Annotated in this window: 51 protein-coding genes and 1 tRNA gene (2 of these 52 cut by a window edge); 14 read left to right on the forward strand and 38 right to left on the reverse strand. The window is 71.1% G+C overall.

The features are described from left to right. Both QM517_RS07080 and QM517_RS07085 read right to left on the reverse strand, forming a co-directional pair. Nucleotides 1–1022: the 5' portion of a M23 family metallopeptidase gene (locus QM517_RS07080; protein ID WP_283286191.1), read on the reverse strand. Its footprint begins 475 nt before the window's first position; the window shows 1022 of its 1497 coding nt (coding positions 1–1022); its start codon is at nt 1020–1022; its stop codon lies beyond the left edge, outside the window. A 228-nt stretch (nt 1023–1250) separates the two neighbouring features. Beyond that, the gene (locus QM517_RS07085; RefSeq protein WP_283286192.1) at nt 1251–2048 is read right to left on the reverse strand and encodes an inositol monophosphatase family protein; all 798 of its coding nucleotides are present in this window, start codon (nt 2046–2048) and stop codon (nt 1251–1253) included. Between the two features lie 65 nt (nt 2049–2113). On the opposite strand from QM517_RS07085, the gene QM517_RS07090 reads away from it, so the two are divergent. Next, on the forward strand, nt 2114–3805 hold the full coding sequence (locus tag QM517_RS07090) for a phytoene desaturase family protein (RefSeq protein WP_283286194.1): 1692 nt from the start codon (nt 2114–2116) through the stop codon (nt 3803–3805). A gap of 168 nt (nt 3806–3973) precedes the next feature. Beyond that, nucleotides 3974–5419, forward strand: coding sequence for an HNH endonuclease (locus QM517_RS07095; RefSeq protein ID WP_283286196.1), 1446 nt, complete (start codon nt 3974–3976; stop codon nt 5417–5419). Between the two features lie 478 nt (nt 5420–5897). Here QM517_RS07095 and pdxR read toward each other — a convergent pair whose 3' ends face one another. Next, a complete protein-coding gene (gene pdxR / locus QM517_RS07100; protein ID WP_283286198.1) occupies nt 5898–7442 on the reverse strand; it encodes a MocR-like pyridoxine biosynthesis transcription factor PdxR in 1545 nt (514 codons plus the stop codon). A 57-nt stretch (nt 7443–7499) separates the two neighbouring features. On the opposite strand from pdxR, the gene QM517_RS07105 reads away from it, so the two are divergent. Further along, a complete protein-coding gene (locus tag QM517_RS07105; RefSeq protein ID WP_283286199.1) occupies nt 7500–8171 on the forward strand; it encodes a pyridoxamine 5'-phosphate oxidase family protein in 672 nt (223 codons plus the stop codon). Here QM517_RS07105 and QM517_RS07110 read toward each other — a convergent pair. After that, on the reverse strand, nt 8141–11575 hold the full coding sequence (locus QM517_RS07110) for a bifunctional proline dehydrogenase/L-glutamate gamma-semialdehyde dehydrogenase (protein WP_283286201.1): 3435 nt from the start codon (nt 11573–11575) through the stop codon (nt 8141–8143). The genes QM517_RS07105 and QM517_RS07110 overlap by 31 nt on opposite strands. A gap of 99 nt (nt 11576–11674) precedes the next feature. Here QM517_RS07110 and QM517_RS07115 point away from each other — a divergent pair, with 99 nt between their 5' ends. After that, complete coding sequence (locus QM517_RS07115; RefSeq protein WP_283286204.1) at nt 11675–12589, forward strand: LysR family transcriptional regulator; 915 nt, start codon at nt 11675–11677, stop codon at nt 12587–12589. Here QM517_RS07115 and QM517_RS07120 read toward each other — a convergent pair. Then, nucleotides 12561–12989 carry a MarR family transcriptional regulator gene (locus tag QM517_RS07120; RefSeq protein WP_283286206.1) on the reverse strand — a complete coding sequence of 143 codons (429 nt, stop codon included), beginning with the start codon at nt 12987–12989 and terminating at the stop codon, nt 12561–12563. The genes QM517_RS07115 and QM517_RS07120 overlap by 29 nt on opposite strands. Nucleotides 12990–13074: 85 nt before the next feature. Between QM517_RS07120 and QM517_RS07125 the strand changes: the two genes are divergently transcribed. Further along, nucleotides 13075–13452 (forward strand): DUF7882 family protein, encoded by a 378-nt coding sequence (locus QM517_RS07125; protein WP_278102511.1) that lies wholly within the window; start codon nt 13075–13077, stop codon nt 13450–13452. 81 nt (nt 13453–13533) lie between these two features. Beyond that, entirely contained in the window at nt 13534–13881 is a 348-nt protein-coding gene (locus QM517_RS07130; RefSeq protein WP_077052355.1) for a hypothetical protein, read from the forward strand. 18 nt (nt 13882–13899) lie between these two features. Here the strand turns inward: QM517_RS07130 and QM517_RS07135 are convergent, their stop codons facing one another. After that, on the reverse strand, nt 13900–14784 hold the full coding sequence (locus QM517_RS07135; protein ID WP_283286208.1) for a helix-turn-helix domain-containing protein: 885 nt from the start codon (nt 14782–14784) through the stop codon (nt 13900–13902). On the opposite strand from QM517_RS07135, the gene QM517_RS07140 reads away from it, so the two are divergent. After that, nucleotides 14783–15730, forward strand: coding sequence for a phytanoyl-CoA dioxygenase family protein (locus QM517_RS07140; RefSeq protein ID WP_077052357.1), 948 nt, complete (start codon nt 14783–14785; stop codon nt 15728–15730). The two genes, QM517_RS07135 and QM517_RS07140, sit on opposite strands and share 2 nt — an antisense overlap. A gap of 54 nt (nt 15731–15784) precedes the next feature. Here QM517_RS07140 and QM517_RS07145 read toward each other — a convergent pair whose 3' ends face one another. Genes QM517_RS07145 through QM517_RS07165 form a run of 5 tightly spaced genes read right to left on the reverse strand, consistent with a single transcriptional unit; the run spans nt 15785 to nt 23069 of the window. Then, nucleotides 15785–17848 carry an alpha-galactosidase gene (locus QM517_RS07145; protein WP_283286211.1) on the reverse strand — a complete coding sequence of 688 codons (2064 nt, stop codon included), beginning with the start codon at nt 17846–17848 and terminating at the stop codon, nt 15785–15787. Between the two features lie 10 nt (nt 17849–17858). Continuing rightward, nucleotides 17859–19184, reverse strand: coding sequence for an ABC transporter substrate-binding protein (locus tag QM517_RS07150; RefSeq protein WP_077052359.1), 1326 nt, complete (start codon nt 19182–19184; stop codon nt 17859–17861). A 47-nt stretch (nt 19185–19231) separates the two neighbouring features. Continuing rightward, a complete protein-coding gene (locus QM517_RS07155) occupies nt 19232–20158 on the reverse strand; it encodes a carbohydrate ABC transporter permease (protein ID WP_083735184.1) in 927 nt (308 codons plus the stop codon). Further along, complete coding sequence (locus QM517_RS07160) at nt 20155–21063, reverse strand: carbohydrate ABC transporter permease (protein ID WP_077052360.1); 909 nt, start codon at nt 21061–21063, stop codon at nt 20155–20157. The genes QM517_RS07155 and QM517_RS07160 overlap by 4 nt, the downstream gene beginning before the upstream one ends. Next, nucleotides 21060–23069 carry a beta-galactosidase gene (locus QM517_RS07165; protein WP_283286212.1) on the reverse strand — a complete coding sequence of 670 codons (2010 nt, stop codon included), beginning with the start codon at nt 23067–23069 and terminating at the stop codon, nt 21060–21062. The genes QM517_RS07160 and QM517_RS07165 overlap by 4 nt, the downstream gene beginning before the upstream one ends. Before the next feature lie 162 nt (nt 23070–23231). Between QM517_RS07165 and QM517_RS07170 the strand changes: the two genes are divergently transcribed. Continuing rightward, nucleotides 23232–24245: a LacI family DNA-binding transcriptional regulator gene (locus QM517_RS07170; RefSeq protein ID WP_283286213.1), complete on the forward strand. Its 1014-nt coding sequence runs from the start codon at nt 23232–23234 to the stop codon at nt 24243–24245. A 45-nt stretch (nt 24246–24290) separates the two neighbouring features. Here the strand turns inward: QM517_RS07170 and aztD are convergent, their stop codons facing one another. The 4 genes from aztD to aztB are packed head-to-tail and all read right to left on the reverse strand — an operon-like array spanning nt 24291 to nt 28527. Next, entirely contained in the window at nt 24291–25487 is a 1197-nt protein-coding gene (gene aztD / locus QM517_RS07175; protein WP_283286214.1) for a zinc metallochaperone AztD, read from the reverse strand. 34 nt (nt 25488–25521) lie between these two features. Further along, nucleotides 25522–26430: a zinc ABC transporter substrate-binding protein AztC gene (gene aztC, locus QM517_RS07180; protein ID WP_283286215.1), complete on the reverse strand. Its 909-nt coding sequence runs from the start codon at nt 26428–26430 to the stop codon at nt 25522–25524. 1 nt (nt 26431) lies between these two features. Continuing rightward, nucleotides 26432–27658 carry an ABC transporter gene (locus tag QM517_RS07185; RefSeq protein ID WP_283286217.1) on the reverse strand — a complete coding sequence of 409 codons (1227 nt, stop codon included), beginning with the start codon at nt 27656–27658 and terminating at the stop codon, nt 26432–26434. A gap of 14 nt (nt 27659–27672) precedes the next feature. Next, the gene (gene aztB, locus QM517_RS07190) at nt 27673–28527 is read right to left on the reverse strand and encodes a zinc ABC transporter permease AztB (RefSeq protein WP_283286220.1); all 855 of its coding nucleotides are present in this window, start codon (nt 28525–28527) and stop codon (nt 27673–27675) included. A gap of 55 nt (nt 28528–28582) precedes the next feature. On the opposite strand from aztB, the gene aztA reads away from it, so the two are divergent. Next, a complete protein-coding gene (gene aztA, locus QM517_RS07195) occupies nt 28583–29299 on the forward strand; it encodes a zinc ABC transporter ATP-binding protein AztA (RefSeq protein ID WP_283286222.1) in 717 nt (238 codons plus the stop codon). On the opposite strand, the gene QM517_RS07200 is transcribed toward aztA, so the two are convergent. The 6 genes from QM517_RS07200 to QM517_RS07225 form a co-directional block, all read right to left on the reverse strand. Further along, nucleotides 29290–29371: transfer RNA gene (locus tag QM517_RS07200), tRNA-Tyr, on the reverse strand. The two genes, aztA and QM517_RS07200, sit on opposite strands and share 10 nt — an antisense overlap. A gap of 156 nt (nt 29372–29527) precedes the next feature. Continuing rightward, nucleotides 29528–30403 carry a PfkB family carbohydrate kinase gene (locus QM517_RS07205; RefSeq protein ID WP_283286224.1) on the reverse strand — a complete coding sequence of 292 codons (876 nt, stop codon included), beginning with the start codon at nt 30401–30403 and terminating at the stop codon, nt 29528–29530. After that, nucleotides 30400–30900 (reverse strand): FBP domain-containing protein, encoded by a 501-nt coding sequence (locus QM517_RS07210; RefSeq protein ID WP_077052367.1) that lies wholly within the window; start codon nt 30898–30900, stop codon nt 30400–30402. Before QM517_RS07210 ends, QM517_RS07205 begins: the two co-directional genes overlap by 4 nt. 44 nt (nt 30901–30944) lie before the next feature. Continuing rightward, complete coding sequence (locus QM517_RS07215) at nt 30945–31874, reverse strand: sugar ABC transporter permease (protein ID WP_083735186.1); 930 nt, start codon at nt 31872–31874, stop codon at nt 30945–30947. 1 nt (nt 31875) lies between these two features. After that, the gene (locus QM517_RS07220) at nt 31876–33510 is read right to left on the reverse strand and encodes an ABC transporter permease subunit (RefSeq protein ID WP_283286227.1); all 1635 of its coding nucleotides are present in this window, start codon (nt 33508–33510) and stop codon (nt 31876–31878) included. Between the two features lie 99 nt (nt 33511–33609). Further along, nucleotides 33610–34848 (reverse strand): sugar ABC transporter substrate-binding protein, encoded by a 1239-nt coding sequence (locus QM517_RS07225; protein WP_283286229.1) that lies wholly within the window; start codon nt 34846–34848, stop codon nt 33610–33612. Between the two features lie 225 nt (nt 34849–35073). On the opposite strand from QM517_RS07225, the gene QM517_RS07230 reads away from it, so the two are divergent. Further along, entirely contained in the window at nt 35074–35562 is a 489-nt protein-coding gene (locus QM517_RS07230; RefSeq protein ID WP_076495316.1) for a YajQ family cyclic di-GMP-binding protein, read from the forward strand. 55 nt (nt 35563–35617) lie between these two features. On the opposite strand, the gene QM517_RS07235 is transcribed toward QM517_RS07230, so the two are convergent. Beyond that, nucleotides 35618–36931: a hypothetical protein gene (locus QM517_RS07235; protein ID WP_283286233.1), complete on the reverse strand. Its 1314-nt coding sequence runs from the start codon at nt 36929–36931 to the stop codon at nt 35618–35620. Nucleotides 36932–37183: 252 nt separating this feature from the next. Here QM517_RS07235 and QM517_RS07240 point away from each other — a divergent pair, with 252 nt between their 5' ends. Both QM517_RS07240 and QM517_RS07245 read left to right on the forward strand, forming a co-directional pair. Further along, a complete protein-coding gene (locus QM517_RS07240; protein WP_283286235.1) occupies nt 37184–37825 on the forward strand; it encodes a dihydrofolate reductase family protein in 642 nt (213 codons plus the stop codon). Further along, nucleotides 37822–37959: a hypothetical protein gene (locus tag QM517_RS07245; RefSeq protein WP_175627638.1), complete on the forward strand. Its 138-nt coding sequence runs from the start codon at nt 37822–37824 to the stop codon at nt 37957–37959. Before QM517_RS07240 ends, QM517_RS07245 begins: the two co-directional genes overlap by 4 nt. 4 nt (nt 37960–37963) lie before the next feature. Here the strand turns inward: QM517_RS07245 and arr are convergent, their stop codons facing one another. The 11 genes from arr to QM517_RS07300 form a co-directional block, all read right to left on the reverse strand. Then, nucleotides 37964–38398, reverse strand: coding sequence for an NAD(+)--rifampin ADP-ribosyltransferase (arr, locus tag QM517_RS07250; RefSeq protein ID WP_374114667.1), 435 nt, complete (start codon nt 38396–38398; stop codon nt 37964–37966). Then, the gene (locus tag QM517_RS07255) at nt 38371–40062 is read right to left on the reverse strand and encodes an AMP-binding protein (RefSeq protein WP_283286239.1); all 1692 of its coding nucleotides are present in this window, start codon (nt 40060–40062) and stop codon (nt 38371–38373) included. Before QM517_RS07255 ends, arr begins: the two co-directional genes overlap by 28 nt. Nucleotides 40063–40081: 19 nt before the next feature. After that, nucleotides 40082–41044: an alpha/beta hydrolase gene (locus tag QM517_RS07260; RefSeq protein ID WP_283286240.1), complete on the reverse strand. Its 963-nt coding sequence runs from the start codon at nt 41042–41044 to the stop codon at nt 40082–40084. A gap of 23 nt (nt 41045–41067) precedes the next feature. Then, entirely contained in the window at nt 41068–42330 is a 1263-nt protein-coding gene (locus QM517_RS07265; RefSeq protein ID WP_283286241.1) for an ABC transporter ATP-binding protein, read from the reverse strand. 11 nt (nt 42331–42341) lie between these two features. After that, nucleotides 42342–43190: a carbohydrate ABC transporter permease gene (locus QM517_RS07270; protein ID WP_283286242.1), complete on the reverse strand. Its 849-nt coding sequence runs from the start codon at nt 43188–43190 to the stop codon at nt 42342–42344. Further along, nucleotides 43190–44170, reverse strand: coding sequence for a carbohydrate ABC transporter permease (locus QM517_RS07275; RefSeq protein ID WP_283286243.1), 981 nt, complete (start codon nt 44168–44170; stop codon nt 43190–43192). The genes QM517_RS07270 and QM517_RS07275 overlap by 1 nt, the downstream gene beginning before the upstream one ends. Further along, the gene (locus QM517_RS07280) at nt 44167–45432 is read right to left on the reverse strand and encodes an extracellular solute-binding protein (protein ID WP_283286244.1); all 1266 of its coding nucleotides are present in this window, start codon (nt 45430–45432) and stop codon (nt 44167–44169) included. Before QM517_RS07280 ends, QM517_RS07275 begins: the two co-directional genes overlap by 4 nt. A gap of 149 nt (nt 45433–45581) precedes the next feature. Then, nucleotides 45582–46955, reverse strand: a complete 1374-nt coding sequence (locus QM517_RS07285; protein WP_278102539.1) for an FAD-dependent oxidoreductase — start codon at nt 46953–46955, stop codon at nt 45582–45584. 38 nt (nt 46956–46993) lie between these two features. Continuing rightward, nucleotides 46994–48055, reverse strand: a complete 1062-nt coding sequence (locus tag QM517_RS07290; protein ID WP_278102540.1) for a polyprenyl synthetase family protein — start codon at nt 48053–48055, stop codon at nt 46994–46996. Nucleotides 48056–48130: 75 nt separating this feature from the next. Further along, nucleotides 48131–48850, reverse strand: a complete 720-nt coding sequence (locus tag QM517_RS07295) for a demethylmenaquinone methyltransferase (RefSeq protein WP_077052380.1) — start codon at nt 48848–48850, stop codon at nt 48131–48133. A 9-nt stretch (nt 48851–48859) separates the two neighbouring features. Next, nucleotides 48860–49423 carry a DUF402 domain-containing protein gene (locus QM517_RS07300; protein WP_077052381.1) on the reverse strand — a complete coding sequence of 188 codons (564 nt, stop codon included), beginning with the start codon at nt 49421–49423 and terminating at the stop codon, nt 48860–48862. Between the two features lie 161 nt (nt 49424–49584). Here QM517_RS07300 and QM517_RS07305 point away from each other — a divergent pair, with 161 nt between their 5' ends. Further along, nucleotides 49585–50799: an isochorismate synthase gene (locus tag QM517_RS07305; RefSeq protein ID WP_077052728.1), complete on the forward strand. Its 1215-nt coding sequence runs from the start codon at nt 49585–49587 to the stop codon at nt 50797–50799. Between the two features lie 14 nt (nt 50800–50813). Here QM517_RS07305 and QM517_RS07310 read toward each other — a convergent pair whose 3' ends face one another. The 4 genes from QM517_RS07310 to QM517_RS07325 all read right to left on the reverse strand — a co-directional run bounded on the left by QM517_RS07310 (nt 50814) and on the right by QM517_RS07325 (nt 55825). Beyond that, complete coding sequence (locus QM517_RS07310) at nt 50814–52622, reverse strand: hypothetical protein (protein WP_283286246.1); 1809 nt, start codon at nt 52620–52622, stop codon at nt 50814–50816. A gap of 86 nt (nt 52623–52708) precedes the next feature. Continuing rightward, a complete protein-coding gene (locus tag QM517_RS07315) occupies nt 52709–53566 on the reverse strand; it encodes a polyphosphate kinase 2 family protein (RefSeq protein WP_283286247.1) in 858 nt (285 codons plus the stop codon). Nucleotides 53567–53621: 55 nt separating this feature from the next. Further along, complete coding sequence (menD, locus tag QM517_RS07320; RefSeq protein WP_283286248.1) at nt 53622–55397, reverse strand: 2-succinyl-5-enolpyruvyl-6-hydroxy-3-cyclohexene-1-carboxylic-acid synthase; 1776 nt, start codon at nt 55395–55397, stop codon at nt 53622–53624. A 2-nt stretch (nt 55398–55399) separates the two neighbouring features. Then, complete coding sequence (locus QM517_RS07325) at nt 55400–55825, reverse strand: PLD nuclease N-terminal domain-containing protein (protein WP_283286249.1); 426 nt, start codon at nt 55823–55825, stop codon at nt 55400–55402. 74 nt (nt 55826–55899) lie between these two features. Between QM517_RS07325 and QM517_RS07330 the strand changes: the two genes are divergently transcribed. After that, the gene (locus QM517_RS07330) at nt 55900–56211 is read left to right on the forward strand and encodes a DUF4229 domain-containing protein (RefSeq protein WP_077052385.1); all 312 of its coding nucleotides are present in this window, start codon (nt 55900–55902) and stop codon (nt 56209–56211) included. A 3-nt stretch (nt 56212–56214) separates the two neighbouring features. On the opposite strand, the gene QM517_RS07335 is transcribed toward QM517_RS07330, so the two are convergent. After that, nucleotides 56215–56788: the 3' portion of a 1,4-dihydroxy-2-naphthoate polyprenyltransferase gene (locus tag QM517_RS07335; RefSeq protein ID WP_283286251.1), read on the reverse strand. The gene runs 398 nt beyond the window's last position; 574 of the gene's 972 nt are visible here — the last part of the coding sequence; the start codon falls outside the window, past its right edge — the gene reads right to left on this strand; the stop codon is at nt 56215–56217.

Below are 56788 nucleotides of genomic sequence, written 5' to 3' on the forward strand. Positions count from 1 at the left end.
ACCTGCGCGTTGGTGGCCGCGGAGTACCCGTCGGCGCGGTCGACGATCGCGGACTGCGACTGCGCGGGCGCGACGTAGGCCTGGATCGATCCGCCGCCGACGTCTCCTCCTGCGACCGCGAGGTTCTGGGTCGCGACGTCCGCGGGAGCTGCGACGTTGGTCGTCCCGTTGGCGGAGGCGAGGGCACTGACGGGCATCGTCATCCCCACCGTGAGGAGACCGACGAGACCCATGACACCGACCGAGAAGGAAGCGGCGGCCACCCGACGGCCGTTGCGGCGGCGGGGCGCGGCACCCACGGGCAGTCCCTGGGTGACGGGGCGCGTGGCCTCGGCGACCGGTTCGGGCGCGGGACGCTGGACGGCGTTCTCGCCCGTGAACGAGAACAGCCGCGCCGCGGCCTCGAACTCGTCGGCGATCTCGTCCGCCGGGGCGGACGCGCGGGGCTCAGCGGCCGGTGCAGGCTCGGCGGCGGCGGCAGGCTCTTCCGCGGCGGGCGCCGGATCCGCGGCGGCCGGCTGCTCGACGGGCTCCGGCACGGCGACCGGCTCGGGAGCCTCGACGGCGGCGGGACGACGACGGCTGCGACGCGTCACCGGAAGGGTGATCGGCGACGTCGGGAGGGAGACCGGCGTGGTCGCCTCGGCCGCGTCGGCGCTCTGCAGGATGACCGCGACCCCGTCGTCGGAGCGGCGCTCGTCGACGACGGTCACCTCGAGGGCATCGGATGCCGAGGACTCGGATGCCACGACCTCGGTCGTCGCGATCGCTTCGGCCTCCGTCGCCTCGGGGGCGACGGAGCTCGCAGCGGCACGCGACGACCGCCGGCGCGGAGCGGGGAGGGTCGGCTGGATCGTGGCGGCGATCACCGTCTCGACGACGGCCGCGGCGACCTGCTCGACGATCTCGGGCTGCGACGCGTGGTCGGCGTCGACGGGCGCCGGGTCGAGCGCGACCGACTCGGGGGCGGAGTCTTCGACGATCGTCTCCGCCGTGCGGCGGCGGCGCTCGGCACGCGTCAACTCGGGGGCGACGGGCGTGGCGGAGGGGCGACTGGATCGCCGCGTTCGGGCGGGCTCAGTCTCGGGGGCTTCTGACGGCAACGCGCGGGGGCTCTCGGTTCATGTCGCAGGCGCGACGGCTTCGGGCTTTCGGGCTTCTGCCATTTCCGCAGGTTCGGGTCGCGAAAATAACGAACAGATAACTACCCTACCCCGGCCTCACTGGGAATGCCATGAAGGCGTCGGCTTTCACAGCTCCGGTTCGAGGATCCGCTCGAGCCGCTCGTAGAACCCGGGCCCCGCGGCGATGACCATGCCCTTCCCCGGGCGCCCGCCCGGCGCCCCTCCGACCATGCCGCCGGCCTCCTCGACGAGCAGCACGCCCGCGGCGTGATCCCACGGGTTGGTGCCCTTCTCGTAGTAGGCATCCATTCGTCCGGCGGCGACGGATGCCAGGTCGAGCGACGCGGCGCCGATGCGGCGGATGTCGCGCGCGATCGGCATGACGCGACCCAGGAGCTCGAGAGTCGGGGCGTGCGTGGCGGGGTCGTATCCGAACCCCGTGGCGACGAGGCCGCCGGCGGCTCCGACCTCGGCCGTGACCGAGAGACGGGTCTCGCCGAGCCACGCTCCCCCGCCGCGCGACGCCCGGAACATCTCGCCCGAGACGGGGTTGTAGACGACACCGGCGACCGCGCTCCACGTCGCCGTGTCGGCGGACCCCTCGACGGCGGCGATGCTGACGGCCCACGCCGGAATCCCGTAGGCGTAGTTCACGGTGCCGTCGATCGGGTCGACGACCCAGGTGATGCCGCTGCGGCTCTCCTGCGCGGCGGATTCCTCGCCGTAGAAGCCGTCCTCGGGGCGCTCGCGCGCCAGCTCGGCCCGCACGAACGCCTCGACCTCCTTGTCGGCGGCGGTGACGATGTCAGCCGCGACCGACTTCGTCGCGATCTCGAGGCCCTCGCGCCGCCGCTGCGCGGCCAGATCGCCGGCCTCCCGGGCGATGCGAGTGGCGATCTCGAGCAGGTCTGCGGCGCGGGTCATGGCATCCACGCTACTGGGATGCCACCCCTCTGGGCGATGTCGGCGCCCGTCGCTACCGTGGGCACATGAACCCCCCGGAGACCACTCGATACGACGTCGTCATCGTCGGCGGCGGGCACAACGCCCTCGTCGCCGCGGCCTACCTCGCCCGCGCGGGCCGCTCGGTGGTGGTCCTCGAGCGACAGGATGCCGTCGGCGGCGCCGCCGTGTCGGAACGCCCGTGGCCCGGCGTCGACGCACGCCTCTCCCGCTACTCGTATCTCGTCAGCCTGCTGCCGCGGAAGATCATCGATGATCTGGGCCTGCGCATCGAGCTGAAGCGCCGCCGGTACTCCTCCTACACGCCGGATCCCGCCGACCCGAGTCGTGGCATCCTGATCGACACCCAGGATGCCGAGGCGACCGCGGCGTCTTTCGCCCGGACGCTCGGCGATCCCGGCGAGGCGGAGCGCTTCGCGGCGTTCGGCGACCGGCTCGCTCCACTCGGGCGCGCGGTCTTCCCGACGATGACCGAACCGTTGCCCACGGCCGACGAGATGCGAGCGCGCCTCGGCGACGACGAGCTGTGGGAGGCGCTCACGCGACGCCCCCTCGGCGACCTGCTGCGGGCATCGTTCGAGAGCGACCTGGCGCGCGGGATCGCCCTGACCGACGGACTCATCGGGACGTTCGCGTCGTCCGACGACACGTCGCTCGCACAGAACCGGTGCTTCCTGTACCACGTCATCGGTGGAGAGACCGGGCACTGGGACGTCCCCGTGGGCGGCATGGGCGCGGTGACGGCCGAGCTCGAACGCGCGGCCCGCGAGGCGGGTGCCGAGATCCGCACGGGCGTGGAGGTGATCGCTGTGTCGCCGTCGGGTGAGGTGCACGCGGTCACCGACCGGTCCGAGGCGTTCGTCGGCGAGGTCGTGCTGAGCGGCGTGGGCCGTGCGGTGCTCGCGCGCCTCCTCACGGCGGGCGGCGCACCGACGACGACACCTCAGCCCGAGGGTGCGCAGATCAAGGTCAACATGCTCCTGTCGCGGCTGCCCCGGCTCAAGGACACGTCCGTCTCGCCCGAGGCCGCGTTCGCCGGAACGTTCCACGTCAACGAGACGATGACCCAGCTGGATGCCGCCTACGTCGCCGCCTCCGCCGGACTCGTGCCCGCGCCGCTCCCGGCCGAGATCTACTGCCACTCACTCACCGACCCGACGATCCTCGGCGACGACCTGCGGGCGAGCGGGGCGCAGACCCTGACGCTCTTCGGGCTCCAGGTTCCGCACCGACTCATCGAGGAGGAAGACCCCGTCGCCGCCGGCGCGCGACTGCTCGCCGCCGCGCAGCAGTCGCTGGACTCGGTGCTCGCCGAACCGCTGCGGGACTGCATCATGAAAGCCCCCGACGGGCGCCTGTGCATCGAGGCGCGCACGACGACCGATCTCGAGCGCTCGCTCGGGATGATCGGCGGCGACATCTTCCACGGCGGGTTGTCCTGGCCGTGGCTCGACGGCGACGGGGGTAGTGCCGGTACTGCGGGTGGCGGCGGGAGTGCGGGTGGTAGCGGGGCTGCGGGTGGTAGCGGGGCTGCGGGTGGTAGCGGGGCTGCGGAAGGCGGCGGGGATCAGCTGGGCGCTGCGGAACGGTGGGGCGTCGACACCGAGCACCGTCGCATCTTGATCTGCGGTTCATCGGCGCGACGCGGTGGTGCCGTGAGCGGCATCGGAGGGCAGAACGCGGCCATGGCGGCGCTGGAGATCCTGGGTCGGGGATAGGGGGCCGGAGCTTCTCGCGCCGCGGGGGCGTTGGGCCAGAACATCTCGCGCCGCGGGGCGGAGAGGGCGCGGCTTGTCGCGCCGAGGGCCTCGCACGAGCGGGTGATCTCGCGTTCTGCAGGGGTGAGATCCCGTGCTTTATTCGAACATTTGTTCTATCTTTGACTCATGCCCCCGATCCCCCTCCGCGAGACCTCGTCAGCCGACGATGACCGGTTGCGCATGCTCGTCGCGGCGATCCGCGAAGAGTCAATCCGGGCGGCCGGTGTCCATGCATCGCTCGTCAGGCTCCGGGCGGAAGCCCTCCAGATCGCGCTCGACGAGATCGCGCGGTCCCGCTCGCGAACCACGCGGGAAAGAGAGATGCCGGTCCGCTCGCTCGCGCTCGAGATCGCCGTCGCAACGCGGAGCCACGACCTCACGGTGCAGAGAGAGCTGTCCGACGCCCACACCCTCACCGAGAAGTTCGCCGCCACGGTGGATGCCCTCGAGGAAGGGCGCATCGGCGTGCGGCACGCGCAGGCCATCCTCGAGACGGGCATCGTGCTCGACGACGATGCGACGCGCGCCGGGTGGGAGCAGGTCGTTCTCGCAAGGGCGGAGCGCGACTCCCCCGGCCGCGTGCGGGCGTTCGGACGCGAGCTCGCCGAGAGCGTTCACCCGGTCGGCATGACCGTGAGACACGCGCGCGCCGCCGTGACGCGCGGCGTGAGCGTCCGCGATCTCGCCGACGGCATGGCCGAACTGAGCGTGATCCTCCCCGCGACGGTGGCGTACGGCATCCGCGATCGGCTGAGACGGCAGGCTGCGGCGATCCGCGCGGCGGCGGTCGAGGCGGAAGGAGACGGGACCGCGGCGGTCGAGGCTCCGACACCTCGGGTTCATGCACCCGACGCACCGGCACCTCGGATCCAGGCGCCGGAGGCGGCGGAAGGCCGGATCCGGACGCACGAGACGTCGGCAGGGGCGATCGGCCCGACCCCGAACGCCGGGCCGTCCGACACCCGCACCCTGGCGCAGATCGGCGCGGACGTCTGCGCCGATCTGCTGCTCACCGCGACCCCCGCGGTCGACCCGACCGACGACAGCGTCTGCCCGGGCGGGCTGGGCGCGATCCGCGGACACGTCCAGGTGACGGTGCCGGTGCTGACCCTCCTCGGGTGCACCGACGCCGGCGCGAGCATCGACGGACTCACGCCGATCGACCCCGACACCGCACGGCGGTTGGCCGCGCAGGCTCCGGGGTGGGATCGCGTCCTGTGCGACCCGGTCACGGGGTCGGTGCTCGAAGTCGACCGGTATGCGCCGACGACGTCGCAACGACGATTCCTCGCTGCCCGCGATCGGCACTGCCGAGCACCCGGATGCCGCGCGCCCATCGTCCGCTGCCAAATCGACCACAATCACGAGGCCCACGAGGGCGGTCCCACGCGCCTCGACAACCTGTGCCACCTCTGCGTGCGACATCACACGCTGAAGACCGAGACCGGATGGACCGTGACGCAGGAAAGCGATGGCACGCTGAGGTTCCGCAGCCCGCTCGGCCAGGAGCATCACGAGAGGGTCCCGTCCCGGGTGGTCTTCGTGCCGGATGCTGATCCCCCGCCGTTCTGACCCGTGCGGGGCACAGCTCCGGCCTCGCTCCGGCCCAGCCCCGCCGTTCTGACCCCAGTCGCTCACGGCTTCGGTCTGGCTCCGACCCAGCCCCACCGTTCTGACCCCCTGTCGCTCACGTTCCGGCCTGGCTCCGACTCAGCGCCGCCGTTCTGGCTCTGCCCCAGTCGCTCACGGCTTCGGCGTAGCCCCGGCCCGGCCCCACCGTTCTGACTCTGTCCGTGTCCCCTTCCCGTGATTCCGTTTCCCCGGTTCCGTTCCCGTGGTCATGTCCCGAGAAGGTCTGGACCGCGCGGTGGACCAGGCCGAGCCGGCCTGCCGCTCCCGACGTTCCCCTCCCGGGCTCAGCTCTCCGCTCTTCCGTTCCTGGCTGCCCCGTTCCCCGCAGCCCGTTCCCGCGGTTCCGATCTCCGCGTCGCTCCGCGTGGCCCTCTTTCCGCCCCACCCCGGTCGCCCCACCCCGCGAGCAGACCGAAGCTCAGGTACGGCCGGTGTGTCGCAACACGTCGGCCACGACGGCGAGACCACGCGCCAGTTGCGGGGTCGCCGGTTCGGCGTATCCGAGCACGATGCCCGAGGGAAGATCTGCGGAGGCGCCCGGGACGCCGTACTCCGACAGCCCCGAGACGAGCACACCCCGACCGGCGGCCGCGGCGACGACCTTCTCCTCGCGTTCCCGCTCCCGCGCCGGCTCCGACGCCCGCGCCGACCACGGCGCCGACTCCCGCGCCGGCTCCGACTCCGGCATGCGCGCGGCCGCCCGCGTCGAGGTAGCTGAACCGCCCGAATCATGCGCGCCGGACCCGCCGAACAGCACGACGGCGTGGAGCCCCCCGTTCATCGCCGCCAGCTCCACGCCCTCGACCGACTGCAACGCCTCCAGCACGAGGCGACGTCGGTGGCGGTAGTCCCGGCGTCGACGTGCGGTGTGCCGCGCGAGGGATCCCTCCGCGAGATACAGCGCCAGCGCGTGCTGGAGGACGCTGGAGACGGGCAGATCCAGGTCGGCGCGGGCCGCGCTCAGGCGGTCGCGGACGTCCCCCGCGGCGACGATCCACCCGCACCGCAGCGCCGGGCTGAGCAGTTTCGACACGGTGCCCACCAGGGCCACCCCGTGGGAATCGAGGAGCCGCAGCGGCGGCAGCGGCGCCCGACCGTGCGGGAACTCGCTGTCGTAGTCATCCTCGATCACCACCGTCCCGGTCCGACGCGCCCAGGCGATCAGACGGGCTCGCGCCGTGGCATCCATCCGGCTGCCGAGCGGGTAGTGGTGGTGGGGCGTCACGACGACGGCCTCCAGATCGCCATACTGTTCCACGACATCCAGGTCGAGACCGCCCTCGACGGTCACCGGAAGCGGAACCGCCTCGACGCCGACGCGGGCGAGGATCGTCCGCACCCGCGGATACCCGGGGTTCTCGACCCCGAACCGCCCCGGCCGCCGCCGCGGAAGCGCCAACGCCGCCAGCAGCAGGGCGTCGCTGGTGCCGGCTGTGACGATCACGTCGACCGGGTCGACCGCCAACCCCCGCGTGCGGCCGAGGTGTCGGGCGATCTCCGCGCGTAGCGCGGGCAATCCGTTCTCGTCGTCGACGTCCGCTTCCGGGTCGCGCGCGCTCGCACGCCGCCAGGCGGATCGCCACGCCGCATCGGCGAGGCCGCGCGTACCGGGCCGCCCGGGACGCAGATCAATCGCGACCGCGCCCGGCGAGCGGGGCGCGACCGGCGCACTCGCGGGCACCGCGGGACCGAGCGGCAGCGCCGCGACCGTCGTCCGCCCGCCCGGCTGAGCCACGAGATACCCCTCCCCGGCGAGGGTCTCGTACGCCGCGACGACGGTGCCGCGGGCGACGCCCAGGTCGTCGGCGAGGGCCCGCGTCGACGGCAGCGCCTCCCCCGGCACCCACCGGCCGTCGACGATCGCCCCCCGCAGTCCGTGCGTGAGCTGGACGTGCAACGGGACGGACGACGAACGATCCAGGATGCCGGACGAGATCATCGCCCCAGCCTGGCACTGGTCCATGCGAAAACGCGAGAACCGGCCTAGGCGATGGACCGCTTGAGCGACTGAGATCGACGCATGACCGATCTCCCCCTCACTCCGCTCACGCGGGTGCGCCGCCTGCCGCAGTATCAGACGACCGACCGGGCGGCGCTGTACGAGATCCTCGACGGATCCCTCGCGGCCACCCTCGCGATCGTGCGCGACAACCGTCCGGTCGCCCTCCCCGTCGGCATCGGGCGCGACGGCGACGACGTGCTGATCCACGGGTCCACGGGGAGCGACTTCTTCCGCCGGATCGCCGCGGGGGCGCCCGTGTGCCTCACCGTGACCCACCTTCTGGGACTGAAGTACGCCCGCTCGCTGTTCGACAGCTCGATGCGGTACCGGTGCGCGGTCGTGCACGGGGTGGCATCCGTCGTCCCCGCCGAGGAGAAGGAGGACGCGCTGCTGGCACTGTCGGAGCACCTCATGCCGGGGCGCGCCGCCGAGGTCCGGCCCATGACCGCGCGCGAGCTCGCGGCGACGCTCGTGCTGCGCCTGCCCCTGGCCGAGGCCAGTGTGAAGGACAACGCCGACTCGGCGGTCGAAGAGGACGACGACGGCGAGGACCGCGCGGTCTGGGCGGGCGAACTCCCGCTGCGCACGGTCGCCGGCGACCCGGTCACGTCACCGCAGACGGAGGCGGGGACACCGGTCCCCGCCTCCATCCGGCGGAGTCAGCTGGTCGCGAGCGGCGGCACGGTGTAACGACGGGGCGTCCCGAAGCGGTGCGCGGTGATCGACACGGCCTGCTCCCGAAGGAACGGCAGCAGCTCCACTTCTCCGGCTCGCGTCGGTTCTCCCGCGTACAGCGCCACGGCGGGCGACCCGGCCGTGTCCTCGGCGAAACGCTCCGCCGAGCCGCCGAGCAGCCGCACCCGACCCCCGGCGCGCGCGAGCCGTGCCGCGCGCCGCCCCCACGCCGTGGCGTCCTCGATCTCGTACGCGACGCCCGCCCCCTCGAGCCACGCCCGCACCGCGGCGGTCAGCTCACGACCGGCGCTGACCGTGACCGCGGAGCCGGCCCGCACGCCGGCTGCGACGACGCGCACCAGGGCGACGTCCGCGGCATCCTCGAGCCGCACCATGACGGGCACCGTGCCGTAGCGCAGGACGTTCTGCTCGGACTCCAGGCCCGTGACGTCCCGAGCAACGGAGAACTCCGACGCCCACGCGGCCGCATCGGAGGCCAGGGCGGATGCCAGCCACTCACGGTCCTCCGCGGGCACCGCCGCCGAGGCAGCACCCGCGAGGGCGTCCGCACCTCGCGGCGCGCGGGACTCGGCATCCGTCCACGACCCGAACCCGAACAGGTAGTGCGGACCGCCGGCCTTGGTCCCGGCGCCCACCGCGGACTTCTTCCACCCGCCGAACGGCTGGCGCTGCACGATGGCGCCCGTGGTGCCGCGGTTGACGTAGACGTTGCCGGCCTCGATACGCGAGAGCCACCGCTCGATCTCGGCCTCGTCGAGAGCGTGGAGTCCCGAGGTCAGGCCGTACTCGATGGCGTTGACGATCTCGATGGCCTCGTCGAGGGTCTCGGCCGTCATGATGCCCAGCACCGGACCGAAGTACTCGGTGCGATGGAACTCGCTCCCCGGCCGCACTCCCTCCCGGATGCCGGGGCGCCACAGTCGCCCGTCCTCGTCGAGGCGGCGCGGTTCGACGAGCCAACGCTGTCCGGGCTCGAGGGTGGTGAGGGCCCGGAGCAACTTGCCCTGCGCGGGCTCGATGAGCGGTCCGACGCGCGCGGCGTCGTCCCACGGCATCCCGACCTCGAGGGAGGTGACGGCGTCGACGAGCTGGTCGCGGAAGCGACGCGACGTCGCAACCGACCCGACGAGCACGACGAGGGATGCCGCGGAGCACTTCTGACCGGCGTGACCGAACGCCGACAGGGCCACGTCCTTCGCGGCGAGGTCGAGGTCGGCGCTCGGTGTCACGATGACCGCGTTCTTGCCGCTCGTCTCGGCCAGCAGCGGCAGGTCGGGACGGAAGGAGCGGAACAGCTCGGCGGTCTCGTACGCCCCCGTGAGCACGACGCGCTCCACGGCCGGGTGCGTGAGCAGCTGTCGGCCGAGGTCGTTCTCGGACACCTGCACGAGCGTCAGGACGTCGCGCGGCACACCGGCCTCCCACAGCGCCTCCACCATCACCGCGCCGGAGCGCTCAGCGAGCGCCGCGGGCTTGATGACCACGGACGACCCGGCGGCGAGCGCGGCGAGGGTCGACCCGGCGGGAATCGCGACGGGGAAGTTCCACGGGGGCGTGACTACGGTGAGCGCCACGGGCGTGAACCGGGCACCGTCGACGTGCTCGAGGTGCCGCGCCTGCTCGGCGTAGTAGTGGGCGAAGTCGATGGCCTCCGACACCTCGGGGTCGCTCTGCTCGACGACCTTGCCGCACTCGGCGCCCATCACCTCGATGAGGTCGGCGCGGCGCGCTTCGAGCATGTCGCCCGCACGGTGCAGGATCTCGGCACGCGCGTCGGCCCCGAGGCCGCGCCACGCGACGGCGGCGGCCGCCGCCGCGCGGATCCGATCGTCGAGCACGGACTCCTCGGTCACCGTGTGCGCGGCGATGGTGTCGATGCCGAGCCGGGACGACGGCATGCGCGACACGATCCCCTCGGCCCACGCGCGGTTCGCGGCGATCGCGGGGTCCGAGTCGGGGGTGTTGCGGAACCCGTCCCGCGGCGCCGGCGCGGGCACCCCCGTGCGGTCCTGCACCCTGTGCGACGCGGGAACACCCACGGGCATGTCAGCCAGCGACGCGAGGAAGCGGTCGCGTTCGCGGGCGAACAGCGCCTCGTGCGTGCCGAGGTCGAACACGGCCGACATGAAGTTCTCGCTCGACGCCCCCTCCTCGAGCCGCCGGATCAGGTACGCGATCGCGACGTCGAACTCCTGCGGGTGCACCACCGGCGTGTAGAGGAGGATCGAGCCGACGGTGCGACGCACCACCGCCTGCTGCGCGGTCGCCATACCGAGCAGCATCTCCACGTCGATGCCGCCGGTGACCCCGCGGCGCTCGGCCAGCAGCCACGCCAGCGCCACGTCGAAAAGGTTGTGCCCGGCGACGCCGATCCGCACGTGCGCGGTGTGCTCGGGGCGCAGGGCGTAATCGAGCACCGCCTTGTAGGAGGCATCCGTCGCCTGCTTGGACGGCCAGGTCGCGAGCGGCCAGTCGTGCACGTCGGCGTCGACGCGCTCCATCGGCAGGTTCGCGCCCTTGACGACGCGGACCTTGATCGGCGCACCCCCGGATGCCACCCGCGCGGCGGCCCATTCCTGCAGGCGGATCATCGCGGCCAGGGCGTCCGGCAGGTACGCCTGCAGAACTATCCCCGCCTCGACGCCGTGGAACTCGGGCTCGCCGAGCAGCGTCTCGAAGACGGCGAGGGTCAGGTCGAGGTCCTTGAACTCCTCCATGTCGAGGTTGAGGAAGGTGCCGGTCGCCTTCGCCACGCGGTAGAGCGGGCGCAGCGCCGTCACCGCGTCGGCAACGGCGGCGTCGAACGCCCACGGCGTGTGCGGGGCGACGGTCGAGGAGACCTTGATCGAGACGTAGTCGACGTCGTCGCGCGCGAGCAGGCGGCGGGTGCCCTCCAGCCGCCGCGCGGCCTCCTTCTTGCCGAGGATCGCCTCGCCCAGCAGGTTCACGTTGAGCCGGATACCTTCGCCGCGGCCTCGGATCGCGGCGATGGCGTCGCCGAGTCGGCGGTCGCTCGCGTCCACGATGAGGTGGCGCACCATCGACCGCAGCGCCGTCCGCGCGGCGGGGACCACGACCCGCGGCAGCATCGGTGCGGTCAGCGCACCGAGGCGGATCGCGGCCTTGAGGTGCAGCGGAAGGAACGACGGCACCAGCGGCGCGAGCCCCGCGAGGTTGGCCGCCGCGACACGGAGGTCCTCGGGCCGCACGACCCCGTCGACGAAGCCCACGGTGAAGGCGAGACCGTTCGGGTCGCGCAGCACGCCGGCCAACCGCGTGGCCGCCGCGTCGACCGGTTCGGAGCGACTCTCGGCCAGCCAGCGGCGGACGAGGGCGACGGCGTCGTCGGCCAGGTCGGCCGGGGCGATCTCCGCCGGGGTGACATCGGTGAGCGACATGGGGATCCTTCCTCGGATGCCCTCAGTGTGCGACCGTTCACGATTCGGGAAAAGCGATGATTTACGAACGATATTCTTCGATCAGAGCGAAAGGATGCCATGTTCGATCTGCGCCGCCTCCGGCTGCTGCACGAGCTCTCGATGCGGGGCACGCTCTCCGCCGTCGCCGATGCCCTGTCGTTCAGCCCCTCCACGATCTCGCAGCAGCTCGCCCAGCTCGAACGCGAGGCGGGTGTCCCTCTCCTCGAACCCGATGGTCGGCGCGTCCGCCTCACCGCGCAGGGCGAGGCCCTCGCCGCGCACGCGGCCCGCATGCTCGCCGCCGACGAGGCCGCGCGCGCCGAACTCGAGCTGCTCCAGCCCTCGCTCGCCCCCGTCCGCCTGGCCGTGATGCAGTCCGCCGCGCACGGACTGGTCCCTCGAGCCCTGGACGTCCTGTCCAAGACCGAACCCCGTCTGCGTGTCGAGATCGCCGAACTCGCCCCCGAGGAGGGGCTGTTCGAAGTCGCCGCCCGCGGGTTCGACCTGGCCGTGGCGGAGCAGTACCCCGGCCACACGCGGGAGCAGCGCGCCCTTCTGGAACGCCGGACGCTGGGGCGGGATGCCATCCGCCTCGCCGTCGCGCACGACGATCCGGCCACCTCGCTCGCCGACCTGCGCGACCGGGTGTGGGTGATGGAACCCGAGGGGACCGCCGCCCGTCAGTGGGCGACGCAGCAGTGCCGGGCCGCCGGGTTCGAGCCCGACGTCCGGTTCGCGCTCGCCGACCTCACCGCGCATGTGCGGCTCGTGGCATCCGGGCACGCGGTGGGCATGATCCCCGCGCTCGTCTTCGGCGGGGACGAGCCCGCCACGCGGTCGATCGACCTTCCCGAGCGGCCGCGGCGCGAGATCTTCACCGCCGTGCGCCGTGGAACGGCGGATCGCCCCGGCATCCGCGCGGTGCGCGCAGCCCTGGAGGATGCGTTCGCCCGCGTCCCCGGGATCAGCGCGGGGCGAGGACCGACCGGGTGATCCGACCGAGCATCTCCGCGAAGGCCGTCGACTGGGCGACCGGTTCCCCGTCGACGGCGGCGTCGAGATCACGGGCGAAGCGGTCGAGCTGCGACCAGGGCAGGGCGTCGAGGTCGACCTCGAGGTGAATGTGATTGACGCGCCGGTCCTCGGTGTCGAGCTCGCGGCGCAGGAGTCCGCGCTCGACGAGGCGGTCGACGAGTGTCGTGACCCCGGCCGAGGTGACCCCGAGGTGGTCGCGCAGTTCGGAGGGGCGGATGCCGGGCCGCTCGCGGATCCGCAGCAGGGCACGCACCTCGGTGTCACTGAGCCGCAGTTCGGCGCGCGTGGCCGCCTCGGCGGAGCGCCGCGCCTCGACGTAGGCGTCGAGGGCCGTGGACAGTGCGGGGCGCAGGGACATGGCATCCACCCTAGCCAGACCTGGTTAAACCTGTGAGTATTTCATATAGTTATTTAACTCGGTTAAATAGTGCTACGGTCGCGACATGGCCCGCCTCTACTACGGCACCGACCTCTCGCCGGTGACCTTCCCCGACCGTCTCATGGCCTACGTCAAGGTGATCACCTCCACCAAGCTCCGTCGCAACGAGTCCTTCACCCTCACCTGGACCGGCGACCCCGAGAATCCCGGACGCTCCGCCATCTGGCTGCATCCGTCCATCCCGATGCGCTTCGTGTTCGACTCCGCCGATGCCGAGCAGCTCGTCGGCGACTACCTCCGCGCACTGGCCGACCAGGCGAACGCCTCCGCCGGGCTCGTCATCGACCTGCGGACGTGGCAGGACGACGAGAGTTCCCTCCCGCGGACTCCCGCTCAACACGTCGCCCCCCGCCGCCCGGCGAGGCCGGTGCGCGCGGCCTGAACCGGTAGCACACGACCCATCTCGCCGCACGACCCGCCATAATGGCTCGAGCGCATTCCCGCGCCCGAGACGGAGTGTGCTGTGCCCGTACGTGATCTGCTCGACATCCAGCTGCTCGGGCAGTGGCTCGAAGAGTTCCGCGGCCTGGGGTATCTGACCGGCAGCGACATGCGGGTCCTCGAGCAGGAGGACGACACCGAGGTGACCCGGGGACTCATCGTCGTCGACCTCACCGAAGCCGCCACCATCACCTACCTCCAGCCCATCGCCGGGAGCGACGGCCGGTGGAAGGCGACGATGGAGGCGCGCGACACGACGATCGAGCTCACCGCCGTGGGGATCGTGAACCTCGGGAACGAGCTCAACGTGCTCGGCGCGCTGGTCTCGTTCCTCGAGACGAAGTCGCGGGCGCTGCTCGCCGCCTGCTGAGCGTCCGTCGACGACCCGTCACCCGGCGTGGCGGCGACGGTAGGCGGCCGGCGCCTCGCCCGTGTGATCGCGGAATCGCGCGTAGAACTGGCTGAGCGAGCCGAACCCCGCGGATGCCGCGATGTCAGGGATCGCGTCATCCGTCGTCAAGAGCAGCTCGCGCGCCCGCGCGATCCGGCACTGCGCGAGATACTCGCCGATCGTGACGCCCAGCGCGTGACGGAACACCGTCATCGCGTGGTTCGGGTGCAGGTGCACGTGCGCGGCGACCGCGGCGACGGTGACGTCCTCGGCGGCATGCCGGGCGATCCAGGCCGCCATGTCGGCCACGTCGGCCCGGAGGCCTCCCCCGACCTTCTCGACCGGCCCCTCCGCGGCTGTCGCGAACGCCGCGCGCAGCACGAAGGCCTGCACCTCCGTCACCGCCGCGCGGTGCAGCGGGTGCGTCGGGTCGAGTTCGGCGCTCCAGGACCCGGCCCGCTCGGCCAGGGCCAACGGGCCCACGGCCTCCGGCGCGACCGCGACGTCGCCGGCGAACATGCGCGTCAAGAACTCCCCCGGGAGACGCCACCCCCGCGCCTGCGCGAGCGGCACCGTCAGCCACGCCAGTTCGCTCCCCCCGGAATCGCGCACGAGCTGGTGCGGCCGCGCCGCCCAGAACACCGCGAGCGCCCCGGCCGGGATAACCACCTGCCGCCCGTCGACGAGGTACTCCAGCTCCACCGGGGCGCAGTTGAACTCCAGATCGTCGTGCGTGTGGGCCACCGACATCCGGGGGACGGCCCCGCGCCAGCACGCGAGGTCGAACGACGAGATCGTGGCATCCATGCTCCGAGTATCCCGGAAGAACGTCCGGGCGAGCGCGAGGAAATCGCCTTTCGTCCGGCCGTACCGTGAGGTCATGAGCACCCTCACTTCGACGCCGACGTCGGTGTCCACCGCCCCGTACCACCTGACCCCCGAGCAGATCGCGCACTTCGACGCGCACGGCTACGTCGTCCTGCCCGGCCGCATCCCCGCCGATCTGCTGGCCCGCCTGCAGGACGCCGCCGACGAGTGGATCGCCACCGGACGCGCACTCGGTCCCGACAGCCCGGACGGCCCCGACTACCAGTGGGCCACCCGCGGCGGCGCCCGGCGCATGTTCCGCGTCGACTACCTCCACGGCAAGGGCTCGGCCGCCTCGCTCGAACTCCTCGGATCGCCCGCGGTCCTCGGAATCGCCGAGAGCCTCGCCGGCCCCGACCTCGTCCCCACCTACGAGTCCCTCGTCTTCAAGGACACCGGCGACGGCGCCGCGATCGACTGGCACCAGGATGCCGTGCACCCCCGCACGCACCGCATCTTCAACGTCGACGTCTACCTCGACGCCTCCAAGGCCGGCGAGGGCGCCCTTCGCGTCGCCCCCGGCTCGCACCTCGCGCCCGTGGACGTGTGCCAGCTGCAGGACGAGTACGGCTGGGACGCGCCCGGTGTGGTGCAGGTCGAGCTCGAGCCCGGCGACGTGCTCGTCCACGACGTGATGGTGGTGCACGGATCCGAAGCCGTGACCGGAAACCGGCTCCGCCGCACGATCTACTACGAATTCCGCGCGGCCGAGCAGATCCAGGCCGAGGGACCGTGGGATGCCGAGTGGGTCGACCGCCGCATGCGCCTGCTGCCGCTCGGGCTCGAGGCGCACGCCCGTCGCTTCCCCGCGCAGGAGCAGTTCCGGTGGAACGCCTCCCCGCAGCTGCGGCCCGAGATGTCCGGCGACGCGGACGCGGAGCTGCGGATCGCGCATCTCGTCCACTCCCCCGGCTCGTACTGCAGCGCCGGGAGCGTGCCCTTCACACCCGACGAGGACTGAACCAGAGACGGGAAAGCCCCGCCCCTTTCGGGGGCGGGGCTTCTCCCTGTCCGCTCAGTCGGCCGTGACGTGGATCAGCAGTGCCTCCCCGGGCGCCAGCAGCGGCGCGGCGAGCACGCCCTCGGCGAGCACCGAACCCGGCAACACGGTGCCACCGGCCACGAGCCAGGCGGGGTCGGCATCCTGGATCGTGCGTACCGGCGCACCGACGTCGAGCACCCGCACGCGATACCGACGCTGCGGATCGAGGCCCGGCAGCACGATCGGCGAGGGCAACGCCGCGTCGAACCGGTCGAGCGCGACGTAGGCGAACAGCCCCTCGCCGCGATCGGGAGCGACGACACCGTGCTGGAGCAGCGCCGGGTCGGCGTCGTCGACCCGCACCGTCGTTCCGCCGTGCAGCAGCGCCCGATGGGTGCGGTACAGCGCCGTCCAGCCTGCGAGCGCCGCGAGCTGCGCGTCGTCGAGGCGCGAGATGTCGGACTCGATCCCCGCGTGGAGGAACAGCGCCGTCGTCATGCGGAAGGCGAGCGACGCCGTCCGCCCCGTCGTGTGCGCGCGCTCGTCGCCCACGTGCGAGCCGAGGAACTCCGGCGGGATCAGGATGCCGGTCCACCGCTGGATGCGCTGACGGGCGAGCGGATCGTTGGTGTCGCTCGTCCAGAACCGGTCGACGCGACGCAGGATGCCGAGGTCGATCCGGGCGCCGCCGGACGCGCACGACTCGATCTCCACGCCCGGGTGCGCCGCGCGCAGGGCGTCCAGGAGCCGGTAGAGCGCCCGCACCTGACCCCCGGTGTGCGGGACGAGCAGGTCGCGGTTGTGGTCCCACTTCAGCGCCGCGATCGGGTACTCGGTGAGCAGCGCGTCGAGGCGGTCGAAGATGTGCTGCCAGGCGTCGGGGTGCTCGAGGTCGAGCACGTGCTGGAACCGCCACGACACGGCATCCGCCGGTGTCAGCATCCACTCCGGGTGTGCACGGGCGAGGTCGGAGTCGGCGCTGACCATCTCGGGTTCGACCCACAGCCCGAATTCGAGACCGTCGCCGTTCACGCGAGAGATGAGCGGACCGAGACCGTCGGGCCACACCCGCTCGTCGACGGTCCAGTCGCCGAGCGCACGGCGGTCGTCGGTGCGGCCGTGGAACCATCCGTCGTCGAGGACCAGTCGCTCCGCGCCGACCCGCGCGGCCGCGTCGACGAGGGGCGTGAGACGTTCGAGGGACTGGTCGAAGTAGACCGCCTCCCACGTGTTGAGGGTCACGGGGCGCGGACCCCGCGGGGTCGCCCACGACCGCACCCACGGGTGCAGGCGGGAGGAGAGACCGTCGAGGCCGGCATCGGACCACGTCGCGACCACGGTCGGAGCCTCATGGGTCTCGCCGGGGGCCAGGACGAGCCCGTCGAGACGTTCGCCGGCTCCGACGACCGACAGACCCATGTCGCCGCGCTCGAACCAGACGGAGCGGTCACCGCTCCACGCGACGTGGGTGGCCCACACCTCGCCGTGGCGGAACCCGAACCCGGGCGTGCCGACGGTGAACAGGAACGGGTCGTCGTGACCGCCGCGACCGTGTCGGGTGTCGCGGGCCCAGACGCCGTGGCCGGGCCGCGAGCGCTGCGGCTCGCGTTCCCCCGCCCACCGGCCGGTGAAATCGAGGATCTCGCGTGCGCGGGTGGGAACGGGCAGGAGGGCGGCGAGCTCGCGCACCTCGATGGCATCCGTCCCCGTGTTGGTGAGCTGCCGGTCGACGAGGAGCACGCCCTGGGGGGTGAGCGTATGCCGCAGTTCGATGCGCGCGTCGCCGAGCGCGATGGTCGTGACCAGCGCATCACCGTCGCGCACGGTGTCGACGTGGTCGAGCACCGGGCTGGACGGGGAGATCTCGACGGCGGGACGCCCGGTCCATCCGTCGGTGAGCAGGGGGACGACGCCGACCCGGAACGGGCGGTCGATCGAACTCGGGGCGACCGCGGGGGCGGTCGCGTCGGCCAGGGCGGTGAGGGCGGCGGCGTCGAGGTGACCGAGGGCGCGCCCCCAGTGAACCACGACCGGTGCCGCCGTGCCGCGGGCGTCGAGGATGAAGTCGACGCCCGCGGCGCGGAGGTGATGGATCATGCGATGGAGGTTACTTCGCGACCGGGATGGACTGCGCCTCGAGGGTCGCGATCGTCTTGTCCTGAGCGGATGCCAGAGCCTCGGTGAGCGTGCCCGAGCCGGCGACGGCCGACTTGAAGCCGTCCGACACGTCGGCGTAGACCTGCGTCATCGTCGGACCCCACACGAAGTTCGGGTCGACCTCGCCGGACGCCTTGGCGAAGACGTCGTAGATCTTCTGGTCGCCGTAGAAGGGCACGCCGTCCTGCAGGGAGGGGAGCGTCAGCCCGTCCTTGGTCGCGGGGTAGATCGCCGCCGTCTTGTTCAGCGACGTCAGCGCCTCCTCCGACGTGTTCAGCCACAGCGCGAACTTCGCCGCCTCGTAGAGGTGCTTCGTCGACTTGAAGACCGCGATCGAGGAGCCGCCCCAGTTGCCGGCGGCCGACTGGCCCGACGCCCACTGGGGGCTCTCGGCGACCGCCCACTTGCCCGACGTGTCGGGAGCACCGCTGGAGATGGAGTTGGCGCCCCAGACCGCGGAGTTCCACGACCACACCTGGCCGGTGTTGTAGGCGTTGTTCCACTCGTCGGTCCACGCGGGGTACGACGAGACGAGGTCGTCGTCGATCAGGCCCTGCCAGTAGTCGGCGACCTTCGTCGAGGCGTCGCTGGTGAGGTCGACCTTCCAGGCGTCGCCGTCGTTGGAGAACCACTGACCGCCCGCCTGCCACACGAAACCGGCGAACTGGTTGATATCGCTCTGCGAGAAGTTGGTGATGTAGCCGCCGAGCGCACGGATCTTCACGGCCGCCTCGCGGTACTCGTCCCACGTCGTGGGGATCGCGATGCCGTTCTGCTCGAACAGGTCCTTGCGGTAGAACAGCGCCATGGGGCCGGCATCCTGCGGCACGCCGTAGACCTCGTTCTCGGTGCCGAGCGTGACCTGCTTCCAGGTCCAGTCGACGAACTGGTCCTTGGCCGCGACGACGTCCTCGCACGCGCCGAGGTTCGCGAGGCCGTCCTGCACGCGGAAGTTCGGCAGCGCGTCGTACTCGATCTGCCCGAGGTCGGGGGCGTTCCCCGCCTGGAGCTGGTTGAAGAAGTTCTGGTACGTGCCGGCGTTGCCCGAGGGGCCCGTCTGCACCTCGACCTTGATGTCGGGGTTCTGCTCGTTCCAGATCGCGACGGCATCCTCGATGCCGGGGATCCACGACGTGAACGTGAGCGTCACGTTCTCGCCGGCGGGGGCGCACGACGCCGCGTCGGTGCTGCCGGTGCTCGACGACGAGCATCCCGCCATGACCAGGGCGCCCGCGGCGAGCAGGGCGACGCTGACCGCTCTCTTCTTGTGCTGCATGATTCCTTCTCTCGGTTGGCCCGCCGGTCGTGCCGGTGGGAGGTGTGTCACTTCAGGGCTCCCGTACCGAGCCCGGTGCGCCAGTACCTCTGGAGCAACAGGAACGTCACGATGAGCGGGAGGATGGAGATGAGGGACCCGACCAGCACGTACGTGCGCAGCTCGGGGAACTGGTTGATGGTGGAGTTCCACGCGTAGAGGCCGTACGTGACGGGGAAGAGCTCTTCGCTGCGCAGCATGATCAGCGGCAGGAAGAAGTTGTTCCAGATCGAGACGAACTGGAAGAGGAACACCGTCACCAGCGCCGGGAACATCAGCCGGATCGACACCGTGAAGAACGTCCGCACCTCGCCCGCCCCGTCGAGGCGGCTGGCCTCGAGGAGTTCGTCGGGGACGGATGCCTCGGCGAACACGCGGGACAGGTAGACGCCGAACGGGCTCACGATGCTCGGCAGCAGCACGGCCCAGTACGTGTCGGTGAGCTGGACCTGGCTGAACAGCAGGAACAGCGGCAGTGCGAGGGCCGTCGCGGGCACGAGGACCCCGCCGAGCACGGTGTTGAAGATGGCCTCGCGGCCGGGGAAGCGGTACTTCGCCAGCGCGTAGCCGCACATCGCGGCGATCACCGTGGCGATCACGCCGCCGACACCGGCGTACAGGACGCTGTTGCCGAGCCACTTCAGGTACACCCCGTCGCGGTACGCGAAGAGCTGGCCGACGTTGTCGAAGAACCGGAAGTCGGCGAACCACAGCGCGTTGGTGCTGAACAGCTGTCCACGGTCCTTCGTGGAGGCCACGACCAGCCACCAGAGCGGGATGAGGAAGTACAGCGTGAAGATGCCCATCACGACCATCGCGGTCGTGCGCGACACGATGCTCTCGCGCGGGCCCGAGCCGGCGGGACGCCGCGCGGGGGCGCGACGGCCGGTCGTGAGCGTGCGGGTGTCGGTGGGGCGGGGGGCGATCGCGCTCATGACTGGGCTCCACGACGGCTGAGACGGAGGAAGGTGAACGACAGCACGAACGTCGCCAGGGCGAGCACGACCGAGAACGCCGCCGCGAGCGAGACGTTGGGGATCGAGCTGGTCGCGTAGATCGTCATGTTGGGGGTGAAGGTGCTCGTCACCGCCGAGCTGAACGAGCGGAACGTCTGGGGCTCGGCGAGGAGCTGGAGCGTTCCGATGATCGAGAGGACACCGGTGAGCACGAGGGCCGGCCGGATGAGCGGGATCTTGATCGACCACGCGATGCGGGCCTGACCGGCGCCGTCGATGCGGGCCGCCTCGTAGATCTCCTGCGGGATCGCCAGGAGCGTCGAGTAGATGATGAGCATGTTGTAGCCGACGAACACCCAGGTCACGACGTTCGCGATGGACCACAGCACCAGGTCGGCCGACAGCAGATCGACGTTCGAGGTGACGGCGGGGAACGGCGACAGGTTGGGCGAGTACAGGAAGCCCCACATGATCGCGGCGATCACGCCCGGCACGGCGTACGGCACGAAGAACGCCAGGCGGAAGAAGCGCTTGCCGCGCAGCAGCGGCGAGTCCAGCAGCAGGGCGAACAGCAGCGCGAGGCCGAGCATCACCGGCACCTGCACGACACCGAACAGCAGCACGCGGCCGACCGAGGTCCAGAACGCGGTGTTCTGGAACACCAGCGCGTACTGCGCGAGTCCGCCGAACACCTCCCGGGCCTGACCGAACGTGCCCTCGCGCTCGACGACGAGCATCGACTTCCACACCGCGTAGCCGATGGGCACGAGGTAGAAGAGGACGAACAGCACCACGAAGGGGGCGATGAAGGCCACGATGGCCCTCTTGTGGGGGATGCGTCGACGCACCCGGGGCGTCGCTGCCCCTGCGGCGGGAGCGGTCATGGATGGTTCTCCTCTCGGACGACGCGCACGGCGCCGGATGGGACGCGCAGTCGGTCCTCGACCGCGAGGCCCGTGATGAGCTCGGTGCCGCGCACGTCGGCGACGAGTTCGGTGTCGCCGTGGTTGACGACGAAGACGTAGGACGCGTCCTCCCCGCGTCGACGGACGATCTCGAACGCGCCCGCGGCCTCGACCTCGGCCGGCGGTCGGACGCCCGCGGCGCGGGCGATCGCGCCGAGCCGGTCGGCGAGGGTCGAGGGCTCGAGCTGCGTGGCGAGGTACCACGCGCTCCCCCGCCCGTGGGCGTTGCGGGTGATCGCGGGCGACCCCGTCGCGGGACCGTCCGCGAACGTCGCGAGGGTCTCGGCCGTCGTCGCGCGCAGGCGTTCGCTCCACAGGTGCGAGCTCGTGCCGTCGTCGAGCGCGATCGCGACGCCGGGCGCGACGGGCGCGAACTCTTCGACGTGGATGCCGAGGGCGTCCCGCAGCGGACCCGTGTAGCCGCCCGCCCAGATGCGGTCGCTCTCGTCGACGATGCCCGAGTTGTAGGTGACGACCGCGGTCCCGCCCGCGGCGATCCAGCCGGTGAGCACCGCGGCCTCGTCGGCGCGCAGGAGGTGCAGGCCCGGGACCACCACGAAGCGGTACGCGGTGAGGTCGGCCCCCGGGCGCACGATGTCCACGGTGAGCCCCTGGGCGTGGAGTGCGGCGTACGTGGCGTGCACCTGTGTGAGGTACCCGACCGACTGGCTGGGGCGGCATTCTGTGTCGGTGGCCCACCACGCCTCCCACGAGAAGATCACAGCGGCATCCGCCACGACCCGCGACCCGGCGACCTCGCCGAGCCGATCGACGATTCCGCCGAGTTCGACGACCTCGCGCCACACGGCGGAGTCGGTGCCGGCGTGGGGCAGCATCGCCGAGTGGAACTTCTCCGCTCCCTGGAGCGACGCGCGCCACTGGAAGAAGCAGACGCCGTCGGCGCCGCGCGCGACGTGTGTGAGGGAGTTCCGCAGCAGCTGACCGGGCTCCTTGGCGAGGTTCAGCGGCTGCCAGTTCACCGCGCCGGTGGAGTGCTCCATGAGGATCCACGGGGCCCCCTGCGCGAGGCCGCGGCTGAGGTCGGCGGCGAAGGCGAGCTCACTGAGCGGGTCGCCGAGCCGGTGGTCGAGGTAGTGGTCGTTGGCGACGACGTCCATCTCGTCGGCCCACGACCAGTAGTCCATGTTCTCGATGTGGGCGGTGACCATGAAGTTCGTCGTGACGGGGCGGTCGCTCAGGCGACGGAGGACGTCGGCCTCGGCGCGGTACTGGGAGAAGACCGCGTCCGAGCTGAAACGGTGGAAGTCCAGCAGCTGCCCGGGGTTGCGGGCCGACAGGGCGGCTCGCGGCGGGAGGATCTCCTCCCAGTCGTGATAGGTCTGGCTCCAGAACGCGGTGCCCCACGCCCGGTTCAGCTCGGCGACCGAGCCGTACCTCTCCCGCAGCCACACGCGGAAGGCGGCGGCGCTCTCGTCGCAGTAGCAGAGGGCGTTGTGGCATCCGAGTTCGTTCGAGACGTGCCAGAGGGCTACCGCCGGGTGCGCCCCGTACCGCGCGGCGACCGCTTCGACCAGGCGGAGGGATGCCGTGCGGAAGACGGGCGAGCTGGGGCACCAGGCCTGGCGTCCGCCCGGGTAGCGGCGGGTGCCGTCCTCGGTCATGGGCAGTACCTCGGGGTATGCGCGGCTGAGCCATGCCGGCGCCGAGGCGGTTCCGGTTCCGAGGTTGACCCGGATGCCGGCGGCGTGGAGCCGCTCGAGGATGTCGTCGAGCGCGGCGAAGTCGAAGGCGTCGGGACCGGGCTGCAGGTGCGACCAGCCGAAGATGTTGACGGCGACGAGGTCGACCCCGGCCTCCCGCATGAGGCGGATGTCCTCGTCCCACACCTCGGGCGACCACTGCTCGGGGTTGTAGTCGCACCCGAAGGCGATGCCCTCGTGGGTGAAGGGGGTCCGGCCGGTCATCCTGCTCCTCGTTCTGTGAACGTGCACAGTCTCGAGCGGATGCCTCTCCGTCGAGGTTCTGTGAACGTACACAGAGTGGCATTCGACGTTTTCCGCGTCAAGTGTTCGTTATCAATCTGTGCTCGTTCACACATCGAGCGGGTCGCCCCTAGGATCGGGAACGTGGAAACGGAGCGTCGACGTCGCGCCACCGTGAAGGACGTCGCCCTCGAAGCGGGCGTCTCGCGGGGCACGGTCAGCCGCGTGCTCAACGGCCAGCCGTACGTCTCGGAGGACGCGCGCGCCGCGATCGAGGCGGCCATCGCCCGCGTCGGGTTCGTCCCCAACCGCGCGGCGCGCAGCCTCGTGATGCAGAGCTCCCAGGCGATCGGGCTCATCGTGCACGAACCGCACTCGCTGTTCGTCGAGGACCCCAACATCGCCTCGATCCTGCTCGGCGCGAACAGCGCACTCTCCGAGGCCGACTACCAGCTGTCGTGCCTCATCGCCGACACCCCGCGCGATGTGGACCGCCTCGCGCGCTACCTCAGCGGCGGCCTCATCGACGGCGTGATCATCGTGTCGGCGCGCGTGGGCGACCCCATCACGCGCGCGGTCGTCGAGCTGGGTCTCCCCGCCGCCTTCGTCGGCAACCCGCGCGACATCGGCGACGCCGCCCACGTCGCGATCGACAACCGCGGCTCCGCGCGCGAGATCACGAAACGCCTCGTCGGCACCGGTCGGCGTCGCGTCGGCATGGTCGCCGCCGCGCTCGACCGCGACTCCGGCGCCGACCGCCTCGCGGGGTTCGTCGACGCGCTGGGCGGCGACTTCGACCCCCAGCTCGTCGAGCGGGTGCCGTTCTACTCGTTCTCCGACGGCAAGGCCGGCATGAAGCGCCTGCTCGACCGGGTTCCCGACATCGACGGCGTCTTCGCCTCGAGCGACGCCGTCGCCGCCGGCGCGATCGAAGCCCTCCGCGAGACGGGTCGACGCGTCCCCGACGACGTGGGGATCGTCGGCTTCGACGACAGCTCCTGGGCCCTGCGCTGCGATCCCCCGCTGTCGACCGTGCACCAACCCGCCGATCAGCTCGGCAGCGCCGCCGCCCGCGCCGTGCTCGCGCAGCTCGACGGCCAGACCTTCACGGCCCCGATCCTGCTGGAGAGCCCGATCGTCTGGCGCGAATCGGCCTGAGCGCGCGGAGCCGCCCCGAGGGTTCCCCGGGACGGCTCGGCGGCGTCAGCGCGTGAGCGCGATCTCGTTCGGCGTGACCGTCAGCGTCGCAGTGGTGAGCACCTCGCCCGTGGTGAGGTCGACGGCGTGCACCGCGTTCCTCGCCGGCTCGGTCACGTAGGCGACGTCGCCGCTGACCTTGATCGCGGGGTGCGCGTCCTGCCACTCGACCGGCCCCTCCCACGCGTCGATCACCGGGAACGCCTCCGTCACTGCACCCGTGGCGGGGTCGATGACGTGGATCGACCCGTCCGTGGCCAGGATGTAGCCGCGGTCCCCGGGGCCGCGGGCGATGTCGCGGAACGTGTACTCGACCCCCTCGGGCAGATCGACGACGGCCTGCGTCTTGGCCTGCGTGTCGATCAGCGCGACGCGGTGGAGCAGGTAGCCCTCGGCATCCCGGTCGTCCTTGTAGTCGCCGATGACGAGCGGGCTGGTCTCGCTGACGTAGGCGTTGCCCATGCGTCCGTAGGGCTGGTCCGGGGCGGTGAGCTTGGTGAAGGCGCCGTCGTCGTAGACGAGCGCGCCGTTCTCGCAGCCGAAGACGACGACCTCGTCCTTCGCGGTGCCCTCGCCGTGCACGCCCGGGCAGTCCGCGCTCTCGGCGAGGGTCCGGCCCGAGGGATCCTTCGCGACGACGCCGGTGCGGCCGTCGGCGTTGCCGACCGTGGTGAGGAACGTGCCGTCCTCGAGCACGATCGAGACGCCGTGGTGCGCCTCGACGCCGGGGATCGTTTCGACGGCGGGACGACCGGTGGATGCCGACAGCGCGGCGCTGTCGAACACGGTGGTGTCGCTCGTGCCGTCGGCGTACAGCACGGTCTTGCCGCCGTGCACGACGACGTGTCCGGCCTTCTCCGCCGGGAACACCAGGTCGGTGAGCGCGGGAGCGGCGTCGGCCGAGCCGGCATCCAGCACCTGGAAGCCCGCGCTGGTCGTCACCATGATGTGGCGCCCGTCGCCGGCGGGGTTCAGGCGGGTGAACTCCTCGGAGTCGACGTCGCCGAGGACCTCCAGCGTCTCGCCGTCGAGGACGACGATGCCGCCCGGGTAGGACAGGGCCACGCGGGTGCCGGTCTCGGCCACCGCCGACGCGGACGAGCCCGGGGTCGCGGAGCCGGTGCCGGCACAGGCCGCGAGACCGACGGTCGCGCCGACCGCGAGGGCGAGCACGCCCGCGCGGCGGAGGGGAAGGGTGCGCATGTGATTTCTCTTTCTCTCAGGGGTGGCCGGGCGCTCAGGGCGACAGGCCGGTGGCGATGCGCTCCGTGTTGACGCGCATCATGGTCAGGTAGTCGGGGGCTCCGCCGGCGGCATCCGTCAGCGACTCCGTGAACAGCTCGGTGACCGTCACGTCGACGTCGGCCTCCTCGGCGAGCACCTTCATGAGCCGGTCCGGCTGCGACGATTCGGCGAAGATCGTGCGGACGCCGGCGTCGTCGATCGCCGACACCAGGTCGGCGAGGTCGCTCGCACTCGGGGCGGCGAGCGTCGTCCCCCCGGGGATCACGGCTCCCACGACACGGAATCCGAATCGCTCGGCGAGGTAGCCGAAGACGTGGTGATTCGTCACCAGTGCGCGCTGCGCGGACGGGATGGCGGCGAAGGCGTCCGTCATGTCGGCGTCCAGCTCCGTCAGCTCGCCGCGGTAGGCGGCCGACCGGGCGGCGACCGCGGCGGCATCCACCCCGTCCATCGCCTCGAGCACGGGGACGAGCGCGTCGACCACGGCGATCGTCTGCGCCGGGTCGGTCCAGAAGTGCGGATCGTCGGCGCCACCGGCGTCGGTCGAGGTGTAGGACAGGACGTCGACGGCGTCCCCGGCGACGAACGCGGCGACGCCCGCCCCCGCGGCCGCGTCGAGGTGCTGCTGCAGCCCTTCCTCGAGGCCGAGACCGTTCGAGACGACGAGGTCGGCCGAGCGCAGCCGCGCCGCCTCCGCCGCGGAGATCTCGAACGCGTGCGGGTCGGCCCCGGGTCGCATGAGGGTCACCACCTCGACGTCGTCACCGACGAGGTTCGAGACGACGTCGCCGAGGATGTTCGTCGACACTATGACGAGCGGACGGTCGCTCGCGGGGGCGGAACAGCCGGTGAGCACCCCCGCGGCGAGCAGGAGGGCGGCGGTGAGGCGCAGCAGTCTCATCTCAGCGTCCCGTCTGAACGAAGAACGCGGGGCTGCGCTCGGCGGGGAACTCCCGGGCGATGCGCGCACCGTCGGCGAAGTCGATCTCCCAGAGGCGCCCCTCGACGGGACCGTTGAGGTAGGCGCGCTGCTGGTCGGCCACGAGCGTCGCGGACGCGCCCGCCGCGAGGCTCTCGGCGACGAGCGGGGCGGATGCCGCGCGCTCCCCGCCCGTTTCGCCGTCGAGCACGAGCACGCGCCCGTCGCGGGTGAGGGCGAGCAGATTCGCGTCGGCGTCATCGACCGCGGTGACCTGCACGAGGGGCTCGGGGGCAGGGATCAGCGACCACGACCGCGCCCGGGTGTCGAGGATCCAGATGCCGTCGTCGCCGGCGAGCGCGGCCACGCGCGGACGCCCCTCGCGGTTGGCGAAGGCGGTCGCCCGCGCCGCGGTCGTGCCCGCGGGGTAGGGGACGCGCTCGATGACGGGCCGCTCGTCCTCGACGTGGATGAGAAGCGCCGCGTCCCGGCATCCGATGACCGCTCCCACGCGGGTGGTGATCGTCCCGGCGGGATCGACGCAGTCGGCGGAGTCGCCGGTCGGCGTGCCGTCGGCGGTGTGCAGAGCCAGGACGTCGGCGGCGGCCACGGCCGCGAACGACCCGACCGGGACGACGAGACCCGCGCCCGGCTCGCGTGCGAGGCGGAACGTCTCCACGATGCGGCCCTTCGAGAGCGCCTCGGTGTCGAGGAGGACGGCGTCGCCGCTCTCGGGGAAGAACAGCCCCGTGCCACCGGTCGTCGACGAGTTCGACGTCGCGACGGTCGCGACTCCCCCGCCCGCGACGTCGCCGAGCACGCGCGGCTCGGCGCGGTAGTAGTGGAAGTGGTCGACGTGATCCCACGTCCACACGCCGCTGTCGACGATCGAGACGCCGTCCCCGTCCATCGCGAAGAGATACCGCCCGTCGCCGTGCACCGCGTCGGGGGCTCGCACCGCCCCCAGATCCGTGGTCGATTCGTCGAGCAGGTCGAGGTGCGACACGCGCCCCTCGGCGTCGATCGAGGTCAACCCGAGCGCAGGTTCCGCGAGTTCCGCCGCGCCGGCGATGGCGCCGTGCGTGTCGACGGCCGCGTCGGGGGTCGTGTCGGGCGTGGGCCCGGTCGGAGAGCCGGCCGCACACCCGGCGAGGGCCAGCAACGCGACGAGGGTCAGGGGGAACGGGCGGGGCGAGGAGCGCGGGATCATGCGGTCTTTCTGCGTCAGGACGGAACGGGGACGAGAACAGGGCGGCGCCGGACAGCGGCGTCGCGGGCCGCGCGGAGCGCCCACGAGGCGCCGGCCGCGGCGATCGCGGTGGCGGCGATGGTGGCCCCGGCCGCGGTGGCCGCGTGCCACGAGACCAGCAGGCCGACCGCGACGGCGACGGTGCCGATGACCGCCGCGAGGACCATGGTGGAGGGGATCCTCTCGGTCCACTGCCGCGCGGCGACCGCGGGGGCCACGAGCAGCCCCACGACGAGCAGCGACCCCACGGCCTGGTAAGACGCGACGACCGCGAGGGTCACGAGGCCCACCAGCACGGTGCGACCCAGCCGCGGACGCAGGTTCAGCACCCGCGCGACCCGCGCGTCGACCGCCAGAGCGACGAGCGACCGGTGCGCGGCGACGGCGGCCGCCACACCCACGACGACCGCGACGGCGAGGACGACGAGGTCGCCCACGCCCACCGCGAGGATGTCGCCGAACAGGATGGCCGTGGCATCCGTCGCGAAGCTCCCGGCGTGCGAGATCACGATCACCCCGAGCGCGAGCATGCCGACGAACAGCAGGCCGATGCTCGTGTCGTACGACAGCCGCGCGCGGCGCTGGAGGACGCCGATGCCGAGGCTCATCGCCATCGCGCTGACCGCGGCCCCCAGCAGGACCGGCAGCCCGAGGACGGTGGCCAGGGCGACGCCCGGGAGCATGCCGTGGGCCAGCGCCTCACCGAGGAACGCCATGCCGCGGATGATCACCCACGTCCCGGCGACGGCGCACAGCACCGCGACCAACGCGCCGCCGAGGAGGGCGCGCTGGACGAACTCGAGCGAGAACGGATCGGTGAGCCAGGACACGAGGCACGACCGTAGCGTTATTGAGAACGGTTGTCGAACTCATAGAATGGATGCCATGCCCCCTGCACCCTCTCCCTCCCCCGTCGTCGAGGCTCGCGGCATCCGCGTCGATTTCGGCGAGACACGCGCCCTGGACGGGGTCGACCTCGACATCGCCGCGGGCGCTCTGACGGTGATCGTCGGAGCCAACGGCTCGGGCAAATCGACGCTGGTGGAAGTGCTGGCGGGGGCGCGTGCCCCGTCGGCCGGAACCGTCCGCGTCCACGCGACGTCGCGCGCTTTCGTTCCACAGAGGGCCGCCGTGGCCGACCGACTCCCCCTCACCGTCCGCGACGTCGTCGTCATCGGCGCCTGGGGGCGGGTGGGCACGGTGCGCCGCCTGGGTCGCGTCGGTCGCACGGCCGTCGACGACGCCGTGCGCCGTCTCGACATGACCGCCCTGCAGCGCAAGCCCTTCGGAGCGCTCTCCGGCGGACAGCGTCAGCGAGCGCTCCTCGCGCAGGGCCTGGCACGCGGCGCCGACCTGCTTCTCCTCGACGAACCGACGACGGCACTGGATGCCACGAGCGCCGCGCTCGTCCACGGTGCGATCGCGGCGGAGACCGCCCGCGGGGCCGCCGTCGTGTGCGTGAGCCACGACGACAGACTCATCGCCGGGGCCGACGTGATCGTGCGGCTGGACTCGGGCCGTCTCGTCGCCGGAAAGTCCGCCGGGGAAAGCGAAAAGCCCCGGTCTCCCGGGGCTTTCGCTGATGTTCTCGGTGGCGAGTGAGGGATTCGAACCCCCGAATGCAATGCAGTCTGATTTACAGTCAGATCCCTTTGGCCGCTTGGGTAACTCGCCAGGTGCGCACCCGCCCGGCTTTCGCAGTCGACCAGAGGCGCGATCACCTACCTTACCCTCTGCGAGGGGGTGCTTCCAACACGGGGCAGGTGTGACACGCGCCTCCTCCGACGGAGTCTTCCCACACGAGGCGGGGATGCGACAACGCGGCCCGGGTCACTCGGGGATGCGCAGCAGGGCACCCTCGCTGCGGCACGTCACCGCGGCCACCTCCATCGCGCGGTCGAGCACGAAACCCCAGCCCGCCTCGTCCTCGGGGAGGCCACCGCGCACGAGCGCCGCCGTCGTCGAGAGCACGGCGTCGCCGCCGCCCATGGTGTCGACGATGGGCTCGGGAAGCTCGACGATCGGGCGCGAGACGGTCAGCCCGTGGGCGTCGACGGCCGCTCCCCCGGCCCCGTACGTCGCGAGCACGGCCTCGACGCCGAGGCCGGCGAGCTTCTCGCGGAGATCCTCGAGCGGCCCGCCGTAGAGCAGCTGCGCGTCGTCCTCGCCGACCTTCACCAGCTGCGCCCGCGCGGCAGCCTTCTCGAATCCGCACACGAAGGCCTCGCGGTCGTGCAGCATTCCGGCCCGGGGGTTCGGGTCGATCGCGAGCGACGTCGAGCCCACGGCATCCAGCAGCGCGTCGGTCTGGTCGAGGTCGTCGAACGGGAAGCAGCTCACCACGACGAGGGGCGCCTCGGCGAGCGCGGCGCGCTCGGCGTCGCCGTAGTGCACGCGGCGGTTCTGCGCGGCCTCGTTGAAGACGTACTCCGGCTCGCCCCCGGCCGAACGCGTGCTCACGGCACGGGACGACCCGTGCTCGGAGGGGCTCTGCAGCAGGTCGACGTCGTACTCGGCGAGGTAGCCGCGGATCTGCTCGCCCGCCGCGTCGTCGCCGACCATGGCGATGAGCGACGTGGGGACGCCCAGGCGCGACAGTCCCACCGCGACGTTCAGGGCGGCACCGCCGACGAACTCGCGGACACCGGCGTCGTCGCGCAGCTCGTCGATCAGGGCGTCGCCGATGACGACGACCCGACCGGTCACCGCTGGACTCCGGCCGTGTCGAGCACGCGCTCGACGAACGCCTCGGTTCGGCGCTTGGTGCCGTCGATCTTCATGTCCACACTCCCGCGGATCTCACTCGGCGCCAGCGGCATCGCGAGGCGCACGTTCTCGTGGCACGACAGGTCGGCGCACATGTACGTTCCGACCGTATCGCCCTGGTCCCCCGCCGCCCCGGCTTTCCGCGCCGTGAACAAGGCGACCTGGTCGCCCGGCTGCATCGTGTGGCACAGATTGCACATCGCCGCCCGCGCGCGCGACTGTCCGTCCGCGGCCCGCAGCACGACGCCGGTGGGCTCACCGCCCCGCTCGGTGACGAGATAGCCGCGTCCACGGGTGCGCGGATCCCGCCACGCGAAGAAGTCGAGGTGATCCCAGTCGGTCAGCAGGAAATCGTGGGGCAGAGCCAGGACCCGCAGGTCGTCCGGTGCGGCGTTGACGAACGCCTCGCGCACCTCGTTCTCGGTGAGTGCTCGCATGGCATCCGAGTCTACGAGCGACCCGGGCGCGCCGGGCCGGCCCGTCACTTCACGCTGCCGGCCGTGAGCCCTCCCACGATGTACTTCTGCAGGGCGAGGAACAGCGCCATGGGCAGGATCGCCGCGAGCACCGCTCCCGCCGCGAACACCGACCAGTTGGTGGCCGTCTCCTGCGACACGAACTGGTAGAGGCCCACGGCGAGGGTCTGCTTGTCGGGGTCGACGAGGATCACGGATGCCAGGACGAAGTCGTTCATGGTGCCGATGAACGACAGCAGCCCGACGACCGCGAGGATCGGAGCGACCAGGCGCAGGATGATCGTGAAGAAGATGCGCGCGTGACCGGCGCCGTCGATCTTGGCCGCCTCGTCGATCGAGGCGGGCACGGTGTTGAAGAAGCCGTACATGAGGTACGTGTTCACACCGAGCGCGCCGCCGAGGTACACCATGATCAGACCGATCTGGGAGTTCAACCCGATCGCGGGGAAGACGTCGGCGATCGTCGTCATGAGCAGGAAGATCGCCACGAACGCCAGCAGCTGCGGGAACATCTGCACCAGCAGCAGGCTGAGGAGCCCGAATCGGCGTCCGGCGAAGCGCATGCGGGAGAAGGAGTACGCCGCGAGCGCGCCGAGGAACACGGTGCCGGCGGCGGTGACGAGCCCGATCACGAGCGAGTTGACGAACCACGCGGCGAAGGGCTGCTGCGGCAGCGAGAACAGACGCACGAAGCTGTCGACGCTGATCGTCTGGAACAGTCCGTTGGCCGTGAGCAGCGTCCCGCCGGGGTTCAGGGCGGCCGACAGCACGTACAGCAGCGGGAACGCCGAGAAGATCAGCATCGCGATGCCGACGAGATGACGCCAACCGGTCTGCCGGAACCAGGTGCCGAACGGACGGCGCGGCGGTCGCGGTGCGCGGTCGGCGCGGTCGTTGCGGGCGGGGCGGGTGAGGGTCGCGGTGTCGATCGCCATGTCAGTTCAGCTCCTCGAGGGCCTTGGTCTGGCGGAATCCGATGTAGGAGATCACGCCGACGAGCAGGAAGATCACGATCGAGAAGGCGCTGGCCAGGCCGAAGTCGCGCAGCTGGCCGACGAAGGCGACCTTGTAGACCATCGAGATCAGGATGTCGGTGGCACCGGCGTTGATCGCGGCGTCGGCGAACCGCGGTCCCCCGCCCGTGAGCATGTAGATGAGGTTGAAGTTGTTGAAGTTGAACGCGAACGACGAGATCAGCAGCGGTGCCACGGAGACCAGCAGCAGGGGGAACTTGATGTGGCGGAAGATCTGCCACACGCTCGCCCCGTCCACACGCCCGGCCTCGGTGATGTCGTCCGGGATCGACTGCAGCGCGCCCGTGCACACCAGGAACATGTACGGGTAGCCGAGCCAGAGGTTGACGATGAGGATCGCGATCTTCGCCAGCACCGGGTCCTGCAACCACGGGATGGTGGCCCCGCCGAGGATCGTCTGGTTGATGAACCCGAAGTCCTGGTTGAACATCCCCGCCCAGACCAGCGCCGAGAGGAATGCCGGGAACGCGTACGGCAGGATCATCACGACCCGGTAGTACTTCCGGCTCTTCATGCGCGGGTCGTTCAGCACGATCGCGAGGAAGAGGCCCAGGACGAAGGTGGTCGCCACCGACAGGAACGCGAACGCGAAGGTCCAGATCGCCACGGCGATGAAGGGACCGCGGATGGAGTCCTCGGTGAAGGCGCGCACGAAGTTGTCCGCCCCCACCGTCACGACCCAGCCCGGCAGCAGCTCGGAGCCGTCATCGGCGGTGAACGCCCCCGTCCCGATGTCGCGGTAGACCGTGCCGTCGGTGGTGTCGGTCATCGTGTCGCCCGCGGCATCCCAGGTCAGGCTGGAGGTGAACAGGTACGCGTTCGAGCCGTCCGTGGTGCGGAGGAACCCGGCGTTGGGATCCTCGGAGATCGGCACCGCGATCGCACCGATGGCGCCCTGGTTGGCGACGATGCCGGCGAAGTCGAGGCTCGTGTAGCCGTCGGCGGCGACGGCGCGACCGCCCGAGAACTCGGCGTCCACGGGTTCGAGCTCGGACTCGGTCGTTCCCACGGCGGCGTCGCCCGTCACCGGATCGGTCACCAGCAGCGAGAACACCCCGTCGCGCTCGACGACGGTGATCGGGTAGGTCGCCGAGTCGGCCACGCGGGTCTGCGACTGCAGGAGCAGCGCGTTGACGGCGTCATCCTTGGTCGAGTTGTGGCCCGAGCCGTAGTTGGTGAACGCGATGTACACCGTGTACGCGACGACGAAGATCTGGAAGATCAGCAGGAAGATCAGGCCCGGCGTGAGGTATTTCGCCGGGAGCAGCCCGGGCGTGAGGTAGACGACGTTCACGCCGACGGCGATGAGCGCGACGGCACCGGCGACCGCCCACTGCCCCGTCCCCGCGAGCACCATGACGGCGTACACGGCGGCCGCGTCGATGATCGACAGCGCGACGATCTTGACGAGCCAGACCTTCCATCCGGCCGCGGCGGCTTCGGCGTAGCGCTCGGCGCGGCGGCGGCGGCGCTCGGCCGCGGGGTCGGGAGGGGTCGAGCCGACAGGGGTGTCGTTCTCGAGGAGGGGAGCCGTCATCGTTGAGGCCTTCTGCGTCAGGGGGACGAAGTCCGGGGGTGGGGGGAAGAGGGGATGCCACGGCGGGCGGCCGCGAAGGACGCCCGCCGTGGCGGTGGATCAACCGGCGATCTTGGCCTGGATGTCGTCGGACATCTTGGTCCACGTGGCCGTGGGGTCCTCGCCCTTGAGGAGCGCGACCTCGGCGACACCCCAGAACTCCCAGACCGAACCCATCTCGGGGATGCTCGGCATCGGGGCACCCTGGGCGCCGACCTCACCGAAGCCGGCGATGATCGGGTCGGAGGCGGCCTTCTCGTACGCCGCCTTCAACGCCGGCGGACGGTCGCCCGCCTCGTAGAGCGCCGTCTGCACGGGCTCGGTGCCGAGGTAGTTCACCAGGAACTCGTTCGCGGCGAGCGCGTTCTGCGACTTCGCGTTCAGGTAGAAGCCCTGCACGCCCACGAAGGGCTGCGCGGGCTGACCACCGGCCGACGGGATCGGGTCGACGGCGATGTTGATGCCCTTGGCCTCGGCATCCGCGACGTTCCAGGGGCCGGTGAGGATGAACGGCGTCTGGCCCGAGTTGAAGGCCTCCTTGGAGAGGTCCTGGGTGAGGTTCAGGTTGATCGTGCCGGCGGCGCCCTGCGCTCCGAGCCACGCGGCGAAGGCCTGGCCGGCCTCGTCGCCGATCGACAGCTGCGAGCCGTCGTAGCTGCCGTCGGCGTTGCGCGCGAACACGGAGTTCCCGAACGACGTCTCGAACGGGTACAGGTGGTACGGGTCGGCGTTGGCCGGGTCCAGTCCCACGACGAAGGGGTACTGCACGCCGGCGGCGGTGCCCTTGGTGATCATGTCGTCGAACGAGGTCGGCGCCTCGGGGACGAGGTCGACGTTGCGCATCAGCGCGATGTTCTCGGTCGCGTACGGCAGGCCGTAGACCTTGCCGTCGTTGGTGAACGCCTGGATGGCGACGTCCTGGAACTCGGATGCCTTGTCGCCGAGCTCGATGGGGGCGACGAGGCCGTCCTGCACGAAGCCGCCGAGCCAGTCGTGCGCGCCGACGGTGATGTCGGGGCCCTTGCCGGTGGGGACCTGCGCGGCGAAGTCGGCCTGGATCTTCGAGAAGTCCTTCTCGACGAGGTCGACCTTGATGCCCTTCTCGTCCGCGAAGGTCGCGGCGACGTCCTTCAGGGCGTCCGCGCGGTTCGCGTCGACCCAGACGGTCAGGGTGCCGGCCGCGGCGGCGTCGCCGCTGGCCTGCGGAGCTGCGCCGCTGCCGGAGCAACCGGCCAGCAGCAGCGAACCGGCGGCGATGAGGACGCCGAAGCCGAGTGCGCTCGTGGATTTCACCTTCATTGGTGGTGTGCCTCTCTGGTGGGGGAGGGGCGGCGGATCGTCCGGATGGTGGACGCCGTCAGCCCCGTGTCGTCATGCAAGCGCTTACGCTGCAAGCGCTTACATACTGTGCGACCTCACCCGACTTCGCAAAACGGCCGCGCGCGTCGATACCAAGCTGTGATGTCGTGAGCGCTCACAGGCCATCCCGGAGGCGCACCCGCCTCGGCTCGCTAGAATCGCGGGATGGCCGACAGCTCATTCGACATCGTCTCCAAGATCGACCGCCAGGAAGCCGACAACGCCCTGAACCAGGCGCGCAAAGAGGTCGAGCAGCGCTACGACTTCAAGGGCACCGACGCCTCCATCGAGTGGAGCGGCGAAGCGATCCTCATCAAGGCGAACTCCGAGGAGCGCGCCAAAGCCGTGCTCGACGTCTTCCAGACCAAGCTCATCAAGCGCGGCATCTCGCTGAAGAGCCTCGAGACGGGCGACCCGGTCGCCGGCGGCAAGGAGTACCGCATCACCTCGACGCTGAAGGAAGGCATCTCGCAGGAGAACGCGAAGAAGATCGGCAAGATCATCCGCGACGAGGGCCCCAAGAGCGTGAAGTCGCAGATCCAGGGCGACGAGCTGCGGGTGCAGTCCAAGTCGCGCGACGACCTGCAGGAGGTCCAGCGCCTCCTCAAGGCCGCCGACCTCGACGTCGACCTGCAGTTCACGAACTACCGGTAAGAGCGCGATCCGCTGACGGCGCCGGCCCTGGCATCCGCTGGGTCGGCGCTTCCCGTCACGGCAGCTTCGGCGCCTGCGGCACGGAGTCGGCGGCGGGGATCTCCACATCCACCGACCGAGGAGCGCGAGGATCGGCGCTGACACCCCGCCGCTGCCCGCTCGACCCGGATGCCGCCTTGTCCTCGTCGGTCTTGTCCTCCTCGACCTGGATCGGGTGCGCCGTGGCGTAGGCATCCTGCCGGATACCGGTGACCTGCCACGAAACTTCGACGTTGCCGTGATCGGTACGGATCTCGAAGGAGTTGCCGGAGACCTTTCGCGACACGATCGCCTGGGCGAACTGCCCGATGACGGTGAGCTGATACCGCGGATCGCGGTTGAGAGCGTCGAAGTAGTCGGGGAGATCGACCGTGGCATGCCCATCGGCGTCGGTCGTCACGATCCCGTTGTAGACGTTCATCATGTCCGGCGACTCGACGAACGAATGCAACAGCCACTTGTTGTCCGGGTCGAGCGGGTGGTCGATCTTGAAGGATCCCGCGCTCTTGCTGAGCGTGCCGTTCACGTGCACACGCCCCTGGGCGAAGACCGCGAAGCCGTCGGGGCTACTGGTCGTCGCGTACACGCCGTAGTTCTGCCCCGTCGTGGCGGTGCCGACGCCGTACAGGCCCCAGGACGTGCCCTGTCCCCAGACTCCGACGTATCCGGAGTCGCCACGGACACCGGCCGTACCGCCGCCGGTCCCGTAGACCGCGTACTGCCCGCCCTCGGCGAGGAGAGCTTGGGCTTGCCCGGAGACGGCGGCCTGCGCGTAGACGCCGATCCGTCCGCTCGCGATCAACCCGTTGGCGGCGCCCGAGCCTCCGGCGAGCAGGCCGGTCGTGCCGCCGAAATATCCGCCGACGCTGTCACCCAGCCCGACCACGCCGTAGTAGCCCGTCTGCCCGAGGACGCCGCCAGTCTTTCCCGACCCCACGACGCCGTAGTCGTTCGTCGATGTGCCCTTGACGCCGGCCCCGCTGGTCGAGCTCCCGACGACGCCCGCGCCTGCGGCAGCACTCGCTGAGATCGTCGCGGACGATGCGGCTGTGCTCGTGGACGAGGCCTGGATCGCCGTCCCGCCCGTCTTCACCTGCAGTTTCGCCGTCGGGGTGGTCACCCCGATGCCCACATTCCCGTTCGCGAGGATCCGCATGCGTTCGGCGTTCGAGGTCGCCCCCGAGGCACGCGTCTTGAAGATCAAGGGGGCGCCGGCCGTGGTGGGCCCGAGGAAGTTGGAACCGTCCGTCGAGACGCCGGAATTGCCGCCGAGGAGCCACGCCGTGGTTCCCGGAGCGGCTTCGGCCGGCGAGGCGGACGCTGCACTCACGGCTCCGGCTACACCCGCGGCCGCTCCCACGAGCAGCAGCCGACGGGGGAGGCCGGACGGAGGAGCAGCGGGTGGTGTCGTCGCGGGCATGGGGAAAGCTCCTTTCATGTCGGATGCCGCCGAGGGTAGGGTCACTTGCCACTCGTGGCAAGGAAAACTCCTCCGACCCACCCCGGGGCACAGCCACGACCGCCATCGGAGGATTGATAAGGTGCGATCCGTCACTCGCCGCCCGAATCACGAAGGAACGCCATGGCCGTCCGCGTCGATCTGAACGTCTCGCTCGACGGGGTCGCCGCGCCCGCCGACATGTCGCCCGAGAATCCGATGGGGGCCGATTGGGGCCTGCTCGTCGCGGACTACATGGCGACGCGCACGTTCCTCGCGCGGGTGTTCGGCGACACCTCCGGTGCCGGCACGACCGGGGTCGACGACCGCTACGCCGCCGCCTACTTCGAGGGCGTCGGCGCCGAGGTGATGGGCGCGGGGATGTTCGGCATCCACTCGTTCCCCGACGATCCGCAGTGGCGCGGATGGTGGGGCGACGAGCCGCCGTTCCGGGTGCCCGTCCTGGTGCTGACCCACCGTGAACGCGCGTCGATCGAGTTCGCGAACGGTACGCGATTCGACTTCGTCGACGCCGACATCGCGGATGCCGTGCGCCGGGCGACCGAGCTGGCGGGCGACGCCGACGTGCGCATCGGTGGCGGGGTGTCCACGGTCCGCTCGGCCCTCGCCGCGGGGCTCGTCGATCGCCTCCATGTCGCGATCCGCCCAGTGATCCTCGGGCGCGGCACGCGGCTGTGGGACGGCCTGGAGCACCTCCACGCCGACTACCGTGTCACGTCGGAGGTCGCCGAGAGCGGTGTCGTGCACGTGACGTTCGAGCGGTGAGGACACCCGACGGGCTGCCCACGTGCCCGACCTGCGGCGACCCGCTGCGGTTCGAGGTGCTCGACGACGAGCGCTTCCTCGTGGCGTGGTCGTGCGTGACCTGCGGGCTCATCCGCACGACCGAGCCGACCTGAAGCGTCAGTTGATGATCTCGGCGTTCTCGTCGCGCATCCGCGCGAGGCGTGTCCGCCACGCGGCGAGCGCCTCGGGGGTCAGCCGCGTCCAGTCGTCACGCTCGGCGACGATGCGCAGGGGCGCCGCGCTCCGGTAGGACCGGGTCGGATTGCCGGGGAATTTCTTGTCGGTCACGTTGGGGTCGTTCTCCCACTCCCCCGTCGGCTCGACCTCGTAGACCCGCGGCGGACCGTCGCCGGGGATGATCTCGGCGGCGAGCCCCGCGCCGTCCAGGACCGCCGTGAAGTAGATGTGGTTCATCACGACCTCGGGGCGGTAGTTCGACCGGAGTCCGGGGATCAGCAGATCTCCGACCTTCAGGTCGGCCTTCGTCCCGTGGAAGAAGGGGCCGGCGTCCATGCGTGCTCCTCTCAGCCGCGCAGGCTGTCGTCGCGCCATTCCACCACGACGACCTCGCCACGCGCCGCCCGTTCCTCCCGCTCGCGGAGTTCGACGCGACGGATCTTTCCCGAGATCGTCTTGGGGAGTTCCGCGAACTCGATCCTCCGGAGCCGCTGGAACGGGGCGAGGTTCTCCCGCGCGAAGCGGAGGATCTCCAGCGCGACCTCCTCGCCCGGTTCGTGACCGGATGCCAGCACCACGTACGCCTTCGGAACCGACAGCCGCAGCGCGTCGGGAGCGGGGACCACGGCGGCCTCGACCACCGCGGGATGCTCGATGAGCACGCTCTCCAGCTCGAACGGGCTGATCTTGTAGTCCGACGACTTGAACACGTCGTCGGTGCGCCCGATGTAGGTGATGCTCCCGGTCTCGTCGCGGCGGGCGACGTCGCCGGTGTGGAAGAGACCGTCGGCGAAGGCATCCGCGTTCCGGGCGGGGTCGCCGACGTAGCCGGTCATGAGGTTGAGGGGGCGCTCCGTGAGGTCGAGGCAGATCTCCCCCTCGTCGGCGAACTCCCCCGTCAGGGGATCGACGATCACGACCGGGCAACCGGGCAGGGGCCGTCCCATCGACCCCGGGACGAGGTCGGCGCCGGGGGTGTTCGCGACGATCGCCGTCATCTCCGTCTGGCCGTAGCCGTCGCGGATGTCGAGCCCCCACGCGCGCTGCACGTGCGCGATCACCTCGGGGTTCAGCGGCTCGCCGGCGGACACGACTTCGCGGAGCGCCCCGCGCCGGCCCGTCAGGTCGGCCTGGATGAGCATGCGCCACACGGTCGGCGGGGCGCAGAAGGTCGTGACGCGGTCGCGCTCGAGCTCGGCCAGCAGCCGCTCGGCCGAGAACCGAGAGTAGTTCAGCGCCAGAACGGTCGCCCCGGCGATCCACGGGGCGAAGAAGCAGCTCCACGCGTGCTTCGCCCAGCCCGGGGAGCTGATGGCGAGGTGCACGTCACCCGGCTCGAGCCCGAGCCAGTACATCGTCGAGAGGTGCCCGACCGGGTACGACGCGTGCGTGTGCTCGACGAGCTTGGGCTTGGACGTCGTCCCCGACGTGAAGTAGAGCAGCAGACGATCGTCGGCGATGGTTCCCGGATGCCGCGCCGGCTCGGCATCCTGAGCGAAGGCGTCGTCGTACGACACCCAGCCCGGGTGGGTTCCGCCCACGACGATGCGGCCGAGGCCCTCGGGCAGGTCGTCGAACTTGTCGGCATCCGCGGAACCGACGATCACGTGCCGGATCTCGGCCCGCTCGATGCGGTCGGCGAGGTCCCCGGGGCCGAGGGCCGTCGTCGTGGGCGCGATGACCCCGCCGAGCTTCATGATCGCCAGCATCGACTCCCACAGCTCGACCTGGTTGCCGAGCATCAGCAGCACCGCGTGCCCCTTGCGCACGCCCCGGGATGCCAGCCACGCGGCGAGCTGATCCGAACGGCGCGCCAGTTCGTCGAACGTCCGCTCGTGGTGGGTCTCGTCGTCGTCGACCACGACCAGGGCCGCTCCGTGGTTCCCGCGCGCCATCGGATCGAACCAGTCGATCGCCCAGTTGAACGGCCCCTCGAACCGCGGCCACGAGAAGGACGCCGCGCGCGCGGGATCGGTGCGGGCGGCGAGGAGGAGGTCGCGTGCGGCGCGGTACAGCTCCGTGGGGGTCGTCGAGGTCATGGGGCTCCTTGGTCGACCTCTACGCTAACCACCCCGACCACCGCTCGAGCGCGGAGTACGCGGCATCCCGGGCGTCCGGGCGGGACAGGAAGACGTCGTGGAGCGCCCCGTCGATGCGCGCGATCGTCACCTCCCGCGCGATGCGCGTGGCCGCGCGGGCGATGTCGTCGACGACGAGCACCGAGTCGCTCGAGAGCATCGCGTCGCTCCAGCTGAGCGCCGAGGTCGACCGCTTCGATAGCAGCACGAGCGCGGGGCAGCCGATCTCGACCCCGGATGCCACCCGCGCGTGGCCGGCGACCACCGCGGCGAGCCAGCCCGGGTGGGTCGGGAATCCGCGCTCGGGTCGCCACCCGTCGGGGCTGTCGGGGAGCGTGCCGACCTCGCGCTGCGCGCGCGTGTAGAACCCGAGGTCGACGGCGGGGTGCGTGCCGAGCGGATCGATTCGCGCGCGGGCGTTGAGGATCGGAGCAAGGGCCTGGCGGCCGAGCGGGCCCAGCTGCAACTCCAGCCACGGGCTGTTGAGCACGACGGCGTGCGCGCGCCCCGGATGCCGCGCCGCCCACAGCGTCAGCGTCAGTCCGCCCGTGCTGTGCCCCAGGAGCACGAGGCGCCGACCGTGCGCTTCGGTGCCCATGGCATCCAGGGCGGCCTCGATGTCGATGTCGTACACGTCGAGCGCGGCGACGTAACCCCGTGTCTGCCCCGGACGGATGCTGCGCCCGTACTTGCGCAGGTCGAGCGCGTGGAACCGGGCGCCCCGATCGGTGAAGAAGCGCGCGAGACCCGTCTGGAAGAAGTAGTCCGACCAACCGTGCACGTACAGCACGTCGACGTCGCGCCACGGTCCGAACAGGCGCGCGCCGGGGTGCGGCATCGCCCGCACGAGCGTCGCGACGACCTCGCCCTCGTCGTCGCTCCCCAGCGGCAACGTCTGCTGCTCGAAGCCGGGCTCGAGGATGTCCGGATGCCACTCCCCCATGGCCACAGCCTAGAGCGGGGTCGTCAGGCGTGCTGCTGCTCGCGCGCGGCGCGCTCCTTGGCCCGCTCCAGCGCGCGCTTCCGCGCGGTGCGGGCGTCCTCCTCCAGCTTCTCGGCCTTGGCCTCGTCGCGGGTGAGGTTCACGCCCGTCTCCGGGTCGAACAGGTGCAGCGAGTCCGGGGAGAACCACAGGCGCGCGGCATCCCCCGCGCGGATCCCGCTCATGGCATCCAGCGCCACGACGAGTTCGGTGCGCAGGCTCTCGCCGTCGAGGTCTCGATCGAGCTCCGACAGCTTGTCCTTCACCGTCGCATCGGTCTCATAGGGAACGTAGGCGTACAGCACCTCGCCGAGCCACTCGGTCATCTCGATGTCGAGCTCGGCGGTGACTCCCCCGTCGAGGTCGCGCTCCGTGGCGTCGGCGTCCTCGAACGCGTCGGGACGGATGCCGACGATCACGAGGTCGCGCCCCTCGACGGCCTTCCGCAGCCGATCGTCCAGCGGGACGTCGGCGATGGGGAGCCGGAGCGTGTCCCCGTCGACGGTCCCACTGAGGAAGTTCATCGGCGGTGACCCGATGAAGCCGGCGACGAACAGGTTCACCGGCTGGTCGTAGAGCCCGCGGGGGCTGGCGACCTGCTGCAGCTCGCCGCGGCGCAGCACCGCCACGCGGTCGCCCAGGGTCATGGCCTCGGTCTGGTCGTGCGTGACGTACACGGTCGTGATGCCAAGCGAACGTTGCAGGCGCGCGATCTCGGTGCGCATCTGGCCGCGCAGCTTCGCGTCGAGGTTCGACAGCGGCTCGTCGAAGAGGAAGGCACTGGCGTTGCGCACGATCGCGCGGCCCATCGCCACGCGCTGACGCTGACCGCCGGAGAGGTTCGCGGGCTTGCGCTCGAGGTGCTCGTCGAGCTCGAGGAGCTTCGAGGCGCGGCGGACGCGCTCGTCGATCTCCTTGTCGTCGAGGTCGCTGGATTTCAGCCGCATCGGGAACGCGATGTTCTCGTACACGGTGAGGTGCGGGTAGAGCGCGTAGTTCTGGAACACCATGGCCAGGTTCCGGTCCTTGGGCGCCTTGTCGTTGACGACCTGATCGTCGATCCTCAGTTCGCCGTCGGAGATGTCCTCCAGGCCGACGATCATGCGCAGCAGCGTCGACTTGCCGCAGCCCGACGGCCCCACGAGGATCACGAACTCGCCGTCGGCGATGTCGAGGTCGACGCCCTTGACCGCCGTGAAGCCGTCGTCGTAGGTCTTGACGATCCGGTTGAGGGTGATGGATGCCATGGACTGTCTCCTTAGCCTTTGACGGCGCCCTGCGTGAGACCGGACACGATCCGGCGCTGGAAGATCACGACGACGATGACGATGGGGATGGTGACGACGATCGCGGCGGCGGAGATCGCGCCGGTGGGTTCCTCGAACTGCGAGGCCCCGGTGAAGAACGACAGGGCCGCCGGCACCGGGCGGGCGGCATCCGTCGAGGTCAACGAGATGCCGTAGACGAAGTCGTTCCAGGCGATGAAGAACGCGATGATCGCGGTCGTGAACACGCCGGGCGCGGCCAGCGGCACGACGGTCTTGCGGAACGCCTCGAACGGGGTCGCGCCGTCGACCTGCGCAGCCTGCTCGAGCTCCCACGGGATCTGACGGAAGAAGGCGGCGAGGGTCCAGATCGAAATGGGAAGCGTCAACGACAGGTACGGGATGATGAGCCCGAGCCAGGTGTCGTACAGCCCGATAACCCGCCACAGGTTGAACAGCGGCGTGACGATCGACACGATCGGGAACACCGACACCGCCAGCGCGGTGGTGAGGATGATCCGCTTCCCGGGGAAGTCCAGTCGGGCGATCGCGTAGGCGCAGAGGGTCGCGAGCACCACCGCGATGAACGTCGCGATGAGCGAGATGCCGATCGAGTTGCGCAGCGCCGGGAGGAACAGGTCCTGGGCGCTGCCGCCGGGAGCGAGGATCGTCGCGTAGTTGTCGAGCGTCCACTCCTGGGGCAGCAGCGTGCCGGAGAAGAGCCCCGCCGGGGTCCTGAAGGACGTCATCGCGATCGAGAAGACCGGGAAGAGCGACCACACGAGCACGACGGCGATGATCACGAGCCACGTGATCCGCTGGGGCCAGGTCATCGCGCGCATCACCCATTCCTCCCGGCCGACAGATCGACTTTGAAGCCCTTGATGAACATGCCGGCGATGATGAGCACGCTGAGGAACAGCAGCACCGAGATCGCCGATCCGAGACCGATCTCCAGGCGCCCGATCGAGGTGTTGTACGCCAGCAGCGACAGCGCCTCGGTGTTGTTGGCACCCGCGGTCATGATGAAGATGTTGTCGAAGATGCGGAACGCCTCGAGGGTGCGGAACAGCACGGCGACCATGATCGCGGCCTTCATGTTCGGCAGGATCACGCGGCGCAGCACCTCCCACGGGGTGGCGCCGTCGACCTTCGCCGCCTCCTCCAGATCGCCCGGCACCTGCGCGAGGCCAGACAGCAGCAACAGCGAGATGAACGGGGTCGTCTTCCACACCTCGCTGAGGATGATCACGACCAGCGACGTGTTCTGCGCGGCGAACCAGTTCAGGTTCTCGTCGAACCCGGGGATCCACGACAGCCAGTTGTTGACGTACCCGCCGGAGTTGATGTCGAAGGCGTAGAAGAAGGCGAAGGCCGACACGACGGTGATGATCCCGTAGGGCACGAGGATCGCCGTGCGGGCGAAGCCCCGCAGCTTCTTGATCGCGCGGTGCATCACGAGCGCGAAGCCGAAGCCGATGACGAGCTCCAGCAGCACCGTCACCACGGTGATGAACAGCGTCACCCCCATCGACTGCCAGAACGCCGGGTCGCCGAGGATCACCTGGTAGTTGCGGAACCAGATGAACTCCCGGTCGTCGGGGGCGGTCAACCGCAGGCTGAACAGCGAGTCCCACAGCGCCTGCACGATCGGGTACAGCGTGACCAGCAGCATGATGCCGAACGCCGGTCCCGCCAGCATCCACCCGAGACGTGCCTCCGCGCGGGCGCGGTCGGAGCGCTTCTTGTGGGGTTTCGCGGCCTCCTGCGGCCGCGCGTTCTCGGTCCTCGGCTTTCCGGCCGAGGCGATCTCCGTCGTCACAGCAGCCTCTCCCCTCTCAGCACCGCGAGGATGAAATCGGTCGAGGTCTGCGGCGTCGAGTCGGGGCTCACCGCGGTGGGCGGATGCCACGTGCGCTGCAGACCGATCGAGATCTCGTTGTAGTACGGCGTCTGCGGACGCGGCGCGCCCAGGTCGAGCGATTCCTTGATGGTGTCGGCCATCGGGAACTTCTCCTGCACCTCCGGGTCGTCGTACGCTGCGGCGTTCGACGGCGGGTTGCCGTTGGTGACGAAGTACTGCGCCTGGTTCTCGGGGCTCACGATGCACGCCACCGCCTGCCACGCGAGGTCGGTGTGCGCGCTGTATGCCCCGACGCCGAGGTTGATGCCTCCCACCGGCGGCGCCGCCGGGGTTCCGGCATCCACTCGGGGGTAGACCGCCCAGCCGAGGTCGTCGACCACCTCGGGGGCCGCGCCCTGCATGGCGGGGTACACGAAGGGCCAGTTCACCATGAAGGAGCCGTCGTCGCCCTGGAACAGGTTCATGCTGGCGTTCTCGTCCGCGGTCGGCAGCCCCGATCCGCCGAGGCCCGACGCACCGATCCGATTGATGATGTCGGCGGCCTTCTTGCCGGCGTCGGTGTCGAGTCCGAGCTGCATCTCGTCGGGCTTGGCATCCGGGTCCTCGAGGATCTTGCCGCCCGCCGAGGCGACGAGCGCGTTGATCCACACCGTCAGGGATTCCGCGAGGGCGCCCTGGACGCCCAGCTTCTTGTCCTGGTCCTCGGCGGCCTGGATGACCTGGTCCCACGTCACCGGCTGAGTCATGTCGAGTCCCGCCGCCTCGGCGACGGACTTGCGGTACCAGAGCAGCTGCGTGTTGGCCCAGAACGGGACCGTCACGAGCTCGTCCTTCCAGCTCGCCGACTGCACGGCCCCCTGCACCACCCCGTCGGTGTTCCGCAGATCCTCGGGCACCGGCGCCAGGAAGCCGGGCTCGGCCAGCTCGGGGATGAACGGCGGATCCAGGCTCATGATGTCCAGCGACCGGTCGCTCGCCGCCAGCCGCCGAGCCAACTGCTCGCGCTGCGACGCCGCATCCCGCGGGAGCAGCGACGTTTGGATGCGGTACGCCCCGTCGGCGGCCTCGGTGCAGGATGCCGCGATCTCGGCCTGACCGCCGTCGTCGGGGTTGATGTACCACGTGAGGGTCGGCACCCCATCACCCGCCGAGCAGGCTCCGAGCGTCCCCGCCAGCACGAGGGCCGAGACCCCGGCCGCGATCCGTATCACCCTTCGCATCCGGCCCCCTCGCCTCGGTGCGCGGGCGATGCTGCCCGGCGTCGTGCGTTCCATCCTGCCGAGGGGGCTCGGATGCGGTCGCGAGGGTTGCCCCGGCGGCGGGGAGGGTGTTACTCGCGCGCGGGGGCGTGCTGCGGGGTGAGGCGCGCTTACTCGCCGCGCGAGACGCGGATCATCTCGTCGCGCGGGACGACCTTGATGCGCGCGCGCTCGTGCGGAGCGCCGAGGGCGATCTCGTGCTCGTCGAGCCGGTGCCAGCCGGCGAGGTCGGTCCAGCGCACTCCGCGCTCGGCCAGGAGCGCGGGGATCGCCTCCTCCTCGGGGTGTGCGGGGCGCCACCACTCGGCCTGGTCGTTGATGACGTGGCGCACCGTCTCCATGGCATCCGACTTGGTGTGGCCGATGAGGCCGACGGGTCCGCGCTTGATCCACCCGGTGGCGTAGAGGCCCGGGATCCGCTCGTTCGAGTCGGATGCCAGCACCTGGCCCTCGTGGTTCGGGATCACGCCGTGACGCTCGTCGAACGGCACGTCGGCCAGCGGCGAGCCGAAGTAGCCGACGGCGCGGTAGATCGCCTGGATCGCGACCTCGCGGATCTCTCCGGTGCCGATGACGCCGCCCTCGGCGTCGGGCTTCGTGCGCTCGTACCGGAACGCGGCCACGCGGCCGTCGGCATCCGTCACGACTTCAACGGGCTTCGCCCAGAAGTGCAGGTGCAGGCGGCGGGAGGCCTCTCCCCCGGCGTTGTTCACCCCCGGGCGGGTGCGCCACTGCTGCAGCACGCGGTCGATGACCTTGACCTGCTTGTTGGTCTGGATCGCCGTGAGCGAGGCCTCGTCGTAGTCGAAGTCCTCGTCGTACACGACCATGTCGACATCGCGGAGCTCGCCCAGTTCACGCAGCTCGAGCGGGGTGAACTTCACCTGCGCGGGGCCACGACGACCGAACACGTGCACGTCGGTGACGGGCGAGGCCTTGAGCCCCTGGTACACGTTGTCGGGCACCTCGGTGGGCAGCAGGTCGTCGGCGTGCTTGGCGAGCATGCGCGTGACGTCGAGGGCGACGTTGCCGTTGCCGATCACGGCGACAGACTCGGCCTCCAGCGGCCACTCGCGAGGGACGTCGGGGTGGCCGTCGAACCAGCTGACGAAGTCGGCGGCGCCGTAGGACCCCTTCGCGTCGATGCCGGGGATGTCGAGGTCGGCGTCGCGGATCGCGCCGGTGGCGAAGATCACGGCGTTGTAGTGCTGCTTGAGGTCGTCGAGCGTGATGTCGGTGCCGAAGTCGACGTTGCCGAAGATCCGGATGTCGCCCCGGTCGAGCACCTCACGGAGAGCGGTGATGACGCCCTTGATGCGCGGGTGGTCGGGGGCCACGCCGTAGCGCACCAGGCCGTACGGGGCGGGGAGTTGCTCGAACAGGTCGATCGACACGTCGAACTCGCGCTCGGCCTTCAGCAGGATGTCGGCGGCGTAGATGCCCGCGGGTCCGGCGCCGACGATGGCAAGGCGCAGCTTCGTCATGGAGATCCTCTCGATCGCGATCGGGGGGTGGGAAAAAGTCAGGCGGAGCGGTCGGCCACCGCGCGGGCGAACCGCGTCAGGGCCTCGCGGACGGCGCCGTCCGGAAGGGGCGCGAGGGCATCGATCGCCTCTTGCGACCACCGGTGGGCGAGGTCCAGCGTCTCGCGCGTGGTCTCGTGCTCGCGCAGCTCCGTGAGCGGATCGTCGAGGATCGCGGGATCCGCGCCGGCGGCGATCCGGTCCTGCCCCTCGTCGATGCGCGCGCGCAGATCGGCCGAGGCCTGATCCGACCGGTGACCGAGCAGCAGGTACGGCATGGTCGGCACGCCCGCGCGCAGGTCGGTGCCGGGCACCTTGCCCGTCTCGGACGGGTCGGGCGACAGGTCGATCACGTCGTCGAGCAGCTGGAAGGCGACCCCGGCCTTCTCTCCGAAGACGACCATCGGGGCCTCGAACTCCTCGGGCGCGCCCGAGTAGATCACGCCCGACTGAGCGGCGGCGGCGATGAGCGACCCGGTCTTGTCGGCGAGGACGCGCAGGTAGAACTCGACGGGCTCGTCGCCCTCCTGCGGGCCGACGGTCTCGTGCATCTGACCGAGGACGAGCCGCTCGAACGTGTCGGCCTGCAGCTGGATCGCGCGCTCGCCGCGCCGGGCCATGAGCTGACTGGCGCGGGAGAAGAGGAGGTCGCCGGTGAGGATGGCGATGTTGTTGCCCCACACCGTCTGGGCGCTGGGCACGCCGCGGCGCTTGTCGGCGCCGTCCATGACGTCGTCGTGGTAGAGCGAACCGAGGTGCGTCAGTTCGAGGGCCGTGGCCACCTCGACGACCTCGGGCGTCGTGCCTCGACCGAGCTGCGCGGTGAGGATCGCGAGCATCGGGCGCACGCGCTTCCCGCCCGCCTCGTACAGGTATCGGGCGGTGACGTCGGCGAGCTTGTCGGCGCTGCGCACCTCACGCTCGAGGGTGCTCTCGACGAGGTCGAGGCCGGCCTCGACGGTGGACAGCAGGGTGCGCGCGCGCAGCCCGCCGAAGATGCGGTCACTCAGGCCCAGCTTGCCCGACAGGCGGGTGCCGGCCGCGGGCGGTCTCGGGGTCACGGTTTCAGCCTATCCTGGCGCGGTCCGGGGCAGCCGCCGGTATCTCGACGGTTGACAGCGCGCGCCCCCGCGGCGTCACGCCCCGGGGTTCGTCCCGCGGTGGAGGGCCACGATGCCGAAGGTGAGGTTGCGGTACGCCACGTCGACCCACCCGGCATCCCGCATCCACGCCGCCAGCGTCGGCTGGTCCGGCCAGTCGCGGATGGATTCGTTGAGGTAGTCGTACGCCTCGGCGTTGGAGCTCACCGCCTTCGCCACGGTCGGGAGCACCCGGTCGTTGTAGAAGCGGTAGAGGCCGTTGAACGCGCGGGACGGCGGGTGCGAGAACTCGCACACCACGATGCGCCCGCCGGGCTTCGTGACCCGGCGCAGTTCCCGCAGCGCGCGGCGCGGGTCGTTGACGTTGCGGAGTCCGAACGACATCGTCACCGCGTCGAACTCCCCGTCCTGGAACGGCAGGTCGGTGGCATCCGCCTGCACGAACTCGAGGTTCGGGACGTTCCCGTGGCGACGTCGCCCCTCGGCGATCATCCCGCGGGAGAAGTCGGCCGCGACGACGTGGGCGCCGCTGGGGACGAACGCCATCGACGACGTGCCGGTGCCGGCGGCGAGGTCGAGGATCCGCTCGCCTCGCTTCGGAGCGACGGCCTTCAGGGTGGCCACGCGCCAGAACCTGTCGTTGCCGAGACTCAGCACCGAGTTGGTGCGGTCGTAGGCCGCGGCCACCTGGTCGAACATTCCGCTGACGCGCTGGGGGTCCTTGCCGAGATCGGCGCGGTTCGGGTCGCTGCTCACCCGTCGAGTCTAGGCGCGGCCGGACTCGCCGTCCCCGGCTTGCGCGAGGTCGGCCAGACGCTGCAGCCAGGGCCCCGTGACGTCGTCCGAGAAGGGCGCCTCCCGGTCGCGCACCCGGCGCTCCAGGTCGACGGCCACGGACTCGAGGTGCGTGACGACGTCGGCCGGGTAGCCGTACCGCACCCGATGCTCGTCCCACTCGTCGCGGTCGTCGATCCACGTGCCCCGCTCGTCGGTGCGCCGCACCACGTCGAGGTCCATGTCGATCCCCACCGGGGCGCCGTCGTCGTCCCACCCGGCATCCCACGCGAGATCGATGTAGACGGCGACCGGATGCGGGGCGGCGTTGTGCGTGAAGGCCCAGTCGCCGCTAGCCGGGACGAGGGTGACGTTGGGCTCGCGGCAGACGAACTCCCGGCCGGGGCGGACGCTGCGCCACCCGATCTGCTGGCCGAACCAGTCGCCCCAGTCGTCGCTGCCGAGGTAGACGCAGTCCTGCTCCCAGTGCGGGGACCCGTCCCACTTGCGCCAGCGGAACACGAGCCGGGTGCCGGGTGCGGGTCGGGAGGTCATGCCGCGAGTCTAAGTCGCGGCGCATGCACGACAGGTGACGGTGCTGGCGTCCTGGCGCTTCCATGCCCCGAGTCTCAGTCGCGGTCTACTGTGGAAAGGTGCAGCAACCGGCGGATGACCTCGTCCCGCGTCTGCGCGTCGTCACGCGCGAACTCTCCCCCATGGACGACGTCCTCGACTACACGACGGGCTACGACCCGCTGTTCTGGAGCCGCCGAGGAGAGTCGCTCGCGGGCTTCGGCGACCTGCTGACGCTGCGGTACACCGGCGCGCAGCCGGGCGACGCGACGATCGCGGATCGCTGGCGCCGGATCGCCGCCGCCGCCGACATCGACGACCCCCTGGGCCTGCCCGGTACGGGGCTCGTGGCCTTCGGCTCGTTCGTGTTCGACCCCCGGTCGGAGCGCGAGAGCATCCTGCGGGTTCCCGGCACGATAGTGGGACGCCACGGCGGTCGCGCGTGGGTCACGCGGCTGGCCTTCGCCGACACCCCCGACGAGCCCGAACCCGAGCTGCCGCCCCGCTCCCCGTTCGGTCCGCACTGGTCGGCCACGCTCGGTCCCGGGAGGCAGACCGCCGAGGGATACCAGGAGGCCGTGCACCACGCCGTCGAGGCGATCGGAGTGGGAAAGGTGCGGAAGGTCGTGCTCGCGCGCGACATCGTCGGCACGATCCCCGCCGGGTCCGACCGGCGCCGTCTCGTGCGGTCGCTGCTGGAGGGCTACCCCGACTGCTGGGTGTTCGCCGTCGACGGCCTCATCGGCGCCAGCCCCGAGACGCTCGTCACCGTCTCGCGCGGCACCGTCACCGCCCGGGTCCTCGCCGGGACCACGGCCCGCGGAGGCGACGCCGACAGCGATGTCGCCGCGGCGCTCGCCCTCACCGAGAGCGCGAAGGACCAGGAGGAGCACCGGTTCGCCGTGCAGAGCGTCCTCGCCGCGCTCCGCCCGCACACCTCCGCCCTCGCGGCCGCCGAGCAGCCCTTCACGCTGAAGCTCCCGAACGTCTGGCACCTGGCGACCGACGTCGAGGGCGAGCTGTCGGAAGCGGCATCCTCTCTCGACCTCGTCGCCGTGCTCCACCCCACCGCCGCGGTCGCCGGAACCCCCACCGCGGTGGCCATGGACGTCATCCGCCGCCTCGAGCCCTTCGACCGCGGGCGCTACGCCGGGGCCGTCGGGTGGATCGGCGCGTCGGGCGACGGCGAGTGGGCCATCGCCCTGCGCTGCGCGCAGATCGACCCCGCCGCCCCCGCATCCCCCACCGCGACGATCACCGCATACGCGGGCGCCGGGATCGTCGCCGAGAGCGTGCCCGAATCGGAGCTGCTCGAGACCCGCGTGAAGTTCCGGCCGATCGTCGAGGCCCTGGCCTAGACCGGACGCGACGATCAGCCTCGGTTGAGAACGCGGCGTCGTCGGAGATGGCGGGGCGCGTAGAGGTCTCCAAGGAGCTCGAGGAGCTCGGAGCGCTCCTCCGGCAGCGGCCCACCGAGCAGGGTCGCCGCGCCGTGCGGGCCGATGAGTTCGCACCCCAGACGGTTGGCCACGACTTCGCACGGCTCCCCCTGTAGAAACGTCGTCGCCAGCTCCCGGTACACCGGGATGTCGATGAGGGGAACGGCTCGCAGGGCGGCGGTACTCGGCGCACGGGCGAGTAGCGCGAGAACGGGCAGATGCCGCGCGCCGGCTTCGGGAGGGACCCAGACGGGCAGGCTCACGAGGTAGACGTCGGGCGGCCGAAGGCGATCCGGAGCATCCGCGAGCGCGGCCGTCGGCATCGCCCCGGTCCCGCCGAAAAGGTCATGAGCCGCGCCGAACACGAACTCTTGAAGTCTCTCGATGTCGTCCAGCTGCGCCTGCGCTCGCACGAACTCCTGCTCCGGGATCCGCGACCCCTGGCGGAAGACGAGCACGGTATGCGCGTCGATGAGCATTCCCGGGGAGGCCAGCGTGTTCATGTAGCGCTCCAGCTGCAGGAAGTCGGGCGAATCGCCCCAGTCGCCCGACGTGGGCCGGCGAATCGCCAGCTTGATCTCCGCAGCGATCAACGGTGTGTCACCGACGCAAAAAGCGAAGTCGACGAAACCGCGGCCCACCGGGTACTCGGCTCGCGTGCTCAGCTGAACGGCGGGGAAGCGCTCCGCCTGGCCGATGAACCGCACCAGGGGTTCTACGACGTATTCCGATACCTTCGCCTCCAGCGAGAGCGCTCCGCTCGCCAACCCCACCCACTGGGGGAAAGACATCTTCTTCGGGTCGGGGAGATCCGGCGAGCCGGACGGGACACGGACGATGCGATCCACAAAATCCTGCTCGTGCGGGTGGCGGGCGGTGATCGACACCCCTTCGAGCGCCCGGGGGGTGAGGTAGTGGCCGGAGCGCCCCCGGAGCAGAAGGTGACCGGATGCCGCTTCGCGAAGGGCCGCATAGGGCACCGGTTCGATCTCGACGGGCGGTGTCAGATAGGCCCACCATTGATGCCGATCGACCGGACGGGCCGCGGCCACATCGAGGTCCGTCCGCCAGAAAGGCCGCGAGGCGAGCCGCGCCACGAAACAGGCTGCCTTGCGGGGCGCCCGGAAGTACAGAAGTACGAGGTCGCCGATCTCGCCGTTCTTCGGGGCGGTCCACAGGCTGTCGTAGATACCGACGGCCCCTTCTTCGCGGGCCTCTTGGAGGTCTTCCGCCGTCCAATACGACTCTTCGTCCCCCATCAACAGCCATCCGTTCTGCGGGGCCAGCTGGACCGGATCGTCCTCGTCTCGCACGGCCGCCGGCGCTTCTGCGACCGCGTCGAGCTCCCACGCATGGGTGAACGAGCGGATGTCACTGATCAACGCGTCGACGCCGAGGCTATGGACGGGCCGTTCGAACACGAGACGCGGAAGGACGACATCGCCTTCATCGTCGTCTTCGTCGACGAGAGCCTGAACAACGCCCGAGGCGGGCTGCGGCTGCCGCGTCACCCAGCTGAACACCTCTTCGTCGGTTGCCTCGATGCGCTTCTCGAAGTCGAGGTACGCGCGGATACGGACGCGGCTCCCTCCGTCCTTGACGTTCACGTCGATCAGCACCCCCTCGAAGACGAACTGGACCCACGTCGCGTCTCCGTCGAGGACCTCTAGGGCTCCCCCGATCTGTTCAACGAGCTCATCGAGTGCGGTGTGACGAACGGATCGTTCGTGTCGTGCAGCCATGCGTCCCCCCTGAGTGCCACGAGGGCGCCACACTAGAAGATCCCGTCGAAATCGCGGTGCCCCTCAGGCAAAGGGAGGGTGACGGCCTAGGACTCGGCGAGCCGCTGCTTCTCGGTCGCGACGTCGTAGTCGGCCGCGGGCCATTGCGGGTCGATGTCCGCGAGGGCGTCGATGAGCAGCCGCTGCACGGCGAGCCGGGCGTACCACTTGCGGTCGGCGGGCACGACGTGCCACGGGGCGAGCGGCGTCGAGGTGCGCTCGAGCGCCACCTGGTAGGCATCCATGTACTCGTCCCACAGGGCACGCTCGTCGACGTCGGACGGGTTGTACTTCCAGTGCTTGTCGGGCCGGTCGAGACGGGATGCCAGGCGCTCGCGCTGCTCGTCCTTCGAGATGTGCAGCATGACCTTGACGACCCGGATGCCGAGCTCCGCCGCCTCGGCCTCGAACGCGACGATCGCCCCGTACCGGCGCTCGATCTCGTCGGCCGGGGCGAGGGAGCGGACGCGTCCGATGAGCACGTCCTCGTAGTGCGATCGGTCGAAGACCCCGAGGCGCCCCGCGTCCGGCAGGCGCTTGCGGATCCGCCACAGGAAGTCGTGGGCCAGCTCCTCGGCGGTCGGCTTCTTGAACGAGGCCAGCTCGACTCCCTGCGGGTCGACGGCGCCGACGACGTGCTTGACGATGCCGCCCTTCCCGGCGGTGTCCATCGCCTGCAGCACCAGCAGCACCGACCCCGTCGCCGTGCCGGCGACGCTCTGTGCGAACAGACGCTCCTGCAGGTCGGCCAGCGATGCGACGCCCGCGTCCAGGTCGGCCTTGCCCTGGTCCTTGTCGCCGTCGTAGCCCGGGGTGGACCGGGGGTCGACATCGGCGAGACGGAACCCCGGTGCGACGTTCAGGGCGACGGCGGCGGGCGTGGTCCAACGGCTGTGCGAACTCATCGACACATCGTGCCGCGCCGGAAGACCCTGCGCCAAGAGGTTGACGCCGCGCGGGTCAGCGCTCGAGTGGCACCTCGATCAGCTGGCGACCGCCCGCGGGGGACGTGAGGGCCTGGTCGAGGGCGACGCGCGTCGTCACCCGGCGGTACTCCCAGCCGTACGCGAGGGCGAGCTGCTCGAGCCGGACGTTCTGGGGCGTGTACTGCACGCGCTCCATCGCGTCGGCACCGGCGACGCCGGCGACCTCGAGGCCGTCGAAGATCGTGCCGCCACCGTCGTTGCCGACGATCACCTGAAGCCGCGGCTCGTGCTCCCCCGGGGGAAGGAGGAGCGCCCCCACGTCGTGCAGGAACGCGAGGTCGCCGAGCAGGACGCGCGTGACGCCCGGTCGTTCGTCGTCCTGGCTGGCCAGGGCGACACCGGTCGCGGTCGCGATCGTCCCGTCGATGCCGGCGAGCCCGCGGTTGGCGTGGACGGCCACCTTCTTGCCCCCGAGCAGTTCGTCGGCGACCCGGACGAGACGCGAAGACCCGAACACGAGCCGGTCGTGGGGCCAGGTCGCGCGCCACAGGGCGTCGACGAGGGCCGCACGGTCGACGGGAGCGCGGATCACCGCGACCTCGGCGTTGATCGCGCCGAGTCGCTCGTGGGGAACGGCGGACGACAGCCCGTCCGCGTCGGGAGCGGGAGGGCTCAGATCGACGGCCGCCGCGCGCGACGCTCGCATCCACTCCCCCAGCCACGCGCGGTCCCCGGCACCGTCGGCATCCACGGCGTCCGCCGCCCGGGTCGCCCCGTTGAGGTTGATGGGCTCGCCCGGGCCGCGCACCGCGATCACCTCGACGTCCTCACGTCCGAGCAGGCGCGCGATCTCGCGGCTCAGGGTGGGGTGCCCGAACACGACGACCCGCTCGATGCGGCCACCGAGCGCCGGGTCGCGCAGGAGCGTGCGGTAGGCGTGCACGACGTGTCGGCCGTACCGCGCGCCGCTGACGATCTCGGCGACGAGCGGGAAGCCGCCGCGGTGGGCGAGCTCCTCGGCCGCGGGGCCCGCATCGGCGCCGGCGACCACGATCGTCCGGGGCCCCGGTTCGAGGATCACCGGCGCCTCGGGCTCGGGTGCCACATCCGCGATCCCGATCCCGCCCCCACCCTGGTACAGAGCTCCGGATGCCTCGTCGGCGGCCGGATCACCGGGCGCAGCGGGTCGCGTCGCACGGTCCACGAGCCACGCCGGGGCGGCACCCGCGAGTGGTTCGCGCAGAGGGACGTTGAGATGGACGGGACCGGCCGGGCGCATGCCCTCTCCCAGCGCCGCGGCGAGCGCCGTCGCGGCGACCGCGTCGAACGCGGCGGTCTGGGGGCCGGTGGCATCCGGATCCACGGTGTCGGGGACGGAGAGATCGGCCTCGAACCGGGTCGTCGAATGGAAGAGCCCGGGCTGCCGGGTGGTCTGGTTCGCGCCGACGCCGCGCAGCTCCGGGGGACGGTCGGCGGTGAGGAGCAGCAGCGGAACGCCGGAGTGGTGGGCCTCCAGGGCGGCGGGCAGCAGGTTCGCGACCGCCGTGCCGGACGTGCAGATCACGGCGGCGGGCATCCCGGTCTCGCGTCCGATGCCGAGGGCCGTGAACCCCGCGACGCGTTCGTCGATGCGCACGTGCAGGCGCACGAGTCCCGCGCGCTCCAGGTCGGCCGCCACGAGGGCCAGGGCCTGCGACCTCGACCCGGGGCTCACGACCAGGTGCCGCACGCCGCGGGCGACGAGCCCGGCCAGCAGTGCGGCAGCCGCGTCCGTCGAGGGCGCTGCGGCGCCCGTCTCCCCCTGTGCCACGGTCAGCCGACGGCGCCGCGCTGACCGCGGGTGTCGTCGTCGCCCGGCTTCCCGCCGGGGTCGTCGCCGTCCGGCTTCGGCGCGGGTCGGCTGTCACGCGGATCCTCGCCCTCGGAGTCGAGCTGGGCGAGCTCTTCCTCGAGGCGACGGATGCGCTCGTCCTGCTCGGCACGCGCACGGTCCGAGAGCCCGCCGAGAAACTCCGGGTCGTCGTCCGGAGCGCGTCGGAGCGCGGGGCCACCGGCGCGACCGCGGCCGATCACGAACCACAGGATGCCGCCGAGCACCGGCAGCAGGATCACGATCACCATCCACGCGGGCTTGCTGACGCCGCGGTGGCGGGTCGCCGGTTGAACGGCGCAATCGACGATCGTGTAGACCCAGAACGCGGTCGCCACGAGCGCCAGGATCAGCAGCAGGCGTGCCATGCAGTGATTCTACCGGCGCTGCCTGGGCGGCGGCCGGGCGCCGGGCGAGGACGGAGCGGTCGTAGAGTGGACGTATGCGTGCCCGTTCCGCCCTGGTCTACACGGTGCTGCGTCTCCTCGCTTTCGTGGTGCCGCTCGGCATCCTGCTGCTGTTCCCCGTCTTCCAGGAACTGCCGTGGCTGGCCGCGGTGTTCGCCGCCCTCATCGGTCTGAGCCTGTCGCTGCTGTTCCTGCGACGCCCGCTCGACCAGGTCACCGGTGACCTCGCCGAGCGCCGTGCCGCGCGCCAGGCGAACGACCGCCGCACCGCCGCGGAGCGCGACGCCGACGTCGAGGACGCGGTGGTCGACGCGGCCGGCGATGACCGGCCCGACGCGACGCGCTGAGCCTCAGGCCACGAAAGCCCAGAACAGCACGGCTCCGTACGCGACGGACGTGAAGCTCGTCACCTGCAGCGCCACGATGAGTTCGCGCGGTGACCGGTAGGTCCACACGATGAGGATCGCCGACAGGGCTCCCAGCAGCGCGATGAGTGTCAACCACGCGATGGGGTAGACCAGGGCGAGGAACACCGCGATCCCGAACGGCACCAGGACGAACAGCGTGAACAGCACCTGCGTGGCCCGACGGCCGATGAGCACCGAGAGCGTGCGCTTGCCCGCGAGACGGTCCTGATCGATGTCGCGCAGGTTGTTCGCCAGCAGCACCGCGCACGCGAGCAGACCCGCGGCCACGGCTCCGAACCACGCCTCCTGCGGGAGGGCCTGCACCTGCAGCCACGTCGTCCCGAGCGTGGCGACGAGGCCGAAGAAGACGAAGACGAACACCTCGCCGAGGGCGTTGTAGCCGTAGGGCCGCTTCCCGCCGGTGTAGAACCAGGCAGCGACGATGGAGGCCGCACCCACGGCGAGGAGCCACCACTGCCCGGTGCGGATCACGAGGGCGAGCCCGACGACCGCGGCG

Source organism: Microbacterium sp. IEGM 1404, assembly GCF_030056775.1.
Lineage (GTDB): Bacteria > Actinomycetota > Actinomycetes > Actinomycetales > Microbacteriaceae > Microbacterium.

Coding starts and splice junctions, on each gene's coding strand:
- QM517_RS07325 (WP_283286249.1), bottom strand. CDS start 55,825: ATGGCACGCCTGCTGCTGATCCTGGCGCTCGTGGCGACCGCGTTCTGG.
- QM517_RS07135 (WP_283286208.1), bottom strand. CDS start 14,784: ATGACCTCACGGTACGGCCGGACGAAAGGCGATTTCCTCGCGCTCGCC.
- QM517_RS07305 (WP_077052728.1), top strand. CDS start 49,585: ATGGACGACGTCCTCGACTACACGACGGGCTACGACCCGCTGTTCTGG.
- QM517_RS07310 (WP_283286246.1), bottom strand. CDS start 52,622: ATGGCTGCACGACACGAACGATCCGTTCGTCACACCGCACTCGATGAG.
- pdxR (WP_283286198.1), bottom strand. CDS start 7,442: ATGGACCAGTGCCAGGCTGGGGCGATGATCTCGTCCGGCATCCTGGAT.
- arr (WP_374114667.1), bottom strand. CDS start 38,398: ATGGCGCGACGACAGCCTGCGCGGCTGAGAGGAGCACGCATGGACGCC.
- QM517_RS07165 (WP_283286212.1), bottom strand. CDS start 23,069: ATGACCGGCCGGACCCCCTTCACCCACGAGGGCATCGCCTTCGGGTGC.
- QM517_RS07265 (WP_283286241.1), bottom strand. CDS start 42,330: ATGGCATCCATCACCCTCAACCGGATCGTCAAGACCTACGACGACGGC.
- QM517_RS07185 (WP_283286217.1), bottom strand. CDS start 27,658: ATGATCCCGCGCTCCTCGCCCCGCCCGTTCCCCCTGACCCTCGTCGCG.
- QM517_RS07125 (WP_278102511.1), top strand. CDS start 13,075: ATGGCCCGCCTCTACTACGGCACCGACCTCTCGCCGGTGACCTTCCCC.
- QM517_RS07095 (WP_283286196.1), top strand. CDS start 3,974: ATGCCCCCGATCCCCCTCCGCGAGACCTCGTCAGCCGACGATGACCGG.
- QM517_RS07090 (WP_283286194.1), top strand. CDS start 2,114: ATGAACCCCCCGGAGACCACTCGATACGACGTCGTCATCGTCGGCGGC.
- QM517_RS07225 (WP_283286229.1), bottom strand. CDS start 34,848: ATGAAGGTGAAATCCACGAGCGCACTCGGCTTCGGCGTCCTCATCGCC.
- QM517_RS07255 (WP_283286239.1), bottom strand. CDS start 40,062: ATGACCTCGACGACCCCCACGGAGCTGTACCGCGCCGCACGCGACCTC.
- QM517_RS07300 (WP_077052381.1), bottom strand. CDS start 49,423: ATGACCTCCCGACCCGCACCCGGCACCCGGCTCGTGTTCCGCTGGCGC.
- QM517_RS07280 (WP_283286244.1), bottom strand. CDS start 45,432: ATGCGAAGGGTGATACGGATCGCGGCCGGGGTCTCGGCCCTCGTGCTG.
- aztC (WP_283286215.1), bottom strand. CDS start 26,430: ATGAGACTGCTGCGCCTCACCGCCGCCCTCCTGCTCGCCGCGGGGGTG.
- QM517_RS07145 (WP_283286211.1), bottom strand. CDS start 17,848: ATGATCCATCACCTCCGCGCCGCGGGCGTCGACTTCATCCTCGACGCC.
- aztA (WP_283286222.1), top strand. CDS start 28,583: ATGCCCCCTGCACCCTCTCCCTCCCCCGTCGTCGAGGCTCGCGGCATC.
- QM517_RS07220 (WP_283286227.1), bottom strand. CDS start 33,510: ATGACGGCTCCCCTCCTCGAGAACGACACCCCTGTCGGCTCGACCCCT.
- QM517_RS07105 (WP_283286199.1), top strand. CDS start 7,500: ATGACCGATCTCCCCCTCACTCCGCTCACGCGGGTGCGCCGCCTGCCG.
- QM517_RS07285 (WP_278102539.1), bottom strand. CDS start 46,955: ATGACGAAGCTGCGCCTTGCCATCGTCGGCGCCGGACCCGCGGGCATC.
- QM517_RS07120 (WP_283286206.1), bottom strand. CDS start 12,989: ATGTCCCTGCGCCCCGCACTGTCCACGGCCCTCGACGCCTACGTCGAG.
- QM517_RS07260 (WP_283286240.1), bottom strand. CDS start 41,044: ATGGGGGAGTGGCATCCGGACATCCTCGAGCCCGGCTTCGAGCAGCAG.
- QM517_RS07160 (WP_077052360.1), bottom strand. CDS start 21,063: ATGACCGCTCCCGCCGCAGGGGCAGCGACGCCCCGGGTGCGTCGACGC.
- QM517_RS07140 (WP_077052357.1), top strand. CDS start 14,783: ATGAGCACCCTCACTTCGACGCCGACGTCGGTGTCCACCGCCCCGTAC.
- QM517_RS07110 (WP_283286201.1), bottom strand. CDS start 11,575: ATGTCGCTCACCGATGTCACCCCGGCGGAGATCGCCCCGGCCGACCTG.
- QM517_RS07215 (WP_083735186.1), bottom strand. CDS start 31,874: ATGGCGATCGACACCGCGACCCTCACCCGCCCCGCCCGCAACGACCGC.
- QM517_RS07155 (WP_083735184.1), bottom strand. CDS start 20,158: ATGAGCGCGATCGCCCCCCGCCCCACCGACACCCGCACGCTCACGACC.
- QM517_RS07210 (WP_077052367.1), bottom strand. CDS start 30,900: ATGCGAGCACTCACCGAGAACGAGGTGCGCGAGGCGTTCGTCAACGCC.
- QM517_RS07330 (WP_077052385.1), top strand. CDS start 55,900: ATGCGTGCCCGTTCCGCCCTGGTCTACACGGTGCTGCGTCTCCTCGCT.
- QM517_RS07270 (WP_283286242.1), bottom strand. CDS start 43,190: ATGCGCGCGATGACCTGGCCCCAGCGGATCACGTGGCTCGTGATCATC.
- QM517_RS07315 (WP_283286247.1), bottom strand. CDS start 53,566: ATGAGTTCGCACAGCCGTTGGACCACGCCCGCCGCCGTCGCCCTGAAC.
- QM517_RS07240 (WP_283286235.1), top strand. CDS start 37,184: ATGGCCGTCCGCGTCGATCTGAACGTCTCGCTCGACGGGGTCGCCGCG.
- QM517_RS07115 (WP_283286204.1), top strand. CDS start 11,675: ATGTTCGATCTGCGCCGCCTCCGGCTGCTGCACGAGCTCTCGATGCGG.
- QM517_RS07150 (WP_077052359.1), bottom strand. CDS start 19,184: ATGCAGCACAAGAAGAGAGCGGTCAGCGTCGCCCTGCTCGCCGCGGGC.
- QM517_RS07085 (WP_283286192.1), bottom strand. CDS start 2,048: ATGACCCGCGCCGCAGACCTGCTCGAGATCGCCACTCGCATCGCCCGG.
- QM517_RS07230 (WP_076495316.1), top strand. CDS start 35,074: ATGGCCGACAGCTCATTCGACATCGTCTCCAAGATCGACCGCCAGGAA.
- aztD (WP_283286214.1), bottom strand. CDS start 25,487: ATGCGCACCCTTCCCCTCCGCCGCGCGGGCGTGCTCGCCCTCGCGGTC.